The organism is Nocardioides sp. GXQ0305 (assembly GCF_050880345.1).
Lineage (GTDB): Bacteria > Actinomycetota > Actinomycetes > Propionibacteriales > Nocardioidaceae > Nocardioides.
The window spans coordinates 437,303-489,141 of sequence record NZ_JBNYXG010000002.1; the positions used below are offsets into that span (position 1 = coordinate 437,303).

At 71.1% G+C, this 51,839-nt stretch carries 69 protein-coding genes and 1 pseudogene (1 of these 70 cut by a window edge); 14 read left to right on the plus strand and 56 right to left on the minus strand.

All coding sequences use genetic code 11. From position 1 onward, the window contains the following. Positions 1-1,802, minus strand: a 1,802-nt coding sequence (glmS, locus tag ACQ1X7_RS06920; RefSeq protein ID WP_432477435.1) for a glutamine--fructose-6-phosphate transaminase (isomerizing), incomplete at its 3' end; no start/stop codon positions are given. Between the two features lie 77 nt (positions 1,803-1,879). Between glmS and coaA the strand changes: the two genes are divergently transcribed. Further along, entirely contained in the window at positions 1,880-2,854 is a 975-nt protein-coding gene (coaA, locus tag ACQ1X7_RS06925) for a type I pantothenate kinase (protein WP_432477436.1), read from the plus strand. 81 nt (positions 2,855-2,935) lie between these two features. On the opposite strand, the gene ACQ1X7_RS06930 is transcribed toward coaA, so the two are convergent. From ACQ1X7_RS06930 to rplM, 5 genes are all read right to left on the minus strand, one after another. Beyond that, complete coding sequence (locus tag ACQ1X7_RS06930) at positions 2,936-3,370, minus strand: Ohr family peroxiredoxin (RefSeq protein ID WP_432477437.1); 435 nt, start codon at positions 3,368-3,370, stop codon at positions 2,936-2,938. 44 nt (positions 3,371-3,414) lie between these two features. Then, positions 3,415-4,596, minus strand: a complete 1,182-nt coding sequence (locus ACQ1X7_RS06935; RefSeq protein WP_432477438.1) for a low temperature requirement protein A — start codon at positions 4,594-4,596, stop codon at positions 3,415-3,417. A gap of 10 nt (positions 4,597-4,606) precedes the next feature. Continuing rightward, positions 4,607-5,953 (minus strand): phosphoglucosamine mutase, encoded by a 1,347-nt coding sequence (glmM, locus tag ACQ1X7_RS06940; RefSeq protein ID WP_432477439.1) that lies wholly within the window; start codon positions 5,951-5,953, stop codon positions 4,607-4,609. Positions 5,954-6,079: 126 nt separating this feature from the next. Next, the gene (rpsI, locus tag ACQ1X7_RS06945) at positions 6,080-6,586 is read right to left on the minus strand and encodes a 30S ribosomal protein S9 (RefSeq protein ID WP_432477440.1); all 507 of its coding nucleotides are present in this window, start codon (positions 6,584-6,586) and stop codon (positions 6,080-6,082) included. Positions 6,587-6,603: 17 nt separating this feature from the next. Next, on the minus strand, positions 6,604-7,047 hold the full coding sequence (rplM, locus tag ACQ1X7_RS06950; protein ID WP_432477441.1) for a 50S ribosomal protein L13: 444 nt from the start codon (positions 7,045-7,047) through the stop codon (positions 6,604-6,606). Between the two features lie 250 nt (positions 7,048-7,297). Between rplM and ACQ1X7_RS06955 the strand changes: the two genes are divergently transcribed. Together ACQ1X7_RS06955 and ACQ1X7_RS06960 are read left to right on the plus strand one after the other, a co-directional pair. Next, positions 7,298-8,587 (plus strand): citrate synthase, encoded by a 1,290-nt coding sequence (locus tag ACQ1X7_RS06955; protein WP_432477442.1) that lies wholly within the window; start codon positions 7,298-7,300, stop codon positions 8,585-8,587. Between the two features lie 102 nt (positions 8,588-8,689). Continuing rightward, on the plus strand, positions 8,690-9,832 hold the full coding sequence (locus tag ACQ1X7_RS06960) for an MFS transporter (RefSeq protein WP_432477752.1): 1,143 nt from the start codon (positions 8,690-8,692) through the stop codon (positions 9,830-9,832). Between the two features lie 2 nt (positions 9,833-9,834). On the opposite strand, the gene ACQ1X7_RS06965 is transcribed toward ACQ1X7_RS06960, so the two are convergent. Beyond that, positions 9,835-10,677, minus strand: a complete 843-nt coding sequence (locus tag ACQ1X7_RS06965; RefSeq protein WP_432477443.1) for an alpha/beta fold hydrolase — start codon at positions 10,675-10,677, stop codon at positions 9,835-9,837. 52 nt (positions 10,678-10,729) lie between these two features. After that, on the minus strand, positions 10,730-12,301 hold the full coding sequence (locus tag ACQ1X7_RS06970) for a long-chain-fatty-acid--CoA ligase (RefSeq protein WP_432477444.1): 1,572 nt from the start codon (positions 12,299-12,301) through the stop codon (positions 10,730-10,732). A gap of 112 nt (positions 12,302-12,413) precedes the next feature. Between ACQ1X7_RS06970 and ACQ1X7_RS06975 the strand changes: the two genes are divergently transcribed. Further along, on the plus strand, positions 12,414-13,625 hold the full coding sequence (locus ACQ1X7_RS06975; protein ID WP_432477445.1) for a S1C family serine protease: 1,212 nt from the start codon (positions 12,414-12,416) through the stop codon (positions 13,623-13,625). An 85-nt stretch (positions 13,626-13,710) separates the two neighbouring features. Here the strand turns inward: ACQ1X7_RS06975 and ACQ1X7_RS06980 are convergent. After that, a pseudogene (locus ACQ1X7_RS06980) lies at positions 13,711-13,935 on the minus strand (GNAT family N-acetyltransferase); the annotation flags it as partial. Between the two features lie 83 nt (positions 13,936-14,018). Then, on the minus strand, positions 14,019-14,477 hold the full coding sequence (locus ACQ1X7_RS06985; RefSeq protein ID WP_432477446.1) for a DUF6790 family protein: 459 nt from the start codon (positions 14,475-14,477) through the stop codon (positions 14,019-14,021). 134 nt (positions 14,478-14,611) lie between these two features. Here ACQ1X7_RS06985 and ACQ1X7_RS06990 point away from each other — a divergent pair, with 134 nt between their 5' ends. Next, complete coding sequence (locus ACQ1X7_RS06990) at positions 14,612-14,980, plus strand: YciI family protein (protein WP_432477447.1); 369 nt, start codon at positions 14,612-14,614, stop codon at positions 14,978-14,980. 12 nt (positions 14,981-14,992) lie between these two features. On the opposite strand, the gene ACQ1X7_RS06995 is transcribed toward ACQ1X7_RS06990, so the two are convergent. Both ACQ1X7_RS06995 and ACQ1X7_RS07000 read right to left on the minus strand, forming a co-directional pair. After that, positions 14,993-15,493, minus strand: a complete 501-nt coding sequence (locus ACQ1X7_RS06995; protein ID WP_432477448.1) for a hypothetical protein — start codon at positions 15,491-15,493, stop codon at positions 14,993-14,995. A gap of 106 nt (positions 15,494-15,599) precedes the next feature. Continuing rightward, positions 15,600-17,318: an ABC-F family ATP-binding cassette domain-containing protein gene (locus tag ACQ1X7_RS07000; protein ID WP_432477449.1), complete on the minus strand. Its 1,719-nt coding sequence runs from the start codon at positions 17,316-17,318 to the stop codon at positions 15,600-15,602. A gap of 93 nt (positions 17,319-17,411) precedes the next feature. Between ACQ1X7_RS07000 and ACQ1X7_RS07005 the strand changes: the two genes are divergently transcribed. Further along, positions 17,412-18,566 carry an acyl-CoA dehydrogenase family protein gene (locus ACQ1X7_RS07005; protein ID WP_432477450.1) on the plus strand — a complete coding sequence of 385 codons (1,155 nt, stop codon included), beginning with the start codon at positions 17,412-17,414 and terminating at the stop codon, positions 18,564-18,566. Between the two features lie 5 nt (positions 18,567-18,571). After that, positions 18,572-19,711: an acyl-CoA dehydrogenase family protein gene (locus ACQ1X7_RS07010; RefSeq protein WP_432477451.1), complete on the plus strand. Its 1,140-nt coding sequence runs from the start codon at positions 18,572-18,574 to the stop codon at positions 19,709-19,711. A 114-nt stretch (positions 19,712-19,825) separates the two neighbouring features. Here ACQ1X7_RS07010 and ACQ1X7_RS07015 read toward each other — a convergent pair whose 3' ends face one another. The 7 genes from ACQ1X7_RS07015 to ACQ1X7_RS07045 form a co-directional block, all read right to left on the minus strand. Next, positions 19,826-20,311 carry a GNAT family N-acetyltransferase gene (locus ACQ1X7_RS07015; RefSeq protein ID WP_432477452.1) on the minus strand — a complete coding sequence of 162 codons (486 nt, stop codon included), beginning with the start codon at positions 20,309-20,311 and terminating at the stop codon, positions 19,826-19,828. Further along, entirely contained in the window at positions 20,308-21,372 is a 1,065-nt protein-coding gene (mgrA, locus tag ACQ1X7_RS07020) for an L-glyceraldehyde 3-phosphate reductase (protein ID WP_432477453.1), read from the minus strand. The genes ACQ1X7_RS07015 and mgrA overlap by 4 nt, the downstream gene beginning before the upstream one ends. Before the next feature lie 83 nt (positions 21,373-21,455). Next, the gene (locus tag ACQ1X7_RS07025; protein WP_432477454.1) at positions 21,456-22,472 is read right to left on the minus strand and encodes a hypothetical protein; all 1,017 of its coding nucleotides are present in this window, start codon (positions 22,470-22,472) and stop codon (positions 21,456-21,458) included. Then, positions 22,465-22,986 carry a SigE family RNA polymerase sigma factor gene (locus ACQ1X7_RS07030; protein ID WP_432477455.1) on the minus strand — a complete coding sequence of 174 codons (522 nt, stop codon included), beginning with the start codon at positions 22,984-22,986 and terminating at the stop codon, positions 22,465-22,467. The genes ACQ1X7_RS07025 and ACQ1X7_RS07030 overlap by 8 nt, the downstream gene beginning before the upstream one ends. Positions 22,987-23,029: 43 nt before the next feature. Then, positions 23,030-23,425, minus strand: a complete 396-nt coding sequence (locus ACQ1X7_RS07035; protein ID WP_432477456.1) for an arsenate reductase ArsC — start codon at positions 23,423-23,425, stop codon at positions 23,030-23,032. Beyond that, positions 23,422-24,096: an aquaporin gene (locus ACQ1X7_RS07040; RefSeq protein ID WP_432477457.1), complete on the minus strand. Its 675-nt coding sequence runs from the start codon at positions 24,094-24,096 to the stop codon at positions 23,422-23,424. The genes ACQ1X7_RS07035 and ACQ1X7_RS07040 overlap by 4 nt, the downstream gene beginning before the upstream one ends. Next, on the minus strand, positions 24,093-24,449 hold the full coding sequence (locus tag ACQ1X7_RS07045) for an ArsR/SmtB family transcription factor (RefSeq protein WP_432477458.1): 357 nt from the start codon (positions 24,447-24,449) through the stop codon (positions 24,093-24,095). Before ACQ1X7_RS07045 ends, ACQ1X7_RS07040 begins: the two co-directional genes overlap by 4 nt. Positions 24,450-24,523: 74 nt before the next feature. On the opposite strand from ACQ1X7_RS07045, the gene ACQ1X7_RS07050 reads away from it, so the two are divergent. Further along, entirely contained in the window at positions 24,524-24,937 is a 414-nt protein-coding gene (locus ACQ1X7_RS07050) for an ArsI/CadI family heavy metal resistance metalloenzyme (protein WP_432477459.1), read from the plus strand. Here ACQ1X7_RS07050 and ACQ1X7_RS07055 read toward each other — a convergent pair. Next, complete coding sequence (locus tag ACQ1X7_RS07055; protein ID WP_432477460.1) at positions 24,934-25,539, minus strand: class I SAM-dependent methyltransferase; 606 nt, start codon at positions 25,537-25,539, stop codon at positions 24,934-24,936. The genes ACQ1X7_RS07050 and ACQ1X7_RS07055 overlap by 4 nt on opposite strands. Then, positions 25,536-26,336 carry a tRNA pseudouridine(38-40) synthase TruA gene (truA, locus tag ACQ1X7_RS07060; RefSeq protein ID WP_432477461.1) on the minus strand — a complete coding sequence of 267 codons (801 nt, stop codon included), beginning with the start codon at positions 26,334-26,336 and terminating at the stop codon, positions 25,536-25,538. Before truA ends, ACQ1X7_RS07055 begins: the two co-directional genes overlap by 4 nt. Before the next feature lie 39 nt (positions 26,337-26,375). Here truA and ACQ1X7_RS07065 point away from each other — a divergent pair, with 39 nt between their 5' ends. The 4 genes from ACQ1X7_RS07065 (at position 26,376) to ACQ1X7_RS07080 (ending at position 29,548) form a co-directional block, all read left to right on the plus strand. Further along, a complete protein-coding gene (locus tag ACQ1X7_RS07065) occupies positions 26,376-28,028 on the plus strand; it encodes an FAD-dependent oxidoreductase (protein ID WP_432477462.1) in 1,653 nt (550 codons plus the stop codon). Between the two features lie 87 nt (positions 28,029-28,115). Beyond that, on the plus strand, positions 28,116-28,478 hold the full coding sequence (locus ACQ1X7_RS07070; protein ID WP_432477463.1) for an ArsR/SmtB family transcription factor: 363 nt from the start codon (positions 28,116-28,118) through the stop codon (positions 28,476-28,478). Further along, positions 28,475-28,972: an SRPBCC domain-containing protein gene (locus ACQ1X7_RS07075; protein ID WP_432477464.1), complete on the plus strand. Its 498-nt coding sequence runs from the start codon at positions 28,475-28,477 to the stop codon at positions 28,970-28,972. The genes ACQ1X7_RS07070 and ACQ1X7_RS07075 overlap by 4 nt, the downstream gene beginning before the upstream one ends. A 3-nt stretch (positions 28,973-28,975) precedes the next feature. Continuing rightward, the gene (locus ACQ1X7_RS07080; protein WP_432477465.1) at positions 28,976-29,548 is read left to right on the plus strand and encodes a TIGR03086 family metal-binding protein; all 573 of its coding nucleotides are present in this window, start codon (positions 28,976-28,978) and stop codon (positions 29,546-29,548) included. Between the two features lie 7 nt (positions 29,549-29,555). On the opposite strand, the gene ACQ1X7_RS07085 is transcribed toward ACQ1X7_RS07080, so the two are convergent. Next, positions 29,556-30,467 carry a PfkB family carbohydrate kinase gene (locus ACQ1X7_RS07085; protein ID WP_432477466.1) on the minus strand — a complete coding sequence of 304 codons (912 nt, stop codon included), beginning with the start codon at positions 30,465-30,467 and terminating at the stop codon, positions 29,556-29,558. A 148-nt stretch (positions 30,468-30,615) separates the two neighbouring features. On the opposite strand from ACQ1X7_RS07085, the gene ACQ1X7_RS07090 reads away from it, so the two are divergent. Together ACQ1X7_RS07090 and ACQ1X7_RS07095 are read left to right on the plus strand one after the other, a co-directional pair. After that, entirely contained in the window at positions 30,616-30,996 is a 381-nt protein-coding gene (locus tag ACQ1X7_RS07090) for a DUF805 domain-containing protein (protein ID WP_432477467.1), read from the plus strand. Positions 30,997-31,001: 5 nt separating this feature from the next. Then, a complete protein-coding gene (locus tag ACQ1X7_RS07095; RefSeq protein WP_432477468.1) occupies positions 31,002-31,358 on the plus strand; it encodes a GntR family transcriptional regulator in 357 nt (118 codons plus the stop codon). 64 nt (positions 31,359-31,422) lie between these two features. Here ACQ1X7_RS07095 and rplQ read toward each other — a convergent pair whose 3' ends face one another. The 34 genes from rplQ to ACQ1X7_RS07265 all read right to left on the minus strand — a co-directional run. Continuing rightward, on the minus strand, positions 31,423-32,034 hold the full coding sequence (rplQ, locus tag ACQ1X7_RS07100) for a 50S ribosomal protein L17 (protein WP_432477469.1): 612 nt from the start codon (positions 32,032-32,034) through the stop codon (positions 31,423-31,425). Positions 32,035-32,222: 188 nt separating this feature from the next. Then, on the minus strand, positions 32,223-33,242 hold the full coding sequence (locus ACQ1X7_RS07105; protein ID WP_432477470.1) for a DNA-directed RNA polymerase subunit alpha: 1,020 nt from the start codon (positions 33,240-33,242) through the stop codon (positions 32,223-32,225). Positions 33,243-33,351: 109 nt separating this feature from the next. Next, positions 33,352-33,960, minus strand: a complete 609-nt coding sequence (rpsD, locus tag ACQ1X7_RS07110) for a 30S ribosomal protein S4 (protein ID WP_432477471.1) — start codon at positions 33,958-33,960, stop codon at positions 33,352-33,354. 34 nt (positions 33,961-33,994) lie between these two features. Next, positions 33,995-34,390: a 30S ribosomal protein S11 gene (gene rpsK / locus ACQ1X7_RS07115; RefSeq protein WP_432477472.1), complete on the minus strand. Its 396-nt coding sequence runs from the start codon at positions 34,388-34,390 to the stop codon at positions 33,995-33,997. A gap of 67 nt (positions 34,391-34,457) precedes the next feature. After that, positions 34,458-34,835, minus strand: a complete 378-nt coding sequence (gene rpsM / locus ACQ1X7_RS07120; RefSeq protein WP_432477473.1) for a 30S ribosomal protein S13 — start codon at positions 34,833-34,835, stop codon at positions 34,458-34,460. A 148-nt stretch (positions 34,836-34,983) separates the two neighbouring features. After that, positions 34,984-35,097: a 50S ribosomal protein L36 gene (gene rpmJ / locus ACQ1X7_RS07125; RefSeq protein ID WP_343916186.1), complete on the minus strand. Its 114-nt coding sequence runs from the start codon at positions 35,095-35,097 to the stop codon at positions 34,984-34,986. A gap of 32 nt (positions 35,098-35,129) precedes the next feature. Then, entirely contained in the window at positions 35,130-35,351 is a 222-nt protein-coding gene (gene infA / locus ACQ1X7_RS07130; protein ID WP_011757309.1) for a translation initiation factor IF-1, read from the minus strand. A gap of 237 nt (positions 35,352-35,588) precedes the next feature. Continuing rightward, on the minus strand, positions 35,589-36,674 hold the full coding sequence (locus ACQ1X7_RS07135) for an LLM class flavin-dependent oxidoreductase (RefSeq protein WP_432477474.1): 1,086 nt from the start codon (positions 36,672-36,674) through the stop codon (positions 35,589-35,591). Positions 36,675-36,682: 8 nt separating this feature from the next. Beyond that, on the minus strand, positions 36,683-37,702 hold the full coding sequence (locus ACQ1X7_RS07140) for a TerC family protein (RefSeq protein ID WP_432477475.1): 1,020 nt from the start codon (positions 37,700-37,702) through the stop codon (positions 36,683-36,685). A gap of 161 nt (positions 37,703-37,863) precedes the next feature. Next, the gene (gene map, locus ACQ1X7_RS07145; RefSeq protein ID WP_432477476.1) at positions 37,864-38,703 is read right to left on the minus strand and encodes a type I methionyl aminopeptidase; all 840 of its coding nucleotides are present in this window, start codon (positions 38,701-38,703) and stop codon (positions 37,864-37,866) included. A gap of 123 nt (positions 38,704-38,826) precedes the next feature. Then, complete coding sequence (locus tag ACQ1X7_RS07150; protein ID WP_432477477.1) at positions 38,827-39,402, minus strand: adenylate kinase; 576 nt, start codon at positions 39,400-39,402, stop codon at positions 38,827-38,829. A 72-nt stretch (positions 39,403-39,474) separates the two neighbouring features. Further along, the gene (secY, locus tag ACQ1X7_RS07155; protein ID WP_432477478.1) at positions 39,475-40,770 is read right to left on the minus strand and encodes a preprotein translocase subunit SecY; all 1,296 of its coding nucleotides are present in this window, start codon (positions 40,768-40,770) and stop codon (positions 39,475-39,477) included. A 133-nt stretch (positions 40,771-40,903) separates the two neighbouring features. After that, entirely contained in the window at positions 40,904-41,344 is a 441-nt protein-coding gene (gene rplO, locus ACQ1X7_RS07160; RefSeq protein WP_432477479.1) for a 50S ribosomal protein L15, read from the minus strand. 1 nt (position 41,345) lies between these two features. Further along, entirely contained in the window at positions 41,346-41,528 is a 183-nt protein-coding gene (gene rpmD, locus ACQ1X7_RS07165) for a 50S ribosomal protein L30 (protein ID WP_432477480.1), read from the minus strand. Beyond that, on the minus strand, positions 41,528-42,145 hold the full coding sequence (gene rpsE, locus ACQ1X7_RS07170) for a 30S ribosomal protein S5 (RefSeq protein ID WP_432477481.1): 618 nt from the start codon (positions 42,143-42,145) through the stop codon (positions 41,528-41,530). The genes rpmD and rpsE overlap by 1 nt, the downstream gene beginning before the upstream one ends. 31 nt (positions 42,146-42,176) lie before the next feature. Beyond that, on the minus strand, positions 42,177-42,560 hold the full coding sequence (rplR, locus tag ACQ1X7_RS07175) for a 50S ribosomal protein L18 (protein WP_432477753.1): 384 nt from the start codon (positions 42,558-42,560) through the stop codon (positions 42,177-42,179). Positions 42,561-42,562: 2 nt separating this feature from the next. Then, entirely contained in the window at positions 42,563-43,102 is a 540-nt protein-coding gene (rplF, locus tag ACQ1X7_RS07180; RefSeq protein WP_432477482.1) for a 50S ribosomal protein L6, read from the minus strand. A gap of 30 nt (positions 43,103-43,132) precedes the next feature. After that, complete coding sequence (rpsH, locus tag ACQ1X7_RS07185) at positions 43,133-43,534, minus strand: 30S ribosomal protein S8 (RefSeq protein ID WP_432477483.1); 402 nt, start codon at positions 43,532-43,534, stop codon at positions 43,133-43,135. Positions 43,535-43,606: 72 nt separating this feature from the next. Next, the gene (locus tag ACQ1X7_RS07190) at positions 43,607-43,792 is read right to left on the minus strand and encodes a type Z 30S ribosomal protein S14 (protein ID WP_011757321.1); all 186 of its coding nucleotides are present in this window, start codon (positions 43,790-43,792) and stop codon (positions 43,607-43,609) included. Positions 43,793-43,807: 15 nt separating this feature from the next. Beyond that, positions 43,808-44,383, minus strand: coding sequence for a 50S ribosomal protein L5 (gene rplE / locus ACQ1X7_RS07195; RefSeq protein ID WP_432477484.1), 576 nt, complete (start codon positions 44,381-44,383; stop codon positions 43,808-43,810). Between the two features lies 1 nt (position 44,384). Next, complete coding sequence (rplX, locus tag ACQ1X7_RS07200; protein WP_432477485.1) at positions 44,385-44,759, minus strand: 50S ribosomal protein L24; 375 nt, start codon at positions 44,757-44,759, stop codon at positions 44,385-44,387. Between the two features lie 4 nt (positions 44,760-44,763). After that, on the minus strand, positions 44,764-45,132 hold the full coding sequence (rplN, locus tag ACQ1X7_RS07205) for a 50S ribosomal protein L14 (protein ID WP_432477486.1): 369 nt from the start codon (positions 45,130-45,132) through the stop codon (positions 44,764-44,766). A gap of 97 nt (positions 45,133-45,229) precedes the next feature. Beyond that, positions 45,230-45,496 carry a 30S ribosomal protein S17 gene (gene rpsQ, locus ACQ1X7_RS07210; protein WP_432477487.1) on the minus strand — a complete coding sequence of 89 codons (267 nt, stop codon included), beginning with the start codon at positions 45,494-45,496 and terminating at the stop codon, positions 45,230-45,232. Beyond that, positions 45,493-45,753 carry a 50S ribosomal protein L29 gene (rpmC, locus tag ACQ1X7_RS07215; protein WP_432477488.1) on the minus strand — a complete coding sequence of 87 codons (261 nt, stop codon included), beginning with the start codon at positions 45,751-45,753 and terminating at the stop codon, positions 45,493-45,495. The genes rpsQ and rpmC overlap by 4 nt, the downstream gene beginning before the upstream one ends. Then, positions 45,753-46,172, minus strand: a complete 420-nt coding sequence (gene rplP / locus ACQ1X7_RS07220; protein WP_432477489.1) for a 50S ribosomal protein L16 — start codon at positions 46,170-46,172, stop codon at positions 45,753-45,755. Before rplP ends, rpmC begins: the two co-directional genes overlap by 1 nt. Before the next feature lie 3 nt (positions 46,173-46,175). Further along, positions 46,176-47,051 (minus strand): 30S ribosomal protein S3, encoded by an 876-nt coding sequence (rpsC, locus tag ACQ1X7_RS07225; RefSeq protein WP_432477490.1) that lies wholly within the window; start codon positions 47,049-47,051, stop codon positions 46,176-46,178. Continuing rightward, positions 47,051-47,488 carry a 50S ribosomal protein L22 gene (gene rplV, locus ACQ1X7_RS07230; RefSeq protein ID WP_432477491.1) on the minus strand — a complete coding sequence of 146 codons (438 nt, stop codon included), beginning with the start codon at positions 47,486-47,488 and terminating at the stop codon, positions 47,051-47,053. Before rplV ends, rpsC begins: the two co-directional genes overlap by 1 nt. 42 nt (positions 47,489-47,530) lie before the next feature. Further along, on the minus strand, positions 47,531-47,812 hold the full coding sequence (gene rpsS, locus ACQ1X7_RS07235) for a 30S ribosomal protein S19 (protein ID WP_110182960.1): 282 nt from the start codon (positions 47,810-47,812) through the stop codon (positions 47,531-47,533). A gap of 16 nt (positions 47,813-47,828) precedes the next feature. After that, positions 47,829-48,662, minus strand: a complete 834-nt coding sequence (gene rplB / locus ACQ1X7_RS07240; RefSeq protein WP_432477492.1) for a 50S ribosomal protein L2 — start codon at positions 48,660-48,662, stop codon at positions 47,829-47,831. Positions 48,663-48,687: 25 nt separating this feature from the next. Beyond that, positions 48,688-48,984, minus strand: a complete 297-nt coding sequence (gene rplW / locus ACQ1X7_RS07245) for a 50S ribosomal protein L23 (protein WP_432477493.1) — start codon at positions 48,982-48,984, stop codon at positions 48,688-48,690. Continuing rightward, positions 48,981-49,628, minus strand: coding sequence for a 50S ribosomal protein L4 (gene rplD / locus ACQ1X7_RS07250; protein WP_432477494.1), 648 nt, complete (start codon positions 49,626-49,628; stop codon positions 48,981-48,983). Before rplD ends, rplW begins: the two co-directional genes overlap by 4 nt. 2 nt (positions 49,629-49,630) lie before the next feature. Continuing rightward, positions 49,631-50,305 (minus strand): 50S ribosomal protein L3, encoded by a 675-nt coding sequence (gene rplC / locus ACQ1X7_RS07255; protein WP_432477495.1) that lies wholly within the window; start codon positions 50,303-50,305, stop codon positions 49,631-49,633. Between the two features lie 19 nt (positions 50,306-50,324). Further along, the gene (gene rpsJ, locus ACQ1X7_RS07260) at positions 50,325-50,633 is read right to left on the minus strand and encodes a 30S ribosomal protein S10 (RefSeq protein ID WP_008360994.1); all 309 of its coding nucleotides are present in this window, start codon (positions 50,631-50,633) and stop codon (positions 50,325-50,327) included. Between the two features lie 355 nt (positions 50,634-50,988). Next, on the minus strand, positions 50,989-51,839 hold the 3' portion of the coding sequence (locus tag ACQ1X7_RS07265; protein ID WP_432477496.1) for an MFS transporter. It continues 451 nt past the right edge of the window; only the last 851 of its 1,302 coding nucleotides appear in the window; the start codon falls outside the window, past its right edge; its stop codon occupies positions 50,989-50,991.

The window sequence follows — 51,839 nt, forward strand, 5'->3', positions numbered from 1 at the left end:
ACGTCGTGACCGAGCAGCGTGGCCAGCTCGCAGGCGAAGAGCTGGAGCGGGACCACGGCCACCAGCGGCTGCAGCAGCACCGGCACCTGCGGCAGCCGCACCAGCGCGTCGGCGTACGGCGTGATCGACTCGTCGCCCTCCTCGGCCAGGCAGATGGTGCGCGCGCCTCGGGCCCGGACCTCCTGGATGCCGCTCACCATCTTGTCGTGGAGGAAGTCGCGGCCCTGCGGCGGCACGATGCACAGCACCGGGAGGCCTTCCTCGATCAGGGCGATCGGCCCGTGCTTGAGCTCACCGGCGGCGAACCCCTCGGCGTGCAGGTAGGCGATCTCCTTGAGCTTGAGCGCGCCCTCGAGCGCGACCGGGTAGCCGGCGTGCCGCCCCAGGAACAGGACCGACCGGGTCTCGACGTGCTCGCGGGCGAGCGCGTAGACCTCCTCGGACTGCGCGAGCACCGACGCGATGTGGTCGGGCATCTGCTCGAGCTGGTCGATGACCTGCCCGATCTCGTCGCCGAACCGCGTGCCCTTGACCTGCGCGAGGTAGAGCGCGAGCAGGTAGCAGGCGACCAGCTGGGTCAGGTAGCCCTTGGTCGACGCCACGCCGATCTCCGGGCCGGCGTGGGTGTAGATCACGCCGTCGGACTCGCGCGGGATCGTCGACCCGTTGCTGTTGCAGATCGCCAGCACCTTCGACCGCTGCACCCGGGCGTGCCGGATCGCCTGGAGCGTGTCGGCCGTCTCGCCCGACTGACTGATGGCCACCACCAGCGTCGACCGGGTGAGGATCGGGTCGCGGTAGCGGAACTCGGAGGCCAGCTCGACCTCGACGGGGATCCGGGTCCAGTGCTCGATCGCGTACTTCGCGACCATGCCCGCGTAGAACGAGGTCCCGGCCGCGATGATGATGATCTTGTCGATGTCGCGCAGGTCGCCGTCGGACAGCCGCATCTCGTCGAGCTGCAGCAACCCCTCCGGCGTACGCCGCCCGAGCAGTGAGTCGGCCACGGCCCGCGGCTGCTCGAAGATCTCCTTGCGCATGAACCAGTCGTGACCGTCCTTCTCGGCGGCGGTCAGGTCCCAGTCGACGTGGTAGCGGCGACCCTCGGCGGGGGCGCCGTCGAAGCCGCTGACCGACACCCCGTCGGCCGTGATGGTGACGACCTGGTCCTGGTCGAGCTCCATCGCCTCGCGGGTGTGCCCGATGAACGCGGCGACGTCGGAGCCGAGGAAGTTCTCCCCCTGGCCGATGCCGACCACCAGCGGGCTGTTGCGACGCGCTGCGACCACCCCATCGGGGTCCCGGGAGTCGACGGCCACCAGGGTGAAGGCGCCCTCGAGGCGGCAGCAGACGACCTGCATCGCGGTGGTCAGGTCACCCGTGCGCTCGACCTCGAGCTCCAGCAGGTGGGCGGCCACCTCGGTGTCGGTCTCCGACCGCAGCTCGTGTCCGGAGGCCTCGAGCTCGGCCCGCAGCGCCGCGAAGTTCTCGATGATGCCGTTGTGGACCAGCGCCACCCGGCCGTGGCGGCCCAGGTGGGGGTGGGCGTTCGGGTCGTTGGGCGCGCCGTGGGTGGCCCAGCGGGTGTGCCCGATGCCGGTCGTGGCGGCGGGGAGCGCCCGCTCGTCGAGCGCCTTCTCGAGGTTGGCGAGCTTGCCCGCCCGCTTGTCGTGGGCGATCCGCCCGTCGGCCACCAGTGCCACGCCGGCGGAGTCGTAGCCGCGGTACTCCAGCCTCCGAAGCCCCTCGACCACGACGTCCCGGGCCTGCTGGCTCCCGACGTAGCCGACGATTCCACACATGGGGTGGAGTTTAGGGGGCGGCACTCCCCCTGAGGGGTCGCCGTCGGCGCGACGACTCCGGTGCAAGAATGCCGCGCATGTCCCCCACCGGCGGGCCGCCCGACGACAACGGCCGCGAGCCGTCGCCGTACGTCGAGCTCGACCGGGCGGCCTGGTCGGCCCTGGGCCGGGAGACCGAGACCCCGCTGACCGCGGACGAGATCGACCGGGTGCGCGGGCTCGGCGACGCCCTCGACCTCGACGAGGTGCGCCAGGTCTACCTGCCGATCTCACGACTGCTCAGCCTCTACGTCGAGTCGGCCGGCGGGCTGCACCGCCAGCAGGAGGAGTTCCTGCAGCAGCCGCACCCGCCGCGCACGCCCTTCGTCATCGGCCTCGCCGGATCGGTGGCGGTCGGCAAGTCGACCACCGCCCGGGTGCTCCAGCAGATGCTGGCCCACTGGCCCGAGCACCCGAACGTCGCACTGGTCACCACCGACGGCTTCCTGCACCCCAACGCCGAGCTCGAGCGCCGCGGGCTGCTCCAGCGCAAGGGCTTCCCGGAGTCCTACGACCGCCGGGCGCTGCTCCGGTTCGTGGTCGACATCAAGTCGGGCAAGGACGAGGTCGAGGCGCCGACGTACTCCCACCTCGTCTACGACGTCGTCCCCGACGAGAAGGTGGTCGTCAAGCGGCCCGACATCGTGATCATCGAGGGCCTCAACGTGCTGCAGCCGGCGCGGGTGCGCGAGGACGGGAGGGTGGGCCTGACGTTGAGCGACTTCTTCGACTTCTCCGTCTACGTCGACGCCCGGACCGAGCACATCAAGCAGTGGTACGTCGACCGGTTCCTGCGGCTGCGGGAGACCGCGTTCCGCGACCCACACTCCTACTTCGCGAAGTTCGCGGCGCTGTCCGAGGACGAGGCGGTGACGACGGCGACCCGGCTGTGGGACACCATCAACGGCCCCAACCTGCAGCAGAACATCCTGCCGACGCGGTCCCGCGCCACCCTGGTGCTCCGCAAGGACAAGGACCACTCGGTCCGCTACGTCCGGCTTCGCAAGCTCTGAGCGCCGCCCGCACGGAGCGGCGTGTGCCTGAGCGTGCGCCGGGGCGCACGCTCAGGCACACGGGGCGGAAAGGGGGTGGGCTCAGGCGCCGCGACCCGTCACGGTGACGGGGATGTTGCCGCGGGTGGCCTTGGAGTACGGGCAGAGCTCGTGGGTGCGGTCGACCAGCTTCTGGGCGGTGGCGTCGTCGACCCCCGGGACGGTGACGTCGAGCTCGACGGTGATGCCGAACGAGTCACCCTCGGGGCCGAAGCCCACCTGCACCTCGGTCGAGGCGCCGGAGGTGTCGATGCCCTCCGCCTTGCCCGCGAGCCCCAGGGCGCCGGTGAAGCAGGCGCCGTAGCCGACGGCGAACAGCTGCTCGGGGTTGGTCCCGCCACCGGGCCCGCCCAGCTCGGTCGGGGCCTGCAGGTCGACCTCGAGCTGGCCGTCGGCGGTCCTGCCGTGGCCACCCCGGCGACCGCCGGTGACGGTGGCGCGTGCGGTGTACGCGATCTTCTCCGGTGTGTAGGTCATATGTCGCACAACGAGCCGGCGGTGCCCGCTCCTTCCGTCCCGTCTCAGGTCGCGAGACGCGCCGCCCGGGTGTCCACCACCAGGTGCTGGGCGACCCCGCCCGCTCCGACCAGCCCCAGCAGGAGCACCACCACGCCCACCGGGAGGTCGATCGCGATCGCCCCCGCCGTCACGGCGAGCACCACCACCACCAGCACGCCGGTCTCGACGACGATCCAGCGGGCGGCCTCGGACGCGGCGTCGATCAGCCCCAGGGCGGCCAGGAAGACGCCGAACGGCACGGCGACCGACCAGCCCGCGGCCGCCGACGTCGTGTGCGCGTGGTGGGTGACCACGTCGACCGCCACCGCGAGCCCGGCGCCGGTGGCGGCGATCGACCCGAAGAGGAACAGGTGGCCGTACCCGACGGCCACGACCGCCTCGATCCGACCGGCCGCGAACAGCTCGGCGTGGCCGCGCCGGAAGTAGAGCCACCACGACGAGAAGACGACGAGCAGCGCGCCGGCCACGAGCGGGACCAGGCCGGTCAGGTAGTCGGTCTCGAGAGCGCCCTGGACGGCCAGCACCGTCGACAGCACCACCTCGCCCAGCACGATGATCGTGAACAGCCCGTAGCGCTCGGCGATGTGCTCGGGGTGGTACGGCGTCCGGCCGCGACGCTCGGCGACGTACGGCACCAGCGCCTCCAGGGCCATCAGCACGAAGAACGTCGGGACCAGCACCTCGGGGCCGTCGAGGGCCAGCCGGGCCACCCACAGCACCTGGACGGCGGCGATCCCGGCGGCGTAGGTCAGGCAGGTGTCGCGTCGCTCGGGGTGGCCAGCCGCGGCCCGCAGCCAGAGCGCCACCATCGCCAGCCGCATCACGGCGTACCCCGCGACCACCAGCGCCGACTGGCCGTCCTCGAAGAAGCCGGGCACCCCGGCTGCCAGCATCAGCGACCCGGTCATGATCACGAACGCGAGCAGCCGGTAGCCCACGTCGTCGGGGTCGTAGGCCGAGGCGAACCACGTGAAGTTCATCCACGCCCACCAGATCGCGATGAACGTCATCACGAAGCCCAGGACGGCGATGGGATGGTCCTCTGCCAGGCCGTGGTGGAGCTCGGCGGCGGCAGACGCGACGGCGACCACGAAGACCAGGTCGAAGAACAGCTCCAGCGGGGTGGCGCTGCGGTGCTCCTCCGTGGGGTCGCGCGGCGCCAGCGGCCGGTGCAGCGCCCTCACGACCGGGTCCTCACAGCGCCAGCTGGGTGCGGACGACCTCGGCGAGCCGTTCGGCGACGCCGTTCGCCTGCTCCTCGGTCGGCGCCTCCACCATCACCCGCACGATCGGCTCGGTGCCGGACGGGCGCAGCAGGATCCGCCCCTGCCCGGCGAGCACGGCCTCCTCCTCGGCGACGGCGGCCGCCACCACCGCGTCGTCGTCGGCACGGAACTTGTCGACGCCCGGAACGTTGACCAGCACCTGCGGCAGCCGGGTCATCACGCCGGCGAGGTCCTCCAGCGACCGGCCCGTGGTGGCCATCCGCTCCAGCACGGCGAGGGCGGTGAGGATGCCGTCGCCGGTCGTCGCGTGGTCGCTCATGATCACGTGCCCGGACTGCTCGCCGCCGAGCGAGTAGCCGGAGATGTTCATCGCCTCCAGCACGTAGCGGTCGCCGACCTTGGTCTGGCGTACGCCGATCCCGGCCTCGCGCATCGCGTGGACGAAGCCCAGGTTGCTCATCACCGTGGCCACGACGGTGTCCTTGGCCAGCCGGCCCCGCTCCAGCAGTGACTGGGCGAGGATCGCCAGGATCTGGTCGCCGTCGACGACGGTCCCCTCGTGGTCGACGGCGAGGCAGCGGTCGGAGTCGCCGTCGAGCGCGAAGCCGACGTCGGCGCCCTCGCGGACGACGGCCTCCTGCAGGGACCCGAGGTGGGTCGACCCGCAGCCGTCGTTGATGTTGAGCCCGTCGGGTGAGGCGTGGATGGCGACGACCTCCGCACCGGCGCCGGCGAGCGCCCGCGGCCCGGCCTCCGAGGCCGCGCCCTCGGCGCAGTCGAGCACGACCTTCAGGCCCACGAGCGGGTGGTCGATGGAGCCGATCAGGTGCGTCACGTAGTCGTCGAGCGCCGGCTCGTACGGACGGACGCGTCCGACGTCCCCGCCGCGGGGCCGGTCCCACGGCTCGCGCAGCCGCTGCTCGATGGCGATCTCGATCGCGTCGTCGAGCTTGCGGCCGCCGCGCGCCAGGAACTTGATGCCGTTGTCGGGCATCGGGTTGTGCGACGCCGACAGCATGACCCCGAGGTCGGCGCCCAACGTCCCGGTCAGGTGGGCGACCCCCGGAGTCGGCAGCACACCGAGGAGGAGCACGTCGACGCCGGCCGACGCCAGCCCTGCGACCACGGCGGCCTCGAGGAACTCACCGGACACGCGGGTGTCGCGGCCCACGACCGCGAACGGGCGGTGCCCCTCGAACACGCCGCGGTCGGCGAGGACGTGGGCCGCGGCGACGGAGAGGTCCAGGGCCAGCTCAGCGGTGAGGTCACCGTTGGCCAGGCCCCGGACCCCGTCGGTCCCGAACAGACGAGCCACGCGTGCTTCCTTCCCTCGATCCGACGCCTCGGAGTGCTAGGCGTGGTGCCTCGCAAGGCGGACGAGCGAAGGCGTGCTTGGGGCGGAGCGCACGTCGAGCGAGGACAACGCCGCGAGGCGCCGCGATTAGCGCTTCGAGAACTGAGGAGCCTTGCGGGCCTTCTTGAGACCGGCCTTCTTGCGCTCGATGACGCGGGCGTCACGGGTGAGCAGGCCGGCCTTCTTCAGCACCGCGCGGTTGGCGTCGATGTCGACCGCGTTGAGGGCGCGGGCCACGCCGAGCCGCAGCGCACCGGCCTGGCCGGTGATGCCGCCGCCGTGGATCCGGGCGATCACGTCGAAGCGGCCCTCGAGCTGGGTCGTCACGAACGGCTCGTTGACGACCTGCTGGTGCAGCTTGTTCGGGAAGTAGGAGTCGAGCGCCCGGCCGTTGACGGTCCAGTTGCCGGTGCCGGGCACGATCCGCACCCGGGCGACGGCCTGCTTGCGGCGGCCGGTGGCCGCGGCGGGCGCGATGGCGGAGCTGACGGGCGCGTCAGCCGCCGGGGCGCTCTCGGAGCTGTAGGCGACGCCCTGCTCGTCGGTCTCGTAGGTCTCCTCGACCCCAGTACTGTCTGCGCTGTTCTCGGTCACTTCGATTCCTTGGGTGGTCACTGGGAGATCTGCGAGATCTCGAACGGCTGGGCCTGCTGGGCCTGGTGGGGGTGGTGGGGTCCGGTGTAGACCTTGAGCTTCTTCAGCATCTGGCGTCCCAGCTTGTTCTTCGGGAGCATCCCCCAGACGGCCTTCTCCACGACCTTGCGGGCGTCCTTCTGGAGGCCCTGGCCGATCGGGGTGGCGGTGAGGCCACCCGGGAAGCCGGAGTGGCGGTAGCTGACCTTCTTGGTGGCCTTCTGGCCGGTCAGGGCCACCTTCTCGGCGTTGACGATGATGACGTAGTCACCGGTGTCGACGTGGGGCGCGTAGATCGGCTTGTGCTTGCCGCGCAGGAGGTTGGCGGTCTGGACGGCCAGGCGGCCCAGGACCACGTCCTCGGCGTCGATGACGTGCCATTCGCGCTGGATGTCGCCCGGCTTGGGGCTGTAGGTGCGCACGTGAGTGCCCTCTTCGTTCGTGATGGCCCGGCCGGCGGTCCCGGTCGGGTGGTGGTGCCACGACCTCTGACGAACACGGCCCGGCTCAGACTTCGGTCCGGGACTGCGCCACGACCCACGTGGGAGGTCACGACGCGGCAGGAGTCGCGACCGGAAAGACTACCGGCGCCGTAGGAACAGGGTCAAAACCTCGCACCCACCCGCAGGGGCGGGATTCGCACCACGTCGCGACCGGGGCTAGGTTGGGTGGGTGACTGATTCCCTCACCGTCCGCGACAACCGCACCGGGCAGGAATACGACGTCCCGATCACCGACGGTACCGTCAAGGCGGCGGACCTCGGGCAGATCAAGGCAGGCGACGACCAGCCCGGCCTGGCGGTCTACGACCCCGGCTTCGTCAACACCGCCTCCTGCCGGAGTGCCGTCACCTACATCGACGGTGACGAGGGCATCCTCGAGTACCGCGGCTATCCGATCGAGCAGCTGGCCGAGAAGTCCAACTTCCTGGAGGTCGCCTACCTGCTGATCCACGGCTCGCTGCCGACCAAGGCCGAGTACGACGCGTGGGTCCACGAGATCACGTACCACACGTTCGTCCACGAGAACGTCAAGACGTTCATGGAGGGCTTCCGCTACGACGCGCACCCGATGGGGATGCTGATGGCGTCGGTGGGGGCCCTCTCGACGTTCTACCCCGACGCGCGCAACATCACCGACGCCGACAACCGCCACATGCAGATCGTGCGGATGATCGCCAAGATGCCGACGCTCGGCGCCTGGTCCTACCGGCACGCGCAGGGGAAGCCGTTCATCTACCCCGACAACGACCTCTCCTACACCGCCAACTTCCTCTCGATGCTGTTCAAGATGAGCGAGAAGAAGTTCGAGGCGGACGAGCGGCTGGTCAAGGCGCTCGACGTGCTCTTCATCCTGCACGCCGACCACGAGCAGAACTGCTCCACCAACGCCGTGCGCTCCGTGGGCTCCAGCCAGGTCGACCCCTACTCCGCGGTGGCGGCAGGGGTCGCGGCGCTCTACGGGCCGCTGCACGGCGGCGCCAACGAGGCCGTGCTGCGGATGCTCAAGCGGATCGGCTCCAAGGACAAGATCCCGGACTTCATCGAGGGCGTGAAGAACGGCAACGAGCGGCTGATGGGCTTCGGCCACCGGGTCTACAAGAACTACGACCCGCGCGCCAAGATCATCAAGAGGTCCGCCGAGGACGTCTTCGAGGTCACCGGCACCAACCCGCTGCTCGACATCGCCCTGGAGCTGGAGAAGATCGCGCTCGAGGACGACTACTTCGTCCAGCGCAAGCTCTACCCGAACGTCGACTTCTACTCCGGCCTGATCTACGAGGCCTTCCAGTTCCCGCCGGAGATGTTCACCGTCCTGTTCGCCATCGGCCGTACGCCGGGGTGGCTCGCCCAGTGGCTGGAGCTGGTGCAGGACAAGGAGCAGAAGATCGCCCGTCCCAAGCAGATCTACACCGGCGACCGGACGCTCGACTTCACGCCGGCCGCCGAGCGCTGGGCGTGATCCGGGCGTGATCCGCTGAGCGGTCCACCGCCCCTCGACGCGAGCGGCCCCTCCCCCGACGCCGGACCCCGAACGGTCCGGTCCGTCCCGGGGACGGGGCCGCTGGTCGTCTACTCGGTCACCGGCTTCTCGGCGTACGCGCTTCTGCTGCCAGTCGCCCCGCTCTGGGCGGTCCACGGGGGCGCCGGCGCGGCCGGGGCCGGGCTGGTCAACGGCGTGCTGCTCGCCACGACGGTGCTGGCCCAGCTCGCCGTCCCGTGGGCGCTCCGGACGGTCGGCCACGGCCGCACCATGGCGCTCGGGCTGGTCCTGATGGCCTCCGGCGCGGCGCTGGTCGTCTCGGACGCCCTGGCGTGGATCCTGGCCTGCTCGATCGTCCGGGGCGTCGGGTTCGGCATCCTGACCGTCACCGGCAGCGCCGTGGTCGGCCACCTCGCCCCACCGCAGCTGCGCGGCCGGATGGTCGGGGTCTACGGACTGGCCGTGGCCATCCCGAACCTGGTGCTGCTGCCCGCGGGGGTCCCGGCCGTCGACCTGCTCGGCTTCACGCCGGTGCTGCTGCTCGCGGCGCTCCCGGTGCTGGGGATCCCGTCGGCGCTGGCACTGGGGCGCCTGGTCCGACCGGCGCCCGCTGCCGCCTCCCCGGAGCCGCCGGGGTCGCCCGAGCCGGCCGGCCGGCGCGGCGGACTGCTCGCGGCGGTCGGCCCGCCGACCGCCGTCCTGCTCGCCGCGACCATGGCCGGCGGCGCGTTGCTCACGTTCCTGCCCCAGGTGACGACGTCGGGGACGGCCGGGCTGGCGCTGCTCCTCATGGGGACGGCGGCCGCCGGTTCGCGGTTCGGCGCCGGCCACCTCGCGGACGCCGGAGAGCAGGGCGGCTCGCAGTGGCTCGCCCCGCTCCTGCTCGTGACCGCGGCGGGCACCACCGCCTGCGCGTGGGGCGCACGCGACGACGTCACGGCCGGCACCGCCTGGCTGCTGGTCGGCGCGGTGCTGTGCGGCACCGGCTACGGAGCGCTGCAGAACCTCACCCTGGTGTCCGCGTTCCAGCGGTCGGGTGCTGGTCGGGTCGACGAGACCAGCACGGTGTGGAACGTCGGCTTCGACGGCGGCACCGCCCTCGGCTCGGTCCTCGTGGGAGTCGTGGCCTCCGCCTGGAGCTTCCCGGCGGGCTTCGCGGTCGCCGGTTTGGGCTGTGTCGCGGCGCTCGTCGCCGCCCGTGCCACGCGCGTGCCCGTCGGCTGACCTCACGCGCGGTGGGGCAGGGCGAGCACCCCGGCCACCACGTCGCGCCAGGCGGACCCGGGCGGCACCTCGTGGCCCATCCCGGGCACCACCAGCAGCCGGCCGTCCGGTACCGCGTCCGCGAGCGCCCGGCCGTGGGGCAGCGGGAACAGCGGGTCGCTGTCGCCGTGCACGACCAGGGTCGGCGCCGAGATCCGGCGTACGTCGAGCACCTCGTCGTCGTCCCCGGCCACCAGCCAGTGGTTGCCGGCGGCCGCCGGGTCGGCGCTGCGGGTCACGACGGCCCGCGCGATGGTCCGCGCCCGCGCCTCGTCGAACAGCGGCCCCGCGAACACGCGCTCGCCGGTCACCAGCCACTCGACGACCCGGTCGGGTTCGGACCAGTCCGGGTCGGGCGGCGGGTCGGCGAAGTGGGCCTGCACCTCGGGGGTCGGGCCGGGGAGGTCCGCGTCGACCCCGCCGACGGCCGAGGTGGCCACCAGGGTGAGGGCCGCGACGAGGTCGGGCCGGTGCAGCGCGACGGCCTGGGAGATCCCGCCCCCCATCGACAGCCCGACCAGGTGGGCCGGGCCGGCGTCCAGGGACTCGACGAGGCCGGCGCAGTCGTGCTCCAGTGCCGTGCCGTCGTAGTCCGGCGAGCCGGGCGTCCCGGTCGTCGAGCGGCCCGTGTCACGGTGGTCGTAGCGCACCACCCGGCGGCCGCCCGCCGCCAGCGCCTCGCACAGCCCGACGTCCCACCAGTCCATCGAGGACGCCGCCCCGGCGACCAGCACCACCAGGGGATGCCCGGGGTCGCCGTACTCGTCGACGCACAGGTCCACCTCACCGACGCGCAGCTGTCTCACGCTGTCTGTCGACCCTCGGGCCGGCGCGAACTCATCGGCGCCGACAGTGCTTTCACACGGTCTGGCGGTCGCGGCCCTCCCAGTAGGGCTTGCGCAGGTCCCGCTTCAGGATCTTGCCGGTCGGGTTGCGCGGCAGCGCCTCGACGAGGTCGACGCTCGTGGGGCACTTGAAGTGGGCGAGGTGCTCGCGGCAGTAGGCGATGATCTCGTCCCCGGTGGCCGAGGCGCTCTCGTGGAGGGACACGACGGCCTTGACCACCTCGCCCCACCGGTCGTCCGGGACGCCGATCACCGCGACCTCCATGACCGCCGGGTGCTCGGCCAGCACCCGCTCCACCTCGGGGCTGTAGATGTTCTCGCCGCCGCTGATGATCATGTCCTTGAGCCGGTCCTGGACGTAGACGAAGCCGTCGGCGTCGACCCGGCCGAGGTCGCCGGTCCGGAACCAGCCGTCGTCGGTGATCACCTCGGCGGTCGCCTCGGGCTTGCCCAGGAATCCCTTCATCAGCTGGGGCGTCCGGAACCACAGCTCGCCGTGCTCGCCCGCGGGCACGTCCGCCAGCGTCCCGGGGTCGACGACGCGTACCTCGGCGCCGGGGATCGGCTGCCCTGCGCTGACCAGCCGCTCCGGGTGGTCGCCGTCGCGGTGGGCGTCGGGCATCAGGTGGGTGATCACACCTCCCACCTCGGTGAGCCCGTAGACCTGGATGAAGTCGGTCTCCGGCCAGGCCTGCATCGCCGCGCGGAGCAGCGGCATCGGCATCGGCGAGGCGCCGTAGCAGTAGGTCTTGAGCCGGCCGAAGAGCCGGATCGCGTCGTCGCCCGACTGGAGCACCTGCGCCAGCACGGCCGGGACCAGGAAGGTCCGGTTGGCGCCGGCCATGATCGCGCCGGCGAGGGAGGCGCCGTCGGGGTCGCGGGTCATCACGCTCGGCACCCCGTCGTGGATGCCGAAGAGCACGTACGACGAGCCGCCGACGTGGAACAGCGGCATCGCCACCATGTTCTTGTCGCCGGCCTCGAATCCCCAGCCGTCGTGGGCGTTGAGGGTGTGGGCGACCATGTTGGCGTGGGTGAGCATGATGCCCTTGGGGCGGCCGGTCGTGCCGGACGAGTACATCACCAGGCACACGTCGTCGGGTGAGACGTCGTCGGCCCTGCCGATCGGCTCCGAGGCCGCGAGCCACCGCTCGTACTCGTCGCCGTCACCGCCTTCCGGCGTCACCTCGATGACCCTCTCGACGCCCGTCAGCCGGTCGCGGATCTTGTCCACGAGCGGCATCAGCTCCGACCCGACCACCAGCACCCTGGCGCCCGAGTCGTTGACGGTGTAGTCGACCTCGTCGCCCGCCAGCCGCCAGTTGACGATCGCGTTGGCGGCGCCGAGCGAGGCGGCGGCCAGGCTCAGCTCCACGCAGGCCGGGTGGTTCTTGTCGAGGAACCCGACGACGTCGCCCCGGCCGATGCCGAGGCCACGCAGGCCGCCGGTGACCCGACGAACGCGCTCGTCCCACTCCGCCCAGGTCCAGGTCCGCCCCAGGTAGGTCATCGCCTCCCCGTCGGGATCGTGCTCCGCCCAGTGGGCCAGCCGCTCGTCGACGAAGGTGGGGTCCGGAGGCGTCATGGGGGCCGATTGTGGCCTACGCCACACCGCCCGACAACCGCTGGTCCGGGTTCTTCAGCGGCGGCCAGCCGTCTCTCAGTTCCGTCACAGGGTCGGTCGGCACGGTGGACCCATGAGCGACACCCACGTCCTGCCTCCGTTCCCGGAGGAGCCGCACCGCCACCAGCCCACCGCCCCCGCCGCCGCCCCGCCGCCGCCGCCGCGACGGCGCCGTGGCGGGCTTGCCGCTGCCGCCCTGGCGACCGTCCTGGTCGGTGGCGCGGCCGGGTTCGCCGGCGCCGCCGCGTACGACGGTCTCGCCGGCGACGACACCACGGCCTTCGGGTCGCGGGCCGAGACCTCGAAGGTCGTCGACACCGGCGACCAGCCGGCGGCCGACGGGTCCTCCGAGGCGGTCGCCGAGAAGGTCCTCCCCTCCGTCGTCCGCATCGTCGTCGACGGCTCCCAGGGCCAGGGATCGGGCTCCGGCGTCATCCTCAGCTCCGACGGCAAGATCCTCACCAACGCGCACGTGGTCGAGGGTGCCGGCGAGGGTGCCGAGATGACGGTGAGCTTCAACGACGGCAGCCACGCGCCGGCGACGGTCGTGGGCGTCGACTCCCTCACCGACACCGCGGTGATCCAGGCCGAGGACGTCGACGGACTCACCCCCGCCACCATCGGCACGTCGGGCAACGTCGACGTCGGCCAGGACGTCGTCGCCGTCGGCTCGCCCTTCGGGCTCGACGCGACCGTGACCACCGGCATCGTGAGCGCCCTGGACCGCCCGGTGAACGTCGGCACGGACAGCGAGGGCAACGCCACCGTCTACCCGGCCATCCAGACCGACGCGGCGATCAACCCCGGCAACAGCGGTGGGCCGCTGGTCGACACCGACGGCAACGTCATCGGCATCAACTCCTCGATCCGGACGAGCACCTCCGGCGCCACCGGCCAGGGCGGCTCGATCGGCCTGGGCTTCGCCATCCCCATCGACGAGGTGATGCCGATCGTCGACCAGCTCGTCGCCGGCGACACCCCGACCCACGCCCTGATCGGCGTCTCGGTCCGCGACAACCCGTCGAACGACGGCGGCGCGGTCGTGCCCGACGGTGCCGCGGTCGGCGAGGTGACGGCCGGTTCGGCCGCCGACGACGCCGGCCTCGAGGCGGGCGACGTCATCACCAAGGTCGACGACCAGCTGATCACCAGCTCCGACGAGCTGGTGGCGACGGTCCGGGGCTACCGCCCCGGCGACGAGGTGGAGCTCACCTACCGCCGCGACGGCGAGGAGCAGACCACCACCATCACGCTCGGCTCCGACGCCGAGGCGTCCGCGGGCTGAGCCCCGATCCGGCAGGGCGGCACGCCCGCCCTGCCGTGCGGGTGCCTCCCGGTTGCCCCGAGGACCGGGGGGCGCCCGCACCCCCTCACAGGGACATGACGAGGATCAGCATCGGGTTGTCCTCGGCCCAGACCCCGGACGTCTCCTCCAGGGCGACGAATCCTCGTGCCTCGTAGAAGCGGCGGGTCCTCTCGTACTCGGCGTCGGGGTGGCTCGGTCCCAGCGTCTTGACCTGGCGGAAGCGCACGCCGTCGGCCCGGAGCTCCTCCTCGGCCCGCTCCAGCAGCGCCGTGCCGATCCCCGCGCCGGTGACGGCCGGTCTCCACCGCCATCAGGTGCACCTCGGCGGCGGCCGGGAAGTGCCGGGCCCACAGCAGAGCGCCGACGACCGTCTCAGGTCCACGCCCACGCGACGTACCCGAGCATCAGGACGCCGATCGCCAGGTCGGAGACCATCGCCACGTTCTCCTCCCCGTTGCGGTGCGACCTCGTCAGGTGCTGCGCGCCGGCCAGGAGGAGGAACAGGCCGCCGGCGAGCGCGGCGGCAGGGCGCCACCCCGCGGCCCACAAGGACAGCACCCCGGCCGCTCCGATCGCCACGTTCGCGAATCCGAGCTCCCTCACGAGCACCCAGGCCCGTCGGTCGGTGACACCCAGGATCCCCTCGGCCGTCAGCCCGGGCCTGACCACCTGTCGCAGCCCGGCGGTGAGCAACCGGACACCGACCGCCCAGAACACGAACCAGGTGCCGACCACGGCCATGACCGGTTCGTCGCCACCGTTGCCGAGGTCGACCGCGACCGAGGCTCCGGGGAGCACCAGCATGAACAGCCCGACCGCGGCGTGGACCACGGCAGCAGCGTACGGCTGCGCAGCCCCGGCGGCACCCGTCGTGACCGCGGACCGACCGAGGAAGACAGGGGCACGCCCTGCGTCATCCAGCGTGGACCGATGAGTTTGCGGGGCGGGGGCGGTCGGACCCGGGCATGAGCCAGTTCTTGCTGTCCGTCCCGCACGACTCCGACGACGAACCCACCATGGAGACCATGGACCCGGCCGAGCTCGAGGCGGCCCTCGCCGCCACGGGCGCGATCATCGAGGAGCTGACGTCGACCGGCGCCTTCGTCTTCGCGGGTGGGTTGATGCCCCCCTCGAGCGCGATCACGGTCGACAACACCGGTGAGTCGCTGAGCACCGTCGACGGTCCCTTCGTCGAGGCCCCCGAGTACCTCGGGGGCTTCTGGGTGATCGACGTCGCCGACGAGGAGGCCGCCCTCGGCTGGGCCGCGCGGGCCTCGAAGGCCCTCGGTGGCCGGATCGAGGTCCGGGCCTTCCAGGAGCCGCCGGGCGAGTGAGCCCGTCCGGGGTCAGCCGGCGATGGACGCCGGCGGCTCCTCCGCGGTGCCGTCGAGCAGGGACAGGTGCTGGGTGAGGTGCTGACGCAACCGGGTGCGGTGGTCGTCCTCCGCCTGCCGCAGCGAGGCGATCTGCCCCTCCAGCGCCGCCTTCTCCTCGGCGAGCCCCGCGAGGGCCATCGCCCGCTCGGACTCGAGCTCGGCGGTCTGCTGCTCCCGCACCCGGGCCAGCTCCTCCGCGGCACGGTCCGCCTCCTGGCGGCTCGCCTCGGAGAGCTCGTCGGCCTGGGCCCGGGCGGTGGAGACGACCGACTCGGCCTCGGCCTGCGCGTCAGTCACCAGCCGGTCCGCGGTGGCGGACGCGACCTCGAGCATCCGCGTGGCGGCGCTCCACGGAGTCTCCTCGTCGGCGGCACTCTCCGGCGCGACCACCAGGTCGTCGACCGGAGCGACGTCGCCCTGCTCGGCGTCTGGCGCGCCGAAGTATCCCACTGTCTGCTCGAAGTCCAGCATGGTTCCCCCACTGTGGTGTGTGTCACTCGGTCCCTCCAGTGTGGGTGGACCGGAGAGGGCCGTGGCGCAGAACGCCGAAGAACGCAAGGGGTGGTCTAGAGCGGGCTCAACGGGCCCGGGCCACCCGCCCCTCGTCCCAGACCGGCCCGTCCGACTCGTAGACCGAACCGTCGGCGCCGTACACGAGGAACCGGTCGAAGCCCCGCGCGAACCACCGGTCGTGGGTCACCGCGACGACGGTGCCCTCGAACGCCTCGAGGCCCTCCTCCAGTGCCTCCGCGCTCTGGACGTCGAGGTTGTCGGTGGGCTCGTCGAGCAGCAGCAGCGTCGCACCCGACAGCTCCAGCAGCAGGATCTGGAACCGCGCCTGCTGGCCGCCGCTGAGCGACTCGAACCGCTGCTCACCGGCGTGCGCCAGCTCGTAGCGGTCCAGGACGCGGGCCGCCTGCTCCCGCCCCATGCCCGCACGGCCGCCGGGACGGCCGTCGCCCCGGTGCAGGATCTCCAGCAGCGTGCGCCCGACCAGCTCGGGATGCTCGTGGGTCTGCACGAACCAGCCGGGCCGGACCCGGGCGCCGAGCTTCGCCTTCCCGTGGTGCTGCACCGGCTCGACGGGAACGTCGTCCACCGGCCGGTGCTCCACGTCGGGGTCGCTGCCGCCCGCGGCGAGCAGGCGCAGGAAGTGGGACTTGCCGGAGCCGTTGCTGCCGAGGACGGCGACCCGCTCGCCGTACCAGACCTCGAGGTCGAACGGACGCATCAGGCCCCCGGACCCGGAGGGCCCCGAGAAGGAGAGCTCGAGCGCCTCGCACACCACCGCGCGCTTGCCGGTGCGCCCGCCCTTGAGCCGCATCGTCACCTGCTGCTCGCGCGGCTGCTCGGTCGGCGGCCCCGCCTCCTCGAACTTGCGGAGCCGGGTCTGGGCGGCCCGGTACTGGCTGGCCATGCCGTCGTTGTACTCCGCCTTGATCTTCAGGCGGAGCACCAGGGCCTTGATCTTGGCGTGCTCCTCGTCCCAGCGGCGGCGCATCTCCTCCAGCCGCGCGAACCGGTCGCGACGCGCCTCGTGGTAGCTCGTGAAGCCGCCCGGGTGCGTCCACACCAGGTTGCCGGCCTGGCCGAGCTCGACGGTGACGATGCGGGTCGCCGTGTTGGCCAACAGCTCGCGGTCGTGGCTGATGAACAGGATGGTCTTCTCCGACTCGCGGATCCGCTGCTCCAGCCAGATCTTGCCGGGGACGTCGAGGAAGTTGTCGGGCTCGTCGAGCAGGAGCACCTCGTCGGGGCCGCGCAGCAGGTACTCCAGCACCAGTCGCTTCTGCTCGCCCCCGGACAGGGTGCGGAGCTCGCGGTACTTCGCCCGGTCGTAGGGCACACCGAGGCCGGCGACGGTGCAGACGTCCCATGTCACCTCGAGGTCGTAGCCGCCGGCGTCGGCGTACTCGGCGAGCGCGGAGGCGTAGGCCAGCTGGGTGCGTTCGTCGTCGCGGTCCATCAGCGCGATCTCGAGCCGGTCGATCTCGGCGTGGGCCGCCCGGATCCGCGGGGGCGCGACGCTCAGCAGCAGGTCGGCGACGGTCGGCGCGTCGTCGAGTCCGTGCGCCACCATCTGGCGCATCACGCCGAGCCCGCCGGACCGGGTCACCACCCCCGCGTGCGGCGTCAGCTCGCCGGTGACGATGCGCAGCAGGGTGGTCTTGCCGGCGCCGTTGGCGCCGACCAGCGCCACCTTGGCGCCCTCCCCCACCCGGAAGGACACGTCCTCGAGCAACACCCGACCGTCGGGCAGCTCGAAGCGCACCCCGGCGACGTCCACGTGTCCCACGAACGTGGATTCTCCCGCGATCAGGCCCCGGCTCGCACCCCGATTACCCGCGACCGGCGATGATGCAGGGGACGAGCCCGAGGAGGCGAGCGGATGAGGCTGGAGCTGTCGGACGACGACCGCGCGTTCCGCGAGGAGATGCGGACCTTCTTCACCACCGAGGTGGCGGAGGAGATCCGACGCACGGTGACCGAGGGTGGCGAGCCCACCAAGGACCAGTACGTCGAGACCATGCGCACGCTCAACGCCGCGGGACTGGCGGTGCCCCACTGGCCCGAGGAGTGGGGCGGTCGCGGCTGGAGCGACCTACGGCGCCACATCTGGTACGACGAGATGCAGCGCGCCGGCGTCCCGCCGCCGCTGGCCTTCAACGCCTCGATGATCGGTCCGGTGCTGGCGCACTTCGGCACCGAGGAGCAGAAGCAGCGCTTCCTCCCGAAGACGGCGAACCTCGACATCTGGTGGGCGCAGGGGTTCTCCGAGCCCGACGCCGGCTCGGACCTCGCGTCGCTGCGGACCACCGCGGTCCGCGACGGTGACGACTGGGTCGTCAACGGCCAGAAGACCTGGACCACGCTCGGCCAGCACGCCGACTGGATCTTCACGCTCGTGCGCACCGACCCCGAGGCCAAGAAGCAACGGGGCATCTCGCTGCTGCTGATCGACATGAGCCTCGAGGGCGTGGAGGTGCGGCCGATCGAGCTGATCGACGGCGGCCACGAGGTCAACGAGGTGTGGTTCGACGACGTCCGCGTCCCCGGCGACCTGCTGGTCGGCGAGGAGAACGGCGGCTGGTCGATCGCCAAGTTCCTGCTCGGCAACGAGCGGGTCGGCGTCGCGCCGGTCACCGCCACCAAGCGGGCCCTGGCCCGGCTCAAGGACGTCGCGGCCGACGCGCTCGACGACGACCCGCTGGCCCGGGCGCGGGTCGCCGAGCTCGAGAACGAGCTGCTGGCGCTCGAGCTGACGGCGATCCGGGTGGCCGCCCACTCCGCCGACGGCGAGCCCCACCCCGCGTCGTCCGTGCTGAAGCTCCGGGGCTCGGAGCTGCAGCAGGCGGTGAGCGAGCTGGCCGTCGACCTGGCCGGCCCGGGCTCGCTGGCCAGCGGGGCGGGCGAGGAGTCCTCGGTCGAGCAGTGGCGGCGGCGCACGACGCCGCGCTACCTCAACCTCCGCAAGGCCTCGATCTACGGCGGCTCCAACGAGATCCAGCGGCAGATCATCGCGTCCCGGATCCTGGGGCTCTGAGCGGCATGGACTTCTCCTACGACGACGAGCAGCGCGCCCTGCGTGACGCGGTCCGCGGCCTGGCCGGCAAGACGTACGCCGACCACGAGCACCGGCGCGAGGTGACCGCGGCCGACCCGGGCTTCGACGAGAATCTGTGGTCGCGGATGGCCGAGATGGGGCTGCTCGGCCTGCCCTTCGCCGAGGACGACGGCGGGGTCGGTGCCGGTCCCGTCGAGATCGGCATCGTGTGCCAGGAGCTCGGGGCGGTGGCCGCCCCGGAGCCGTACCTCACCGCCGTGGTGCTGGCCGGCGGCCTGGTCGCGGCGTGCGGCACCGCCGAGCAGCGGGCGCACGTCGTGCAGCCGCTGGCCGGTGGCGAGGCCCTCCCTGCGTTCGCGCACGCCGAGCCGGACACGCGCTGGGCGGCGCGGGCCCGCGCGGTGACTGCGACCCGCGACGGCGGCACCTGGACGCTCACGGGCACCAAGGAGCCGGTGCCCCACGGCGCCCAGGCCGACGTGCTGGTCGTGAGCGCCGCGCTTCCCGACGGCGGCACCGGCCTGTTCCTCGTCGACCCCGGGGACGCCTCGGTGACCGGCTACCCGGCGTACGACGGCAGCCGGGCCGCCCGGGTCGACCTCGACGCCGCTCCGGCCGCCCCGCTGGGCGAGCCCGGTCGCGACCTCACCGCGAGCATCGCGACGGTGGCCGACCTGGCGCGGGTGATGGCCGGCAACCAGGCGCTCGGCGCGATGCGGAGCGCGCTGCGCGCGACGACCGACTACCTGGGGAGCCGCCGGCAGTTCGGCGTCACCCTGAACACCTTCCAGGACCTCACGTTCCGGGCCGCCGACATGTACGTCACGCTCGAGCTCACCCAGAGCGTCGTCGACTGGGCGACGATGGTGGTGGCCACGGGCGACGCCGACGCGTTGGCGGACGCCGCCTCACGCTGCGCGCTCCAGGTCAGCCGCGGTTCACGCCACGTCGGCCAGGAGGCGATCCAGCTGCACGGAGGCATCGCGATGACCGCCGAGTACGCCGTCGGCAGCCTGGTCGCCCAGCTCACTGCCCTGGACCACCTGCTGGGCGACGGTGGTCACCAGCTGGGCCGGCTCGCGGCGACCGTCGGCGACCACGGGATGCTCGACCCGTTGGGTTGATCGCGGCCGCGGCAGCGGATGCGATCGATGGTGGTTGAGCAGCGACCGCGGCTGAGGGGACGAAGCCGCGACGAAGCGTGTCGACACCCGGTGAGCGTTCCTGGGCCTCGACCGTCAGCGCAGCCGCTTGACCATCATCGCCACCGTGTGGTCCTCGATCAGCCGCTCGCCGACCTGTTCGAAGCCCCGGGCGGCGTGGAACGCCAACGACGGCTCGTTGGGCGGGTCGGTGTTGACCTCGAGGGTCAGCAGCGGGGTCCGCCGTGCGGTGCGCTCCTCGACCTCGTCGTAGGTCCGGCGGGCCAGCCCCTGCCGGTGGAAGTCCTCGTGGACGATGATCCGGTCGAGGTAGACGAAGCCCTCGAAGCGCTCCCGGAACCACGCGAGGTTGGCGGAGTCGTGGGCGGCGTCGTCCGGCAGGGTGACCACGAAGCCGGCGAACCCGCCAGCGGCGCGGATCACCTCCACCGTCCCGGCGGCCTCGAGACGCAGCAGCCCGTCGAGGTCCAGCGGTGCGGTGAGGTGCTGGAACCGGTCGTTGAGCGCCAGCACGTCGACGCGGTCGGCCTCACGCATCGACTCCAGCAGACGGCCGCTCACCCCTCCGACGACTCCGACCAGAGGTTGATGCCCGACTCCACGGCGTAGCCGTCGATCTCGGCGAGCTCCTCGTCCGTGAGCGGCGGGCCGTCGAGGGCGTCGAGGTTGGTGTCGAGCTGCTCGACGCTCGAGGCGCCGATGACCGCGCTGGTGACACGGGGGTCGCGGACCGCCCACTGCAGCGCGAGCTGGGCGAGCTTCTGGCCCCGCTTCTCGGCGATGCCGTTGAGCCCGCGGACCCGGTCGAGCACGTGGTCGTCGAGGCCGGTCAGCGTCGAGCCGTCGCGAGCCGCGCGGGAGTCGTCGGGCACGCCGTCGAGGTAGCGGTCGGTCAGCAGGCCCTGCGCCAGCGCCGTGAACACGATGCAGCCCATGCCCTGCTGCTCCAGCTCGTTGAGGAGGCTCTGCTCACCGTGCGGGCCCTCGATCCACCGGTTGAGCATGGAGTACGACGGCTGGTGGATCAGCAGCGGCGTCCCCAGGTCGCGCGCGATCGACGCCGCCTCACGGGTCTTCTCGGCGGAGTAGGAGCTGATCCCGACGTAGAGCGCGCGGCCCGAACGGACCGCGGCGTCGAGCGCCATCATCGTCTCCTCGACGGGGGTGTCGGGGTCGAACCGGTGGCTGTAGAAGATGTCCACGTAGTCCAGCCCCATCCGGGCCAGCGACTGGTCGAGGCTGGCGAGGACGTACTTCCGGGACCCGCCGCCCTGGCCGTAGGGGCCGGGCCACATGTCGTAGCCGGCCTTGGTCGAGATCACCAGCTCGTCCCGGTAGGGCCGAAAGTCGTCGGCGAGGTAGCGGCCGTAGTTCTCCTCGGCGCGGCCGTAGGGAGGGCCGTAGTTGTTGGCCAGGTCGAAGTGCGTGACGCCCCGATCGAAGGCCCGTCGCAGGATCGCCCGCTGGGTCTCCTCGGGGCGGTCGTCGCCGAAGTTCTGCCACAGGCCGAGGGACAGCACCGGCAGCCGCAGCCCGCTCTGACCGGTGAAGCGGTAGCGCATTCCTCTGCCCGCCTCGTCGTGGAACCCGTCGTACCTGGTCTCCGCCGCCTCGTAGCTCATGCGGGGTCCCCGCGGAATCGTGGGCTGGAGGAGCGAAGCGGGGGAAGTTCGCGATTTCGTGGGGTGTTCATGGCGCCAGCATGTCACTGGCCACGGAGCTCCTGGGGGACGGGCACGTCGCCCGAGACCGCTCCGCTCCACCCCGGTGAGAGAGCCCAGTAGAGGACGTCGGGCGTGAGCCGCCGGGGTACCACCCCGCCTGCCGGGTCGACCACCCCACAGCCCTCGAGCAGCACGGTCGCCTCGAAGCCAGCCGAGCGCAGGATGATCGCCGGCTTCTCGAACGCCTGCTCCCAGGTGCAGTGGCGGGCAGCCGTTCCCGACTGCGGTGCAGCGGCGACCGCCGCGACCGCCCGGCCGCTCTCGCTCTCGGAGAGCAGCTCGCTCTGCTCGAGCCACCCGTCGTCGTCGTACCGGCATACCGAGACCCGGGCGCTCGTGGACGGGGCGGTCATCTCGACGCGGGTCGCGCAGCCGTTGGCGTCCACCTCGCCGACCGGCTCGGTCGAGTCGAGCACCAGCCGCGCGGTGGTCCGGTCGTCGGCGACCACCCACACCGCGGCCTGGCCGGTGCTGGCGTAGCCGATCCACGCCCCGTCGGGGTAGCGCCCGCCCCGGTACTGCTGCACCACGCCCTCGGTGCCCGGCGGCAGCTCGCCGCCGCTGGGCTCCAGGAAGTGGGCCCCGTAGCCGTAGGAGGGCGAGCACGCGATCGCGGGGATCACGCCGCCCGGCCGGCTGACCTGGGGGTCGGTGTCCTCGACCTCGCGTCCGCTCGTGCACCAGTCGGAGCCGCCGCCCCAGCCCCAGTCCGACGGCACGTCGAGCGACAGGTCGCGCCAGGTCTCGGTCCGCCAGTCGGTCGGGACGCCGCCGGTCGTGGGCTCGTCGTCGCCGGCCGGCCCGTCGTCCCCCGGCACCACGAGGGCCACGCCCACCGGCACCGCGACCACGGCCACCGCCGCCGCCACGACCGCTGCCGTCGTACGCCGGCGCAGGCGGAGCCGGTCACGGGCACCGGCGGCCAGGTCGGCCGGAGCCGGCGCCCGCTCGGCGGTGCCGGCCAGGCCGTCGGAGAGCCGCGTCTCCAGCTCATCCATGGTCGCCCTCCAGCTCCGCCCTCAGGCCGGCCAGGCCCCGGGAGACCCGGGACCGGACGGTGCCCTCCCGCACGCCGGTCAGGTCGGCGATCTCGTCGTAGTCCAGCTGCTCGTAGTAGCGCAGCACGACGGCGACGCGCTGGTCCGGCGGCAGGGCGAGGCAGGCCCGCCACACCCGGTCGTGCTCCTCGACGTCGGGGTCGTCGGCCGCGTCGGGCCGCACCTCGGCCACCGGGGACTCGCTTCGGCGGAACCGGCGCCACCACGACGTGTGGGCGTTGACCACCATCCGGCGCACGTAGGCGTCGGGGTCCTCGGCCTCCGAGATCCGCGACCAGCGGGGTAGGGCGCGCGCCAGTGCGTCCTGCACGGCGTCCTCGGCGTCCGCGCGGTTGCCGGTGAGCACGTACGCCAGCCGGTAGAGCGCGTCACCGCGCGCGGCGACCCACTCGTCGAAGTCGACCACGCGTGCTCCTCGCTCGGCGACCGGTACCGGCTCCACCACCAGCTCCATGCCCCACAGACGCTAGCGGCGCGCGTTCTGTTGCGAGCGTCGGTCAGCCGAGCAGGTCGGCCACGAGGGTCTCGACCCGCGCGCGGATCTCGTCGCGGATCGGCCGCACCGCCGCGAGGTCGAGCCCGGCAGGGTCGTCGAGCTCCCAGTCCTCGTAGCGGGTCCCGGGGAAGAACGGGCAGGCGTCGCCGCAGCCCATGGTCACCACGACGTCGGAGGCCCGGACGTCGTCGGGGTCGAGCAGGCGCGGCTGCCTCCCGGTGATGTCGATGCCGACCTCCGCCATCGCCTCGACGGCGACCGGGTTGACCGAGCCCGCCGGCTCCGACCCCGCCGAGAGGACGTCGACCCGGTCGCCGGCCAGGTGCTGGAGCCACCCGGCAGCCATCTGGGAACGGCCGGCGTTGTGGACGCAGACGAACAGGACGCTGGGGCTCATGCGATCACCTCGGTGGGCGTGGGAAGGAGCAGCCTGACCAGGCCGAGCGCGAGGGCTCCGCCGACCAGCTGGGCGAGCAGGAACATCGGGACCGACGCGGGGGCGATCCCGGCGAAGGTGTCGGACAGGGTCCGCGCCACGGTGACGGCGGGGTTGGCGAAGCTGGTCGAGCTCGTGAACCAGTACGCCGCCGCGATGTAGCCGCCGACCGCGAAGGCCACCGTCTCGGGCCGGCTCGAGCGCAGGCTGCCGAAGACGACCAGCACCAGCCCGAGGGTCGCCACGACCTCGGCCAGCCACGTCCCTGACCCGGTGCGCGCGGTCGCCGCGACCGAGACGGCCGGGAGGTCGAACATGAGGTTGGCCACGACAGCACCGACGCAACCGCCCACCACCTGCACGGCGACGAGCACGGCGGCGTCCCGTCCCGGCAGCGCGCGCAGCGCCCACTCCACCAGGGTGACGACCGGGTTGAACGCCGCCGACACCGGCCGCAGCGCCAGGATCAGCGCCACCAGCACGGCACCCGTCGCGATGCTGTTCTGGAGCAGCTGCAGCCCCACGTCGCCGGGCGAGAGCCGGCTGGCCATGATCCCGGAGCCCACGACGGCCGCCACGAGGAACGCCGTCCCGATCCCCTCGGCCGCGGCGCGGCGGACGAGGGCGGTCACCGGCCGGCGCTGGCGATCAGCGCGCCGAGGTCACCCAGCACGGGGGCCGCGACCTTGTAGTAGACCCACACGCCGCGCTTCTCGCGCTCCAGGAGGCCGGCGGAGTGCAGCACCTTGAGGTGGTGGCTGATCGTCGGCTGGGACAGGTCGAAGGCGTCCAGCAGGTTGCACACACACGCCTCGCCACCCTCGTGGGAGGCGACCAGCGACAGCAGCCGCAGCCGCACCGGGTCGGCCAGCGCCTTCAGCATCGGGACGACGCCGGCCGCCTCCGCTGCCCCGAGCGGCTCGGCCGTGAGCGGCGAGCAGCAGGCGACGGCGTCGAGCGGGGCCGAGGCAAGGGACTTCGACATGTGTCGATATTGACAGACATCGATGCCTGGGGGCAAGGTGCAGACATCGACACCCATCCATGTCAGGAGGACCCATGTCCCGCATCCAGCTGGCGCTCAACGTCGACGACCTGGACACCTCGATCGCCTTCTACTCGGCGCTCTTCGGCACCGAGCCCGCGAAGACCCGCCCGGGCTACGCCAACTTCGCGGTCGCCGAGCCACCGCTCAAGCTGGTCCTGATCGAGAACCCCGGCCACGGCGGCTCGCTCAACCACCTGGGCGTCGAGGTCCCCGACACCGACGCCGTCGACTCCGAGCAGCGCCGGCTCACGGCCGCCGGGCTCGCGTCGTTCGACGAGCGGGACACCACCTGCTGCTACGCGAAGCAGGACAAGTTCTGGGTGGAGGGCACGCCCCACGGCGAGCAGTGGGAGGTCTACACCGTCCTGGCCGACGCCGACGTGATGGCCTGCGAGCCCACGGCAGGCGACGGCTGCTGCGCCTAGGCCGACGCCCGACGCACCTCCAGGACCCGGAACCCCTTCGCGCTGGCGAGCCGCACCGTCGGCCACCCCTGCCCGGTCAGCCAGCGTTGCAGGGAGTCGGCGCCCAGGTTCTTGCCGACGACCATGACGGCGCGACCGCCCGGGCGCAGGCGCGGCAGCCAGGCCAGCAGCAGCTCGTGGAGCGCGGGCTTGCCGATCCGGATCGGCGGGTTCGACCAGATCTCGTCGAAGGTGAAGTCCGCCGGCACCTGGTCGGGACGGCAGGCGATGAACCTCCCGTCGAGGTCGAGGGCCCGGGCGTTCTCGTTCGCGAGGAGCAGCGCCCGCTCGTTGACGTCGACGGCGGTGACCGTCGCCAGCGGTACGGCGCGGGCGACGGCGAGCCCGATCACGCCGTACCCGCACCCGAGGTCGAGGACCTGCCCCTGGGCGGGCGGCTCGGTCTCGCGGAAGAGGACCGCGGTGGCATGGTCGAGATGCCCCTTGCTGAAGACGCCGGCGCCGCTGGTGAGGGTCAGCTCGTGCCCCCACGCCTCGCAGGTGAACATCTCCCGCGAGAACGGCGCCGCCGGGTCGGCCGAGAAGTAGTGGTCGCCGGTCATGCCGTCGCCTCCCGCCGGGCCCGCGACCGGTCGGCCTGCGCCGACAGCTCCTCGGGAGCCGGGTAGCCGACCTCCTCCAGGGTGAGCCCGCGTGCCGGGACGACCGGGACCGCCGGGTCGCGCGCCCCCGCGGCCAGCACGTCCGCCGGCCAGGCGACGGGCCGCCGGCCGTCCCCCACCGCCAGCAGGCACCCGACCAGCGAGCGCACCATGTGGTGGCAGAACGCGTCCGCGCGCACGTCTGCGACCGCCAGCCCGTGGGCGTCCCGGGACCACGAGAGGTCCAGCAGGGTGCGGATCGTGGTCGCGCCGTCGCGGCGCTTGCAGAACGCCGCGAAGTCCCGGAGTCCGAGCAGCGGGACCGACGCGCGCGCCATCGCGTCGACGTCGACCGGGCGCGGCCACGCCAGCACGTGACCGCGGACGAGCGGGTCGACGAGGTCGGGCCGGTCGGCCACCCGGTAGGCGTAGCGGCGCCACACCGCCGAGAAGCGCGCGTCGAACCCCGTGGGGGCGACGTCCGCTCCCCGTACCCGGACGTCGTCGGGAAGGACCTTGTTGAGCCGCCGCTCGAGCCGCGCGTCGTACCCCTCGTCCGGGACGTCGATGTGGACCACCTGACCGCGAGCGTGGACCCCGGCGTCGGTGCGTCCGGCGCAGGTCACCGGCACGTCAGGCAGCCGGAGCACCGTGGCCAGCGCCGCCTCGAGGGTGCCCTGCACGGTCCGCAGCCCCGGCTGGGCTGCCCAGCCGTGGAACCCGCTCCCGTCGTAGGACAGGTCGATCCGGAGCCGCACGGTGGCTCATCCTAGGTGGAGCGCGTCATGCTGGTGGTCGTGACCAATCCCGCCATCGTGCTGGTCTCGCCCGACCACACCGAGTTCCTGGTCGACGAGTTCGGCCGTTACACCCGTGACTACGACCTCCACGCCGCCACGACGTTCGAGTCCGGCTGCCGCCTGGTGAAGCAGATGCAGGCCGACGGCGACCCGGTCGCGCTCATGGTCGTCGACTCGGGGCTGCGCGAGACGACCCCGATCCAGACGTTCGGGAAGTGGCGTCAGCTGATGCCGACGGCCAAGCGCGTGGTCGTCGCCCACTGGGACCGGTTCCTGGCCGACGCCCCGACCCTGCGGGCCGGCCTCGCCACCGGGAAGTACGACGCCTACCTGCTGATGCCGCGCGGGGTGCGGGACGAGGAGTTCCACACCGCGATCACCGAGCTGCTCTCCGACTGGGGGTCGACGGTGGCCGAGCCCGAGGTCGAGACGGTACGGCTGGTCTCGCCGCCGGGCGTCTCCCTCACCCTCGCGATCCGTGAGTTCCTCGACCGGATGGGCATGCCGAACCGCACCTACGACCCGGCGACCGAGGTCGGCCGCGAGATCGTGGAGCGGTACGACGGCGAGCCGGCGTACCCGCTGGTCGACTCGCCGTACCGCGACCTCCACGCGCCGACCACCGTCCGCGAGGTGGCCGCCGCGATCTACGGGCGCCCGGAGGACATCGACGTCGACACCGTGGTCGACCTCTGCATCGTGGGCGCGGGCCCGGCCGGCCTCGCAGCCGCCGTCTACGGCTCCTCGGAGGGTCTGGACACGGTGGTGGTCGAGGTCGAGGCGATCGGAGGCCAGGCGGGCACCAGCTCGATGATCCGCAACTACCTCGGCTTCCCCCGCGGGATCTCCGGGATGCGGCTCGCGCAGCGCGCCCGCAACCAGGCGATCCGGTTCGGGACCCGGTTCTTCACCGGCTGGGAGGTGACCTCGTTCGGGCCGTGCGAGCACGGCGACCACCACGTGGTCCGCACCGAGGGCGGCGAGATCCACGCCCGCTCGGTCGTGGTCGCGACCGGCGTCAGCTACCGCAAGCTGGGCATCGAGCCCCTGGAGCGGATGGTCGGGCAGGGTGTCTTCTACGGCAGCGCGATGAGCGCCGCCCGCGAGCTCGAGGGGCAGCACGTCGTGGTCGTCGGTGGCGGCAACTCCGCCGGGCAGGCCGCGATCCACCTCGCCCGGTTCGCCCGCGCGGTCACGATCCTGGTCCGTCGCGACGGGATCGAGGAGACGATGTCGCGCTACCTCGTCAAGGAGATCGACTGGAACCCGCGGGTCTCGGTGCGGGCCGGCAGCGAGATCTGCGACGGCGGGGGCGACGGTCGCCTCGGCTGGCTGGACATCCGGGAGCGGGCGACCGACCGGGTCGAACGGGTCGAGGTCGGCGGGTTGTTCCTGCTGCTCGGCGCCGAGCCCCACTGCGAGTGGCTGCCCCCCGACGTGGCCCGCGACGAGCGCGGCTTCGTGCTCACCGGTCGCGACGTGCCGACCGACGAGTGGGCCGACGGGCTGCCGCCGGCCAACCTCGCCACCACCGTTCCCGGCGTGTTCGCCGTGGGCGACGTCCGGGCCGGCTCGATGAAGCGGGTCGCCGCTGCCAGCGGTGAGGGCGCGAGCGTGGTGCCGCTGGTGCACACGTTCCTGTCCGGCTGACTCGCGCTCACCTCAATTCAACTGATCGGTTGACAAAGCCGTGGAGACCCCTTACGGTCTTGCTCAACCAAATAGTTGAGGAACGACATGGCCGACCAGCTCTCCCGGGTCTTCGCAGCACTCAGCGACCCGACCCGACGCGACATCGTCGCCCGGCTCACCGACGGGGACGCCACCGTGGGCGACCTCGCCGCGCCGTACGACGTGAGCCTCCAGGCGGTCTCCAAGCACCTGAAGGTGCTCGAGGACGCCGGCCTGGTGACCCGGAGCCGGGAGGCCCAGCGTCGACCGGTCCACCTCGAGGCGGAGGTGTTCGACCTGATGACGAAGTGGATCGAGCGCTACCGGCGACAGGCCGAGGAGCGCTTCCAGCGCCTGGACGAGGTCCTGGCGCAGATGAACGACGAGCACGACACCGACCAGCAGGCCCAGGAGGGAACCGCATCATGAGCACCCAGACCGACCAGCGCTACGACGAGGCCGCCATCGAGGCGGTCCCCGACCTGCCCATCGTCACGATCACCCGCGACTTCCGGGCCACGCCGGCGCAGCTGATGCGCGCCCACGCCGACCCCGAGCTGTTCGTGAAGTGGATCGGACCCGACTCGACCCAGGCCCGCATCGACCACTGGGACTTCCGCAGCCTCGGGTCCTACCGCTACGTCGCCGTCCGTGGCGAGGAGGAGTACGGCTTCCGGGGCACCTTCCCCGCGATCACCGACGACAAGATCGTGCAGACGTTCTCCTTCGACGGCATGCCCGAGGCGATCGCGCTCGAGACCATGTGGTTCGAGGACCTCGGCGACGGCCGCACCCGGCTCCACGCCCAGTCGCTGTGCGACTCGATCGAGGGCCGCGACGCCATGCTGGCAAGCGGAATGGAGGTCGGCGTCCACGACGGCTACGCCAAGCTCGACCGGCTGCTGGCCGCCGACGCGGTCTGAGCGATGTCCTCCGGGGAGTCGCCCGCGGCGCGGCACCGCCGCGTCGCGGGCATGTTCACCGACTGTGTCCGGGCGGTCCGCGACTGGGACGGTCCCAGCCCCGTTCCGGAGTGGCGGGCCCGCGACGTCGTCGACCACCTGGTCACCTGGTTCCCAGGCTTCCTGGCCGCCGACGGCGTCGAGCTGCCACCCGGTCCGGCCACCGCCGACGGCCCGGCAGCAGCGTGGCGGCACCAGGTGGAGGCGGTCCAGGCGCTCCTCGACGACCCCGCGACCGCGGGCCGGACCTTCTCCGAACGGCACGTGGGCGAGCTCCCGCTCGCCACGGTGATCGACCAGTTCTACACGACCGACGTGTTCATGCACACCTGGGACCTCGCGCGCGCCGGCGGCCAGCCGGTCCCCCTCGACGACGCGGAGTGCGCCGCGCTGCTCGCCGGGATGGAACCGATGGACGACCTGCTCCGCTCCTCGGGCCAGTACGGACCGCGGGTGAGGGTGCCCGCGGACGCGCCGGCCGTGGACCGGCTGGCCGGCTTCATCGGCCGCGACCCCGCCTGGACCGCTCCGGACTAGGTCGAGGTCAGAGCAGCTCGCTGCGGTACGGCGGGTCCGCCCCCGGCCGGCCCACCGTCACCGCCGCCGCGCGGGCCGCCTGCGCGGTGACGTCGACCGCCAGGTCGCGCGGAGCGTCGCGCAGCCGGTCGCGTCGGTCGGCGCCGAGCAGACCGCGCTTCCAGAGGGCGTCGATCAGCCCCGCGCAGAAGGTGTCACCGGCCGCGATGGTGTCGGCGACGACCACGGGTACGGCGGCCACGTCGACCTCCAGCGTGTTGGTCACCCACGTCGCGCCCTCCGGGCCCCGGGTGACCACCACGGCCGCGGGGCCGAGTGCGAGCAGCCGCTTGGCCCCGACCACCGGGTCGTCGCCGCCGTACAGCACGGCGAGGTCCTCGTCGGACGCCTTCACCAGGTCGCTCAACGCCGCCACCGCCTCCACCTGGTCGACCAGCTCCGGGCCGGTGCCGGTGATCGCCGGGCGGGCGTTGACGTCGTAGCTGATGGTCGCGACCTCGCGCAGCCCCTGCAGCATCGCCAGGACGTCGTCGGCCCCCGGCTGGAGCACCGCGCCGAGCGAGCAGGTGTGGACCACCACGGGGGGCGGGCCCTCGCCCAGCGGGTTCAACCGCCAGGAGAGGTCGAAGTCGTAGGTCGCGTGGCCGTCGGCGCCGATCGTGGCGACCGCCGTCGAGGTGTGGCCCACGGCGAACGGGTCGGTCGCGAGCTCCACCCGGTCGCGCGCGAGCCAGTCGGCGAGGACCCGGCCCCGCTCGTCGTCCCCCCAGCTGGTCGCGAACCGCACCGACCGGTCGAGCCGCGCCATCGCGACGGCGACGTTGGCGGCGCTGCCCCCCGGGAACTCGGTGGTGCTGCCGTCGCCACCCCGCACGATGTCGATGAGGGACTCCCCCACGACCAGGGCCGACTCAGGCATGGGCAATGCCTACCGCATCGGGAAGACCTGCGCGAGGGCCTGACCACCGGCGCCACCCCGTGGCGCACTCCCGTCGGACACCCCGGGTGGGCTAGCCTCCCGGAGGAGTGGCACGCGACCTGGCGTGCCCCGTCACGGGAGTTCCCTGATGAGCTTTGCCGATGCAGTACGCACCTGTCTCGCCAAGTACGTCGTCTTCTCGGGACGGGCCCGCCGGTCGGAGTACTGGTGGTTCGTGCTCTTCAACATCCTGGTCAGCATCGCCGCCGGCATCGTCGACGTGATCCTCGGCACCGACTACGACTGGGGATCCGGGCTGATCGGCACCCTCGTGTCGCTCGCCCTGTTCCTGCCCAGCCTGGCCGTCGCGATCCGCCGCCTGCACGACACCTCGCGCACCGGGTGGTGGGTCCTCATCGGTCTCGTCCCGGTGATCGGGTGGATCGTCCTGCTCATCTTCTACGTGCAGGACAGCCACCCCGACAACCAGTACGGACCGAGCCCCAAGGCCCTCCAGGCGCCGGCCTGACGGCCGTGCTGGAACGCCCCGACCCGGGCGCGGCCGAGCCGCCGTTCGAGCAGCTCCGCTCGCAGGTCGCCCGCAAGGCGGCCTCGGGCCAGCTGCCGGCCGGTACCCGGCTCCCCACGGTCCGGGCCCTGGCGGCCGAGCTCGGGCTCGCGGCCAACACCGTGGCGCGCGCCTACCGGGAGCTCGAGGCCGACGGCGTCGTGGTCACGGAGGGCCGGCGTGGGACCTTCGTGGCGACCACCGCGGCCGCCTCGTCGGTCGATGCCACCTCCGCAGCCGCGGCGTACGTCGGCGCGGTCCGTCGGCTCGGACTCGGACGGGCCGAGGCGGTCCGCCTGGTCGAGCAGGCCTGGCAGGGCTGAGGGCCCGGACGACGACGGCCCGCCACCCTCGCGGGTGACGGGCCGTCGTGCGGTGCGTGGTGCCTCAGGCGTCCTTGGACTCCTCGGCGTCCTCGTCGGAGGCGTCCTCGGTGGGAGCCTCGTCGGCGGCGCCCTCCTCGGCCGGCGCCTCCTCGACCTGCTCCTCGGCCGGGGCGTCCGCGGAGTCCACGGAGTCCCCGGAGTCGCTCGAGCTGTCGGACGAGTCGTCGCTGGACACGTCGTCGTCGTCGACCTCGTCGGCGACCGGCGCTGCAGCGGGCGCAGACTTCTTCTTCGAGCTCGACGGCTTCGGCGAGTACTCCTCGGTCACCAGCTCGATCACGGCCATCGGCGCGTTGTCGCCCTTGCGGGGCCCGATCTTGGTGATCCGGGTGTAGCCGCCCGGGCGCTCGGCGAACGTCGGGGCGATCTCGGTGAAGAGGGTGTGCACGACCGCCTTGTCGCGGACGGTCTTGAGCACCTCACGACGGTTGTGCAGGTCGCCCTTCTTGGCCTTGGTGATCAGCTTCTCCGCCAGCGGCCGCAGCGTGCGCGCCCGCGACTCGGTCGTCGTGATCCGGCCGTGCTCGAACAGCTGGGTCGCCAGGTTCGACAGGATCAGGCGCTGGTGGGACGGGCTGCCGCCGAGGCGGGGGCCCTTCTTCGGGGTGGGCATCTGTTCTCTCGATTCTCCCCGGCCGTGTCAGGTACCGGAGTAGACGGTCTTCTCAGTTCACTGTGTCGCTGAGCGTGGAGCTGGTGCGTGCATCGCTTGAGCTGCGGAGGGAAGGCGGCCCGCCCATGACATCGAGCTTGGGGCCGTCGACCGACGACAACGCCGCGAGGTGCGTGCCAGATCTTCGCTCAGTACTGCTCGTCCTCGACGAAGGCATCGTCGTCGTCCTCGGCGCTGAACGCGGCGAGGGCGGCGTGCGGGTCGAAGCCGGGCGCGCTGTCCTTGAGGGAGAGGCCCATCTCGTGGAGCTTGGCCTTGACCTCGTCGATGGACTTGGCACCGAAGTTGCGGATGTCGAGCAGGTCCTGCTCCGAGCGCGAGATCAGCTCACCCACGGTGTGGATGCCCTCCCGCTTGAGGCAGTTGTAGGACCGCACCGTGAGGTTGAGGTCCTCGACCGGCAGCGCCAGGTCGGCGGCGAGCTGCTCGTCGACCGGCGACGGGCCGATGTCGATGCCCTCGGCCTCGACGTTGAGCTCACGGGCGAGCCCGAACAGCTCCACGAGGGTCTTGCCGGCCGACGCGATGGCGTCGCGCGGACGGATCGAGGGCTTGGTCTCGACGTCGATGACCAGCTTGTCGAAGTCGGTGCGCTGCTCGACGCGGGTGGCCTCGACCTTGTAGGTCACCTTCAGCACGGGGCTGTAGATCGAGTCGACCGGCATCCGGCCGATCTCGTTGTCGGCACCCTTGTTCTGGACCGAGGACACGTAGCCGCGGCCACGCTCGACGACCAGCTCCATCTCCAGCTTGCCCTTGTCGGACAGGGTGGCGATCTTGAGGTCGGGGTTGTGGACCTCGACGCCCGCAGGCGGGTTGATGTCGGCGGCGGTGACGTCGCCGGCGCCCGACTTGCGGAGGTACATGGTGACCGGCTCGTCGTGCTCGGAGGAGACGACGAGGCCCTTGAGGTTGAGGATCACCTCGGTGACGTCCTCCTTCACGCCCTCGATGGTCGAGAACTCGTGGAGGACCCCGTCGACCTTGATGCTGGTGACGGAGGCACCGGGGATGGAGGACAGCAGGGTACGCCGGAGCGAGTTCCCGAGCGTGTAGCCGAAGCCGGGCTCCAGCGGCTCGATGACGAACCGCGAGCGGAACTCGTCGACGGACTCTTCCGACAGGGTGGGGCGCTGTGCGATGAGCACTGGTTCTTTCCTTTCCGGCCGCGACCGCTATTTGAAGCGACCAGATCTGCGAGGTGTGACGGACCCTTCGAGGCGGTGGTGGCGCAACCTCCTCTGGAACCCGAGAGTGTTACTTCTTGGAGTAGTACTCGACGATGAGCTGCTCCTGGACCGGGATGTCGATCTGCGCCCGGACGGGGAGCTGGTGGACCAGGATCCGCATCCGCGACGGGATCGCCTCGAGCCACGCGGGGACGACGCGCTCGCCGTGGGTCTCGCGAGCCACGATGAACGGGGTCATCTCCAGCGACTTCTCGCGCACGTCGATGATGTCGTGGGTGGTCACCTGGTAGGACGGGATGTCGACCTTGTGGCCGTTGACCGTGAAGTGGCCGTGCACGACCAGCTGCCGGGCGTGGCGGCGGGTGCGCGCGAAGCCGGCGCGGTAGACGACGTTGTCGAGGCGGCACTCGAGGAGCTGCAGCAGGTTGTCACCGGTCTTGCCCGAGCGACGGCTGGCCTCCTTGTAGTAGCGCAGGAACTGCTTCTCGAGCACGCCGTAGGTGTAGCGGGCCTTCTGCTTCTCCCGCAGCTGGAGGAGGTACTCGCTCTCCTTGATGCGGCCGCGGCCGTGCTGGCCGGGGGCGTAGGGACGCTTCTCGAACGCGGCGTCGCCGCCGACGAGGTCGACACCGAGGCGGCGCGACTTCTTGGTCATGGGGCCGGTGTAGCGGGCCATGGTTCAGTTGCTCCTTAGCTGATCGGTGTCGGGGTCAGACGCGCCGGCGCTTGGGCGGGCGGCATCCGTTGTGGGGCGTCGGGGTGACGTCCTGGATGGTGCCGACCTCGAGGCCGATCGCACCCAGGGAACGGATCGCGGTCTCGCGGCCCGAGCCCGGGCCCTTCACGAAGACGTCGATCTTCTTCATCCCGTGCTCCATCGCCCGGCGACCAGCGGCCTCGGCGGCCATCTGCGCGGCGAACGGGGTGGACTTGCGCGAGCCCTTGAAGCCGACCGTGCCGGCCGAGGCCCACGAGATCACCGCACCGGTGGGGTCGGTGATCGTGACGATGGTGTTGTTGAACGTGCTCTTGATGTGGGCCTCGCCCTGGGCGACGTTCTTCTTCTCCTTGCGACGCACCTTCGACGTGCGGCTCTTGGGAGGCATTCGTTATCTCCTGGAAGTAGCTGGGTAAGCGTGCGGGGGAAGTCCGGTGACGGCGCTCAGCGCTGCGTCACTTGGCCTTCTTCTTGCCGGCGACGGTGCGCTTGGGGCCCTTGCGGGTGCGCGCGTTGGTCTTGGTGCGCTGACCGCGGACCGGGAGGCCCTGACGGTGACGGCGACCCTGGTAGCTGCCGATCTCGATCTTGCGACGGATGTCGGCCTGCACCTCGCGGCGCAGGTCACCCTCGATCTTGAGGTCGGCGTTGTCGATGGCGTCACGGAGCTTGACCAGCTCTTCGTCGCCCAGCTGGTGGACCCGGAGGTCGGGGCTGACCCCGGTGACCTCGAGCAGCTGCTGGGCGCGGGTACGGCCGATGCCGTAGATGTAGGTGAGGGCGACCTCGATGCGCTTGTCGCGCGGAAGGTCGACTCCCTGGAGGCGTGCCATGTGATGGCCTTTCGGTTCACGGTGGTGTGGTCGTGCCGCGTCCCCTGGTCTCCCGGGGCTCCGGCCATCCGTTCCGGAGGTGGTTCAGTCGGGCGGGCCCGACCTAAGCGGTCACGTCAGATGGTTGTTCAGTTGTGGGTGTCGGCGATCAGCCCTGGCGCTGCTTGTGGCGCGGGTTGTCGCAGATCACCATGACGCGGCCGTGGCGACGGATCACCTGGCACTTGTCACAGATCTTCTTGACGCTGGGGGCGACCTTCATCAGTCCGTCCCTTTCTGGTCGGAGCGGCCGGCTTACTTGTAGCGGTAGACGATGCGACCCCGGGTGAGGTCGTACGGCGAGAGCTCCACCACCACGCGGTCCTCGGGGAGGATCCGGATGTAGTGCTGGCGCATCTTGCCGCTGATGTGGGCGAGCACCTTGTGCCCGTTGCTCAGCTCGACGCGGAACATGGCGTTGGGGAGGGCCTCCACGACGGTGCCCTCGATCTCGATGACGCCTTCCTTCTTCGGCATGTCCTCCACAATCCGTTGGGTGTCGTCTGTCCACCGTCGACCCGCGAACCTCCGCCCGCAGGCGGTGGACCTCGTGCAGCCGGTCCCGGGTCCTCATTCCCGGGCGCAGCGAGGATCCCCTGGTCAAGGTGATCGGCGAGCGGTCCGGGCAGCCGCGAGGCACCACGAGACGCGACCCACGTTGGGCCGACACGCCAGTGTAGGGCGCAACCGGGGCGAATCCCAACTCGCGGCCGCTCACCCCGGTCTGGGGACGCGCTCCTCGCTGCGCTCGGGCGCCCCGGGCTCGGAGAGCAGCCGCAGGGTCTCCTCCCGGGCCGGGGACCGTCGTGGGTCGGTGCCGGCGAGGGCTCCGGCGACCGGGTGGACCATCACCTCGTCCACGCCGTAGGTCTCGGCCAGGGCGACGACCTGCTCGTGGGCGCTCGCGCCGTCCCCGATCACCCACCGCGACCGCATCGCCTCGACCAGGTCACGGTGCGGTTCCGCCAGCTCGACGGTCTCGGCCTCCTCGACCAGCTGCTGGGGGTGCAGGGGCTGGCCGGTCCGCAGCGCGAGCATCGACAGCAGCTGGGGCAGCGCCAGCCGCTCTGCCAGCGCACGGGTCTCGGCCGCCACCACGTTGAGGGTGAGGAAGGTGCGCGGCTCGGCGAGCACGTCGGAGGGCCGGAACTGCGAGCGGTAGAGCTCGAGCGCCTCGGCGGTCCCGGAGCCGGAGAAGTGGTGCGCGAAGACGTAGGGCAGTCCCTTCTCGGCGGCCAGCCTCGCCGAGAAGTCCGAGGACCCGAGCAGCCAGACGTCCGCGACCCCCGTGGCGTGAGGGGTCGCCCGGAGCGGATGGGTCCGCCCGGCGACCGAGACCGCCGCTCCCCCGACGTCCATCATCGCCAGCACGTCGTCGACGTACGTCGGGAACCGGTCGACGGCGTCGCCGCTCACCCCGCCCGCGCCGTGGCGCAACGCCCAGCCGGTGACCGGGTCGGTGCCCGGGGCCCGGCCGATCCCTAGGTCGATCCGGCCGGGGTGGGCGGCCTCGAGCAGCGCGAACTGCTCCGCCACCACCAGCGGTGCGTGGTTCGGCAGCATCACCCCGCCGGATCCGACCCGGATCCGTTCGGTCGCACCCGCCACCGTCGCGATGAGCACGGGCGGGTTGGTCGCGGCGACCGCCGGCATGTTGTGGTGCTCGGCCAGCCAGTAGCGGCGCAGTCCGAGGTCGTCGGCGACCCGGGCCAGGCTCAGCGTCGCCGCCAGGGCGTCGGCGGAGGTCTGGTCGCTGCGGACGGGGACGAGGTCGAGGACGGAGAGTGCGGGAGAGGGCATCGACTCCCTCAACCGCTGCGGTCCTCCGCTGATTCCGGGGGCTTCGGGGGGGCCGGCGGCACCTCCGGGCGCTGCTCCTCGGTGACCGCCTCCACCCCGGTCTTGCGCAGGCTGGCGACGGCCGTGACGGCCAGGGTCACGAGGATCACGGCGAGGCTCATCAGGGTCGGGACCTCGAACTCGACGACGTGGTACTCGTGCAGCGCGTGGATGACCAGCTTCACGCCGATCCAGGCGAGGATGAACGACAGGCCGAGCGACAGGTACACCAGCCGCTTGAGCAGGCCCCCCAGCAGGAAGTAGAGCTGCCGGAGGCCCATCAGGGCGAACACGTTGGCCGTGAACACCAGGTAGGGCTCCTGGGTGATCCCGAAGATCGCCGGGATCGAGTCGAGCGCGAACAGGATGTCGGTCAGGCCCAGCGCCAGGATGACGATCACCATCGGCGAGAAGACCCGGACCCCGTTGTCCTTCCACCACAGCCGGAGGCCGCGGTACTCCTCCCCCACGTTGAGGTGGCTCTGGGCGAACCTGATGATCCGGTTGTCCTCGGGGTGCTCGTCCTCGTGGGTGCGGTAGCTCTTGACCAGTCCGTAGGCGGTGTAGACGAGGAAGGCCCCGAAGATGAAGAACACCCACACGAAGCGGTCGATCAGGGTGTAGCCGACCGCGATGAAGATGCCGCGGAAGACCAGCGCCAGGATGATGCCCACCATCAGGGCTTCCTGCTGGTACTTGCGCGGGACGTTGAGCGCGGCCATGAGCACGATGAACACGAACAGGTTGTCGACCGAGAGGCTGTACTCGACCAGCCAGCCGGTGTAGAACTCGATGCCGAAGTCGTGGCCGTGGTAGATCCACACCCAGGCGCCGAACGCGACGGCGGCCCCGACGTAGACCGAGAGCGCGACGGCGCACTCCCTGATCGACGGCTCGTGGGGGTTGCGGGCGATGACGACGACGTCGAAGAGCAGGACGCCGATGGTCACGGCGAGGGTGATGCCCCACTCCAGGGTGCTGACGTCCACGGGACCTCCGGTGATGTCGAGGGGTGCTGACTACCTCGGAGGTCTCTTCCGCCGCGGTGAGCGGCCCGCGGCCCCGGACCAACCGGCGGGCGGGCAGTCGTGATGACGAGACCGAGACGTAGGAGTACTCCCCTCCTGGAGCCTCATCCTCGCACAGCGGGTCAGGATCCCCCGAACGGGACCCCGAGCTCCTTGAGACGCTGTTCGCCGCCGTCGAGGGCCGTCAGGACCCAGGCGCCGTCGGGCGTCAGCGTGAAGGAGTGCTCGAAGTGGGCCGCCCAGCTGCCGTCGGTCGTCCCGACGGTCCACTCGTCCGGGAGCAGCTCGGTGCGGTTGCTGCCGAGGGTCACCATCGGCTCGACCGCCAGCGCCATGCCACGCACCAGCTTGGGCCCGCGGCCGGGGCGGCCGTAGTTGGGGACGTTCGGCGGCTGGTGCATGGCGGAGCCGATGCCGTGGCCGACGTACTCCTCGAGGATGCCCCAGGACCCGCCCGTCGGGTGCGGCTGGGACCGGACGTGGGACTCCACCGCGTGCGAGATGTCCGTGAGCCTGCCGCCGAGACGGGCGGCGGCGATGCCGTGCCACAGCGCCTCCTCGGTGACGCGCATCAGCTCGACGACGTCGGGAGCGACCTCGCCCACGCCGACGGTGATCGCGGCGTCGCCGTGCCAGCCGTCGACGATCGCGCCGCAGTCGATCGAGATCACGTCGCCGTCGGCGAGCACCCGGTCGCCGGGGATGCCGTGCACGACCTCGTCGTTGACCGAGGCACAGATGGACGCCGGGAACGGCGGCTGGCTGTACCCCTTGAACGACGGGACCGCGCCGCTGGAGCGGATGTGGTCCTCGGCGATCCGGTCCAGCTCCCCGGTCGTGACGCCCGCGCGCACCGACTCGCGCAGCAGCTCGAGCGTGCGGCCGACCACCAGGCCGGCGCGACGCATGACCTCGATCTGCTCCGGCGTCTTGATCTCGATGCCGCGATCAGCCCAACCCATCTGGTCCGCTCCTCTTGGCTACGGTCTGCTTTCGTCGCACCGGGTTTCGACACGCTCGGTCGCGACCTCGTCCCTCGATCGCGCTCGCTGCTCAACCACCGATGCTCCTCAGTCGTGACTTCGTCACGACTGAGGAACGACATCGAGGGCGTCGAAGATCCGCTTGGTGACTTCGTCGACCGGACCCATGCCGTCGATCTCGACGAGGATGCCGCGCTGGCGGTAGACGTCGATCAGCGGCTCGGTCTGCTCGGCGTAGACCTCCTGACGGCGTCGGATGACGTCCTCGGTGTCGTCGGCCCGACCCTCGGTCCGGGCGCGGTGCAGGAGGCGCTGGACCAGCTCCTCGAAGTCGACGGTCAGCACCACGGCCGCATCGAGGCTGTGCCCGGTGAAGCGGATCATCCCGTCGAGCTCCTCGACCTGGGCCAGGGTGCGGGGGTAGCCGTCGAGCAGGAAGCCCGGCTCGGCGTCCGCCTCGTCGATCCGGTTGCGGACCATCCGGTTGGTCACCTCGTCGGGGACGTACTCACCGGCATCCATGTAGCGCTTGGCCTCGACGCCCAGCTCGGTCCCCTGCGACACGTTCGCCCGGAAGATGTCCCCGGTCGAGATCGCCGGGATCCCGAAGTGCTCGGCGACCCGGGAGGCCTGGGTTCCCTTCCCCGCTCCCGGGGGGCCCATCAGGATCAGTCTCATGGCTGATTCTTACCCACGGTCGGCGTCAGTGCGGAATCGCCGAGCGCCACCGTGGTCTCATCGGCGGACATGTCAGCGCAGGAATCCTTCGTAGTTGCGCTGCTGGAGCTGGCTCTCGATCTGCTTCACCGTGTCGAGGGCGACGCCGACCATGATGAGGATGGACGTGCCGCCGAACGGGAAGTTCTGGTTCGCGTTGATCAGGACCAGGGCGACCAGCGGGATCAGCGAGATCAGGCCCAGGTAGAGCGCCCCCGGCAGCGTGATGCGGGACAGGACGTAGGACAGGTAGTCCTCGGTCGGCTTGCCCGCCCGGATCCCGGGGATGAAGCCGCCGTACTTCTTCATGTTGTCGGCCACCTCTTGGGGGTTGAAGGTGATCGACACGTAGAAGTAGGTGAAGAAGATGATCAGGGCGAAGAACACCGCCATGTAGAGCACGTGGTCGCCCTGGACGAAGTACTTGTTGATGAACTGCACCCACGCCGACGAGCTGTTCTGGTTGAACTGGACGGCGAGCGCCGGCAGGTACATCAGCGACGACGCGAAGATCACGGGGATGATGCCCGCCTGGTTGACCTTGAGCGGGATGTACGTCGAGGAGCCGCCGAACATCTTGCGTCCGACCATCCGTCTGGCGTACTGGACCGGGATCCGGCGCTGGGCCTGCTCGATGAAGATCACGGCCGCGATGATCACGAACCCGATCACCATCACGATCCCGAAGACCCACCAGCCCTGGGAGATGCGCACCTGCCACATCGAGGACGGGAAGGTCGCCACGACCTGGGTGAAGATCAGCAGCGACATGCCGTTGCCGATGCCGTGCTCGGTGATCAGCTCACCGAGCCACATGATGACCGCGGTGCCGGCCGTCATGGTGATCACCATGATCAGGAAGGTCTGGGTGCTGTCGTCGTGGAGCAGGTTGAGCGTGCAGCCCTGCAGCAGGTTGCCGGAGCGGGCCAGCGCCACGATGCCGGTCGCCTGGAGCAGCGCGAGGCCCAGGGTGAGGTAGCGCGTGTACTGGGTGATCTTCGCCTGGCCGGCCTGGCCCTCCTTCTTGAGGGCCTCCAGGCGCGGGATCACCACGACGAGCAGCTGCAGGATGATGCTCGCGGTGATGTAGGGCATGATCCCGAGAGCGAAGATCGTCAGCTGGAGCAGCGCACCGCCCGAGAACAGGTTGATCAGGCTGTAGAGGCCCTGGTCCTGGACCTGGTCGAGGCAGGTCTGCACGTTGGCCACGTCGACCCCCGGCGAGGGCACCTGGGACCCGAGCCTGAAGATCGTGATGATCAGCAGCACGAACAGCAACTTGCGCCGCAGGTCCGGAGTCCGGAATGCGTTGGCGAACGCGCTCAGCACGGCTTCTTCTTCCTCCCAGCTGGGTGGGGCCAGGCCCCTTCAGTCATGGCGTCAGCAGGCGAGACCCGCGACGGCGAGAGGCCCGAGGAAGCCTAACAGGCAACCTCGGGCCGCTCTCGCTCGCATCGGGCGCTCAGATGGTCGTGGTGCTCCCGCCGGCCGCCTCGATCTTCTCCTTGGCGGAGCCGGAGAAGGCGTGGGCGGTGACGTCGACCTTGACCGACAGGTCGCCCTGGCCGAGGACCTTGACGGGCTGGCCCTTGCGGACCGCGCCGCGGGCGACCAGGTCGGCCACCGTCACGTCGCCACCGTCGGGGAACAGCTCGTTGATCCGGGCGAGGTTGACGACCTGGAACTCCACCTTGAACGGGTTCTTGAAGCCCTTGAGCTTGGGCAGCCTCATGTGGATGGGCATCTGCCCACCCTCGAACGAGGCCGGCACCTGGTTGCGGGCCTTGGTGCCCTTGGTTCCGCGGCCGGCCGTCTTGCCCTTGGAGCCCTCGCCGCGACCCACGCGGGTCTTGGCGGTCTTGGCTCCCGGCGCCGGGCGCAGGTGATGCAGCTTCAGCGTCATGTCACTCCACCTCTTCGACCGTCACGAGGTGACGGACGGTCTGGACCATGCCCCGGATCTCGGGCCGGTCCTCCTTGATCACGACGTCGCCGATCCGCTTGAGACCCAGCGTGCGCAGGGTCTCCCGCTGGTTGGACTTGCAGCCGATCGTCGACCTCTTCTGCTGGACCTTCAGCTGCGCCATCAGGCCGACACCTCCTGGGAGACGCCCTCGGGCACCTCGGCGCGGGCCTTGAGCAGGGCCGCCGGGGCGACCTCCTCGACGGGACGGCCGCGCCGGGCCGCCACCGACTCCGGCTGCTCGAGCATCCGGAGCGCCTCGACGGTCGCGTGCACGATGTTGATCTGGTTGGACGACCCGAGCGACTTGCTCAGGACGTCGTGGATGCCGGCGCACTCCAGGACGGCGCGCACCGGGCCACCGGCGATCACACCGGTACCGGGGGCGGCCGGCCGCAGCAGCACCACGCCGGCGGCCTTCTCACCCTGCACCGGGTGCGGGATGGTGCCCTGGATGCGGGGGACCCGGAAGAAGTTCTTCTTGGCCTCCTCGACACCCTTGGCGATGGCGGCCGGGACCTCCTTGGCCTTGCCGTAGCCGACGCCGACCATGCCCTCGCCGTCACCCACGATCACGAGGGCGGTGAAGCTGAAGCGACGACCACCCTTCACGACCTTGGCGACCCGGTTGATCGCCACGACGCGCTCGAGGTACTGGCTCTTCTCCTGGCCACCGCGACCACCGTCGCGGCCACCGCGGCCGCCACCGGCGCGCTGTCCGCGCTGCTGGGATCCGCTCATCAGATAACTCCCTTGAATGTCATGTCTGCCATCAGAAGGTCAGGCCGCCCTCGCGGGCGCCGTCGGCCAGGGCCGCGATCCGGCCGTGGTACTTGTTGCCGGCCCGGTCGAAGACGACCGACTCGACACCCTGGTCCTTGGCCCGGGCGGCGACGAGCTCGCCGACCTTCTTGGCCTTGGCGGTCTTGTCGCCGTCGAGGGTGCGCAGGTCGGACTCCATCGAGGAGGCCGAGGCCAGCGTCTTGCCGACCAGGTCGTCGACGACCTGCACCGTGATGTGGCGCGAGGACCTGGTGACGACCAGCCGCGGACGCGCGGCGGTGCCGGCGACCTTCTTGCGACCCCGGACCTGGCGGCGCAGCCGCGCCCGGGTCCGGGTCGAGGTGTGCTTGTGGTGGGAGAGCTTGATGCCCATGGTCACTTACCAGCCTTTCCGACCTTGCGGCGGATGTGCTCACCCGCGTAGCGAACGCCCTTGCCCTTGTAGGGCTCGGGCTTGCGCAGCTTGCGGATGTTGGCCGCGGTCTCGCCGACCAGCTGCTTGTCGATGCCCTGCACCCCGAGCTTGGTCGGGCCCTCGACGGTGAAGGTGATGCCCTCGGGGGCGTCGAAGGTGATCGAGTGGCTGTAGCCGAGCTGGAACTCCAGCTGGGTCGGGCCCTTCGACAGCACGCGGTAGCCGACGCCGAAGATCTCGAGCTTCTTCTCGTAGCCCTCGGTGACACCGACGACCATGTTGTTGATCAGGGTCCGGGTCAGGCCGTGCAGCGAGCGGCTCTCCCGCTCGTCGTCGGGGCGCTTGACCTCGAGGACGCCGTCGTTCTTCTCCACGCTGATCGGGGTGGCCACCCGGTGGCTCAGGGTGCCCTTCGGCCCCTTGACCGTCACCAGGCGGTCGTCGATCGCGACGTCGACACCCGACGGCACCGCGATGGGAAGCTTGCCAATGCGCGACATGCTTGTTGTCTCCTTCGCTCTCTCGTCGGGTTACCAGACGTAGGCGAGGACTTCCCCACCCACGCCCTTCTGGTTGGCCTGGCGGTCGGTCAGCAGACCCTGGCTCGTCGAGATGATCGCGACACCCAGGCCGCCCAGCACCTTCGGGAGACCGGTGTGCTTGGCGTAGACGCGCAGGCCGGGCTTGCTGATCCGGCGGACGCCCGCGATGGAACGCTCCCGGTTGCGGCCGTACTTGAGGGTGATCACCAGCAGCTTGCCGGGGCCCTCGGCGTCCTGCACCTCGAAGGACGTGATGTAGCCCTCCTGCTGGAGGATCTCGGCGACGCCCTGCTTGAGCTTGCTGTAGGGCATCGTCACGTCGTCGTGGTACGCCTGGTTGGCGTTGCGCAGACGGGTCAGCATGTCTGCGATCGGGTCAGTCATCGTCATGGTTGGTGGTTCTCTCTCTTCTGTGGTTTCCCGTCCGCGGACGGGACCTTCAGCGGTTGGTGGTCGTCCTGCTCACCACGAGGACTTGGTCACGCCGGGCAGCTCGCCCCGGTGGGCCATCTCGCGCAGGCAGATGCGGCACAGGCCGAACTTGCGGTAGACGGCCTTGGGCCGGCCGCAGCGCTGGCAGCGCGTGTAGCCACGCACCGCGAACTTCGGCTTGCGGGCGGCCTTGACCTTGAGTGCAGTCTTCGCCATCTCTCTAGCTCCTTCTCAGCGCTCCGCGAAGGGGAACCCGAGCTGCTTGAGCAGCGCGCGTCCCTCGTCGTCGTTGGTGGCGGTGGTCACGACCGTGATGTCCATGCCCCGCGAACGGTCCAGTCGGTCCTGGTCGATCTCGTGGAACATGACCTGCTCGGTCAGGCCGAACGTGTAGTTGCCGCGGCCGTCGAACTGCTTGGGCGAGAGGCCACGGAAGTCGCGGATCCGGGGCAGCGCGAGCGCCAGCAGCCGGTCCAGGAACTCCCACATCCGGTCGCCCCGAAGCGTCACGTGGGCGCCGATCGGCATGCCCTCGCGCAGCTTGAACTGGGCGATCGACTTGCGGGCCCGGGTCACCATCGGCTTCTGGCCGGTGATGGCCGTGAGGTCCTTGACGGCACCCTCGATCAGCTTGGAGTCGCGGGCGGCCTCGCCCACACCCATGTTGACCACGATCTTGACCAGGCCGGGGACCTGCATGACGTTCGCGATCTCGAACTCGCTCTGGAGCGCGGGGATGATCTCCTCGCGGTAGCGGGTCTTGAGCCTCGGGGTGACCTTCTCCGTGGTTGCTGCGGTCTCGGTCATCTCAGATCTCCTTCCCGGTCTTGCGGGACACGCGGACGCTGCGCGTGGAGGTGTACGTCGAGCCGTCGGGACGGCGCTTGGTGACCTCTTCGCGCTTGAAGCCGACCCGGGTGACCCCGTCGCCCTCGACCAGCATCACGTTGGACACGTGGATCGGGGCCTCGGCGGTGATGATGCCGCCGGTGGTGCCGGCGCGGCCGCCCTGGTCGATGACCTTGGTGTGGCGCTTCATCCGGTTGACGCCCTCGACGATCACCCGCTGCTCCTCGCGGAGCACCCGGATGACCTTGCCCTCGGCGCCCTTGTCCTTGCCGGAGATGACCCGGACCTGGTCGCCCTTCTTGATGTTCACAGTCTTCTTCCCCTGCTTGGCCATTGGGTCAGATCACCTCCGGCGCGAGCGAGACGATCCTCATGAACCGCTTCTCGCGCAGCTCGCGACCGACGGGTCCGAAGATGCGGGTCCCGCGCGGCTCGCCGTCGGCCTTGAGGATGACGGCGGCGTTCTCGTCGAAGCGGATGTAGGACCCGTCGGAGCGACGGCGCTCCTTGACGGTGCGCACGACGACGGCCTTGACGACGTCGCCCTTCTTGACGTTGCCGCCGGGGATCGCGTCCTTCACGGTGGCGACGACGACGTCACCGATGCCGGCGTAGCGACGGCCCGAGCCACCGAGCACACGGATGCAGAGGATCTCCTTGGCACCCGTGTTGTCGGCGACCTTGAGTCGCGACTCCTGCTGAATCATGTCTGTCTCTCCTTGTCGCCCCGGTTCTCACGTGCGGTGAGCCTGGGGGAACTCGTGGTCGGATCCGGGCGGCGCCCGGGTCAGATCTGGTGGCCCGTTACTTGGCGCGCTCGAGGATCTCGACGACCCGCCAGCGCTTGGTGGCCGACAGCGGGCGGGTCTCCATGATCCGGACCCGGTCACCGATGCCGCAGTCGTTCTGCTCGTCGTGCGCCTTCAGCTTCGAGGTCTTGCGCATGACCTTGCCGTAGAGGGCGTGCTTGACCCGGTCCTCGACGGCCACGACCACGGTCTTGTCCATCTTGTCCGAGACGATCAGGCCCTCCCGGACCTTGCGCGTGCTGCGCGTCTGCTGCTCGCTCATGCGGAAGCACCCTCCTTGTCAGATGCAGCCTCGTCAGCGCCGGGAGTCGACCGGATGCCGAGCTCACGCTCGCGCACCACGGTGTAGATCCGGGCGATGTCCTTCTTGACCGTGCGGAGCCGGCCATGGCTCTCCAGCTGGCCGGTGGCCGCCTGGAAGCGGAGGTTGAACAGCTCCTCCTTGGCCTCGCGCAGCCGCGCCTCGAGGTCGATGTCGTTCAGCTCGTCGAGCTCGTGGGCCTTGAGCTTGTTCGCCATCAGAATTCACCTGCCTCACGGGACACGAACCGGCACTTCATCGGGAGCTTGTGGATCGCGCGGCGCATCGCCTCGCGGGCCGTTCCCTCGTCCACGCCGGACAGCTCGAACATGACGCGACCGGGCTTGACGTTGGCCACCCACCACTCGGGCGAGCCCTTGCCGGAACCCATCCGGGTCTCGGCCGGCTTCTTGGTCAGCGGACGGTCGGGGTAGATGTTGATCCACACCTTGCCGCCACGCTTGATGTGACGGGTCATGGCGATACGGGCGGACTCGATCTGGCGGTTGGTCACGTAGTGACCCTCGACCGCCTGGATGCCGAAGTCACCGAACGCCAGGGTGGTCCCACCCTTGGCCACACCACGCCGCTTGGGGTGGTGCTGCTTGCGGTGCTTGACGCGACGGGGCATCAACAACGCTCAGCCCTCCGTTCCGGTGGTTCCTGAGGTGGCGCCGGAGGCGCCCTCTCGAATGGCAGTGCCATCGGTGGTGGCGGGCGCCGCCGCGGGGGCCGCCTCCGCCGCGGGAGCGGCCTCGGTGGCGCGGTCGGCGCGGGACGGACGGTCACCACGCGAGCCACGGCTCGGACGGTCGCCGCCGCGGGACGGGCGGCCGCCGCGGCCGGGGACGCCGGCGCGGGCAGCAGCCTGGGCCTGGCGCTCGGCACGGGTGCCGGCGACCTCGCCCTTGTAGATCCAGACCTTCACACCGATCCGGCCGAAGGTGGTCTTCGCCTCGTAGAAGCCGTAGTCGATGTCGGCCCGCAGCGTGTGCAGCGGGACCCGGCCCTCGCGGTAGAACTCGGTGCGCGACATCTCGGCGCCGTTGAGGCGGCCCGAGCACTGGATCCGGATGCCCTTGGCGCCGGAACGCATCGAGGTCTGCATGGCCTTGCGCATGGCGCGCCGGAACTGCACCCGGCCCGCGAGCTGCTCGGCCACGCCCTGGGCGACCAGCTGAGCGTCGATCTCGGGGCTCTTGACCTCGAGGATGTTCAGCTGCACCTGCTTGCCGGTGAGCTTCTCGAGCTCGCCACGGATCCGGTCGGCCTCGGCGCCACGGCGACCGATGACGATGCCGGGACGCGCGGTGTGGATGTCGACGCGGACCCGGTCACGGGTGCGCTCGATCTCCACCTTCGCGATGCCGGCCCGCTCCATGCCCTTGGACAGCAGCTTGCGGATCGCGACGTCCTCGCCGACGTACGACTTGTACAGCTTGTCGGCGTACCAGCGGGACTTGTGGTCCGTGGAGATGCCGAGGCGGAAGCCGTTCGGGTTGATCTTCTGGCCCATCAGGCACGCCGTCCCTTCTTGACGTTCTTGGCGGCCGCGACGACCTCCGCGGGCTGGACCGCCAGGGTGATGTGGCTGGTGCGCTTCAGGATCCGGGTGGCCCGGCCCTGTGCGCGCGGCCGCCACCGCTTCATCGTCGGGCCCTCGTCGACCTGGGCGACGGAGACCACCAGGTCGCCACGGTCGAGACCCTCGGTGGTCCCGGCGTTGGCGATGGCGCTCTCCAGCACCTTGTAGACGGTCTGGGCCGCGGCCTGCGGTGCGAACTGCAGCAGCGCGAGGGCCTCGTCGACGGGCAGGCCGCGCACCATGTCGACGACACGGCGGGCCTTCATCGGCGTGATCCGCACGAAGCGGGCGCTCGCGAAGGCTCCCGGCTGGTCGCCGAGCAGCGACTCGCGGCGGGCGCTGGTGCGCCGGCGCTCGGTAACGCTCATGATCTTTCGACTCCAGTCACTGTGTACGACTTGGGGGCACCGTCAGCGACGGCGGCCCTTCCGGTCTTCCTTCACGTGCCCGCGGTAGGTGCGGGTCGGGGCGAACTCCCCGAGCTTGTGGCCGACCATGGAGTCGGTCACGAACACCGGGACGTGCTTGCGGCCGTCGTGCACCGCGATCGTGTGGCCGATCATGGCCGGGACGATCATCGAGCGACGAGACCAGGTCTTGATGACGTTGTGGCTGCCCTTGTCGTTCTCGGCGTCCACCTTCTTCATCAGGTGGTCGTCGACGAAGGGGCCCTTCTTCAGGCTGCGAGGCATCTTCTATCTCTCCTGGTCAGCGCTTCTTGCCGGTACGGCGGCGACGGATGATCTGGGAGTCGGAGGCCTTGCGCTTGCGCGTCCGGCCCTCGGGCTGGCCCCACGGGCTGACCGGGTGGCGACCACCGGAGGTCTTGCCCTCACCACCGCCGTGCGGGTGGTCGACGGGGTTCATCACGACACCGCGGACGGTCGGGCGCTTGCCCTTCCACCGCATCCGGCCGGCCTTGCCCCAGCTGATGTTGGACTGCTCGGCGTTGCCGACCTCGCCGACCGTGGCGCGGCAGCGCACGTCGACGAAGCGCATCTCGCCGGAGGGCATCCGCAGCGTGGCGCGCGACCCCTCCTTGGCGACCAGCTGGGCCCGGATGCCCGCGGAGCGCGCGATCTTGGCGCCGCCACCGGGCCGCAGCTCCACGCAGTGGATCGTGGTGCCGACCGGGATGTTGCGCAGCGGCAGGTTGTTGCCGGGCTTGATGTCGGCGTTGGGGCCGGACTCGATCGTGGCGCCCTGGACGACGCCGACCGGGGCGATGATGTAGCGCTTCTCCCCGTCGGCGTAGTGCAGCAGCGCGATCCGGGCGGTGCGGTTCGGGTCGTACTCGATGTGGGCGACCTTGGCCGGAACGCCGTCCTTGTCGTAGCGACGGAAGTCGATGATCCGGTAGGCCCGCTTGTGACCGCCGCCCTGGTGACGGGTGGTGATCCGGCCCTGGTTGTTGCGGCCGCCCTTCTTGGGCAGCGGACGGGTCAGCGACTTCTCCGGCGTGGTCCGGGTGATCTCGACGAAGTCGGCCACCGAGGAGCCGCGACGGCCCGGGGTGGTCGGCTTGTACTTGCGGATAGCCATGTCTCTCGTTCCTTCGTGGCGCGGCTCAGGCGCCGAAGATGTCGATGCGGTGGCCCTCAGCGAGGCTGACGATGGCGCGCTTGGTGTTCGCGCGCTTGCCGATGCCGTAGCGGGTACGGCGGGACTTGCCCTGGCGGTTGATCGTGTTCACCGAGGTGACCTTGACGTCGAAGATCTTCTCGACCGCGATCTTGATCTCGGTCTTGTTGGCGTCGGGGCGCACCAGGAAGGTGTACTTGTTGGCGTCGAGGAGGCCGTAGCTCTTCTCCGACACCACCGGCGCGATCAGGACGTCGCGGTGGTCCTTGTGCAGCGTGCTCACTTGTCGCCCTCCTCGGCCTTGGCCGACTTGTCGCTGGTGGCGGCCGCCACGAACGCGTCGTAGGCGCCCTTGGTGAACACCACGTCGTCGGAGGCCAGCACGTCGTAGGTGTTGAGCTGGTCGACCGCGACGATGTGCACCTCGGGCGCGTTGCGCAGCGAGAGCCAGGTCAGCGAGTCGGTCCGCTCGAGCACCACGAGGAACCGGGTCCGGTCGGACAGCCCACCGAGAGCGCTCAGGGCGGTCCGGGTGGACGGCTTGTCGCCGCTCACCAGGGCGTCGACGACGTGGATCCGGTCGTTGCGGGCCCGGTCGGACAGGGCGCCACGGAGCGCGGCGGCCTTCATCTTCTTGGGGGTCCGCTGGGCGTAGCTGCGGGGCTGCGGTCCGTGGACGGTGCCACCGCCGGCGAACTGCGGCGCCCGGGTCGAGCCCTGGCGGGCGCGGCCGGTGCCCTTCTGCTTGTAGGGCTTGCGGCCACCGCCGCGGACCTCGCCGCGGGTCTTGGTGGCAGCGGTGCCCTGGCGGGCCGCGGCCTGCTGGGCCACCACGACCTGGTGGATCAGCGGGACGTTGACCTCGACGTCGAAGATGGCGGCGGGGAGGTCGACCTTGACGGTCTTGGTCTTGTCGGTGGTAGCCATGGTCAGACCGCTCCGTTCTCAGGGCTCTTCTTCGCGGCGGTGCGCAGCACGACCAGGCCGCCCTTGGGGCCGGGCACGGCGCCCTTGACCAGGATCAGGCCCTTGTCGGTGTCGACCGCGTGGACGGTGAGGTTCTGGGTGGTCACCGTGTCGGTGCCCATCCGGCCGGCCATCCGGACGCCCTTGAAGACGCGGCCCGGGGTGGCGCAGGCGCCGATGGAGCCCGGCTTGCGGTGGTTGCGGTGGGCACCGTGGGAGGCGCCGACACCGGAGAAGCCGTGGCGCTTCATGGTTCCGGCGAAGCCCTTGCCCTTGCTGGTGCCGGTCACGTCGATCTCGTCGCCGGCGGCGAAGGTGTCGACGCCGAGCTCCTGGCCCACCGCGTACGACGCGGCGTCACTGGTGCGGATCTCGACCACGTGGCGGCGAGGGGTGGTGCCGGCCTTGGCGAAGTGCCCGGCGCTCGGCTTGGTGACCTTGCGGCCCGCGATCTCGCCGAAGCCGACCTGGACGGCGTTGTAGCCGTCGGTCTCGGGCAGGCGGACCTGGGTGACCACGTTGGTGGACGCGGCGATCACGGTCACGGGGACGACCCGGTTGTCGTCGTCCCAGAGCTGGGTCATGCCGAGCTTGGTGCCCAGCAGGCCCTTCACGTTCCGTTCGAAAGTGGCAGTCATCGTGGGTGCTCCTCGGCCCTCAGAGCTTGATCTCGATGTCGACGCCGGCCGGCAGGTCCAGGCGCATCAGCGAGTCGACGGTCTTGGGGGTGGGGTCGATGATGTCGATCAGGCGCTTGTGGGTGCGCATCTCGAAGTGCTCGCGGGAGTCCTTGTACTTGTGGGGCGAGCGGATGACGCAGTAGACGTTCTTCTCGGTCGGCAGCGGCACCGGGCCGGCGACCTTGGCACCCGTACGGGTGACGGTGTCCACGATCTTGCGCGCCGAGGTGTCGATCACCTCGTGGTCATAGGCCTTGAGCCTGATGCGGATCTTCTGTCCCGCCATAGGTCTCTCTCGTCCTTCGTCGTAGTCGGTGCCGCGTCTGGGTCCGGAGGCCCCGGTCGGGGTCCGGCGCTGCCTCCGCCACCCCCTCGGCCTCCGACCCCCGCGGTCGGGCGTGTCGCGCATCTGAGGCGCAACACGAGGCCGCGTGGATGAAGCTGTGCGTTGGTGGCGCCCGACCTCGGGTCGGGCCGATCGGGTCTCACGGTGCGGTGCGGCCACACAGGGACCACCGGCACGTGCTCGTGAGACGCGATTCAGTAGTCAAGATGTGTGGTGCACCCCGGCAACCCGCCGAAGCAACCGGACCATCTTGGCAGACGGCCCCCGGGTGCGCCAAATCGGTTGGGAGTCTGGCTCAGGCGGTGGTCTCGAGGTCGGGCCGCCGTGGCACCAGCAGGCAGGCGACGGCGGCGGCCAGGCACAGTCCCCCGGCCGTCAGCCAGGCCAGCAGGTAGTCACCCTGGGTGGTGCGGATCCAGCCCGCGAAGCTGGCCGCGACGCCGGCGCCGACCATGTGGGAGGCGAACACCCAGCCGAAGACCACGCCCGACCGCTCGATCCCGAAGTGCTGGCGGCACAGCGCCACCGTGGGCGGCACCGTGGCCACCCAGTCGAGCCCGTAGAAGAGGACGAACACGAACAGGCTGGGCTCGACGTGCGGCCCGAGGAGCATCGGGACGACCAGCAGGGACAGCCCCCGCAGCCCGTAGTAGGCGAACAGCAGGTAACGGCTGTCGACGCGGTCGGTGAGCCAGCCGCTCGCGACGGTGCCGACGATGTCGAAGATGCCGATCAGCGCCAGCAGGGTCGCGCTGGTGGTGGCCGGCATGCCGTGGTCGTGCGCCGCGGCAATGAAGTGGGTGCCGATCAGGCCGTTGGTCGACCAGCCGCAGATCCAGAAGGTGCCGACCAGGATCCAGAAGGTCCCGCTGCGGGAGCAGTCACGCAGCGTGGACAGGGCGAGCGCGGCCGCTCCGGGCCTCCGGCGTCCGACGGGCGGGGCGGGGGCGGGCACCTGGCCGACGGTCGGGTCGGCGCCGTACGCCGTGGTGCCGACGTCGGCGGGGTGGTCCCGCAGCAGCGCCCAGACCGCGGGGACCAGCAGCAGCGCGAACCCCGCGACGATCGCGGCGGCGTACCGCCACCCGGGCCCGGCCGCCAGCGCCGCGATCACCGGCAGGAACACCAGCTGCCCGGTGGAGCTGG

What these genes read in the sequence shown, in the direction of transcription:
- coaA (WP_432477436.1), top strand. Translation starts at nt 1,880, where the DNA reads ATGTCCCCCACCGGCGGGCCGCCCGACGACAACGGCCGCGAGCCGTCG.
- ACQ1X7_RS06930 (WP_432477437.1), bottom strand. Translation starts at nt 3,370, where the DNA reads ATGACCTACACACCGGAGAAGATCGCGTACACCGCACGCGCCACCGTC.
- ACQ1X7_RS06970 (WP_432477444.1), bottom strand. Translation starts at nt 12,301, where the DNA reads ATGACGCCTCCGGACCCCACCTTCGTCGACGAGCGGCTGGCCCACTGG.
- ACQ1X7_RS06975 (WP_432477445.1), top strand. Translation starts at nt 12,414, where the DNA reads ATGAGCGACACCCACGTCCTGCCTCCGTTCCCGGAGGAGCCGCACCGC.
- ACQ1X7_RS06990 (WP_432477447.1), top strand. Translation starts at nt 14,612, where the DNA reads ATGAGCCAGTTCTTGCTGTCCGTCCCGCACGACTCCGACGACGAACCC.
- ACQ1X7_RS06995 (WP_432477448.1), bottom strand. Translation starts at nt 15,493, where the DNA reads ATGCTGGACTTCGAGCAGACAGTGGGATACTTCGGCGCGCCAGACGCC.
- ACQ1X7_RS07005 (WP_432477450.1), top strand. Translation starts at nt 17,412, where the DNA reads ATGAGGCTGGAGCTGTCGGACGACGACCGCGCGTTCCGCGAGGAGATG.
- ACQ1X7_RS07010 (WP_432477451.1), top strand. Translation starts at nt 18,572, where the DNA reads ATGGACTTCTCCTACGACGACGAGCAGCGCGCCCTGCGTGACGCGGTC.
- mgrA (WP_432477453.1), bottom strand. Translation starts at nt 21,372, where the DNA reads ATGAGCTACGAGGCGGCGGAGACCAGGTACGACGGGTTCCACGACGAG.
- ACQ1X7_RS07025 (WP_432477454.1), bottom strand. Translation starts at nt 22,472, where the DNA reads ATGGATGAGCTGGAGACGCGGCTCTCCGACGGCCTGGCCGGCACCGCC.
- ACQ1X7_RS07030 (WP_432477455.1), bottom strand. Translation starts at nt 22,986, where the DNA reads ATGGAGCTGGTGGTGGAGCCGGTACCGGTCGCCGAGCGAGGAGCACGC.
- ACQ1X7_RS07035 (WP_432477456.1), bottom strand. Translation starts at nt 23,425, where the DNA reads ATGAGCCCCAGCGTCCTGTTCGTCTGCGTCCACAACGCCGGCCGTTCC.
- ACQ1X7_RS07045 (WP_432477458.1), bottom strand. Translation starts at nt 24,449, where the DNA reads ATGTCGAAGTCCCTTGCCTCGGCCCCGCTCGACGCCGTCGCCTGCTGC.
- ACQ1X7_RS07050 (WP_432477459.1), top strand. Translation starts at nt 24,524, where the DNA reads ATGTCCCGCATCCAGCTGGCGCTCAACGTCGACGACCTGGACACCTCG.
- ACQ1X7_RS07055 (WP_432477460.1), bottom strand. Translation starts at nt 25,539, where the DNA reads ATGACCGGCGACCACTACTTCTCGGCCGACCCGGCGGCGCCGTTCTCG.
- ACQ1X7_RS07070 (WP_432477463.1), top strand. Translation starts at nt 28,116, where the DNA reads ATGGCCGACCAGCTCTCCCGGGTCTTCGCAGCACTCAGCGACCCGACC.
- ACQ1X7_RS07075 (WP_432477464.1), top strand. Translation starts at nt 28,475, where the DNA reads ATGAGCACCCAGACCGACCAGCGCTACGACGAGGCCGCCATCGAGGCG.
- ACQ1X7_RS07080 (WP_432477465.1), top strand. Translation starts at nt 28,976, where the DNA reads ATGTCCTCCGGGGAGTCGCCCGCGGCGCGGCACCGCCGCGTCGCGGGC.
- ACQ1X7_RS07085 (WP_432477466.1), bottom strand. Translation starts at nt 30,467, where the DNA reads ATGCCTGAGTCGGCCCTGGTCGTGGGGGAGTCCCTCATCGACATCGTG.
- ACQ1X7_RS07090 (WP_432477467.1), top strand. Translation starts at nt 30,616, where the DNA reads ATGAGCTTTGCCGATGCAGTACGCACCTGTCTCGCCAAGTACGTCGTC.
- rplQ (WP_432477469.1), bottom strand. Translation starts at nt 32,034, where the DNA reads ATGCCCACCCCGAAGAAGGGCCCCCGCCTCGGCGGCAGCCCGTCCCAC.
- rpsD (WP_432477471.1), bottom strand. Translation starts at nt 33,960, where the DNA reads ATGGCCCGCTACACCGGCCCCATGACCAAGAAGTCGCGCCGCCTCGGT.
- rpsK (WP_432477472.1), bottom strand. Translation starts at nt 34,390, where the DNA reads ATGCCTCCCAAGAGCCGCACGTCGAAGGTGCGTCGCAAGGAGAAGAAG.
- rpsM (WP_432477473.1), bottom strand. Translation starts at nt 34,835, where the DNA reads ATGGCACGCCTCCAGGGAGTCGACCTTCCGCGCGACAAGCGCATCGAG.
- rpmJ (WP_343916186.1), bottom strand. Translation starts at nt 35,097, where the DNA reads ATGAAGGTCGCCCCCAGCGTCAAGAAGATCTGTGACAAGTGCCAGGTG.
- infA (WP_011757309.1), bottom strand. Translation starts at nt 35,351, where the DNA reads ATGCCGAAGAAGGAAGGCGTCATCGAGATCGAGGGCACCGTCGTGGAG.
- ACQ1X7_RS07135 (WP_432477474.1), bottom strand. Translation starts at nt 36,674, where the DNA reads ATGCCCTCTCCCGCACTCTCCGTCCTCGACCTCGTCCCCGTCCGCAGC.
- map (WP_432477476.1), bottom strand. Translation starts at nt 38,703, where the DNA reads ATGGGTTGGGCTGATCGCGGCATCGAGATCAAGACGCCGGAGCAGATC.
- ACQ1X7_RS07150 (WP_432477477.1), bottom strand. Translation starts at nt 39,402, where the DNA reads ATGAGACTGATCCTGATGGGCCCCCCGGGAGCGGGGAAGGGAACCCAG.
- rplO (WP_432477479.1), bottom strand. Translation starts at nt 41,344, where the DNA reads ATGACGCTGAAGCTGCATCACCTGCGCCCGGCGCCGGGAGCCAAGACC.
- rpmD (WP_432477480.1), bottom strand. Translation starts at nt 41,528, where the DNA reads ATGGCGCAGCTGAAGGTCCAGCAGAAGAGGTCGACGATCGGCTGCAAG.
- rpsE (WP_432477481.1), bottom strand. Translation starts at nt 42,145, where the DNA reads ATGAGCGGATCCCAGCAGCGCGGACAGCGCGCCGGTGGCGGCCGCGGT.
- rplR (WP_432477753.1), bottom strand. Translation starts at nt 42,560, where the DNA reads ATGGGCATCAAGCTCTCCCACCACAAGCACACCTCGACCCGGACCCGG.
- rplF (WP_432477482.1), bottom strand. Translation starts at nt 43,102, where the DNA reads ATGTCGCGCATTGGCAAGCTTCCCATCGCGGTGCCGTCGGGTGTCGAC.
- rpsH (WP_432477483.1), bottom strand. Translation starts at nt 43,534, where the DNA reads ATGACGATGACTGACCCGATCGCAGACATGCTGACCCGTCTGCGCAAC.
- ACQ1X7_RS07190 (WP_011757321.1), bottom strand. Translation starts at nt 43,792, where the DNA reads ATGGCGAAGACTGCACTCAAGGTCAAGGCCGCCCGCAAGCCGAAGTTC.
- rplE (WP_432477484.1), bottom strand. Translation starts at nt 44,383, where the DNA reads ATGACCGAGACCGCAGCAACCACGGAGAAGGTCACCCCGAGGCTCAAG.
- rplX (WP_432477485.1), bottom strand. Translation starts at nt 44,759, where the DNA reads ATGGCCAAGCAGGGGAAGAAGACTGTGAACATCAAGAAGGGCGACCAG.
- rplN (WP_432477486.1), bottom strand. Translation starts at nt 45,132, where the DNA reads ATGATTCAGCAGGAGTCGCGACTCAAGGTCGCCGACAACACGGGTGCC.
- rpsQ (WP_432477487.1), bottom strand. Translation starts at nt 45,496, where the DNA reads ATGAGCGAGCAGCAGACGCGCAGCACGCGCAAGGTCCGGGAGGGCCTG.
- rpmC (WP_432477488.1), bottom strand. Translation starts at nt 45,753, where the DNA reads ATGGCGAACAAGCTCAAGGCCCACGAGCTCGACGAGCTGAACGACATC.
- rpsC (WP_432477490.1), bottom strand. Translation starts at nt 47,051, where the DNA reads ATGGGCCAGAAGATCAACCCGAACGGCTTCCGCCTCGGCATCTCCACG.
- rplV (WP_432477491.1), bottom strand. Translation starts at nt 47,488, where the DNA reads ATGAGCGTTACCGAGCGCCGGCGCACCAGCGCCCGCCGCGAGTCGCTG.
- rpsS (WP_110182960.1), bottom strand. Translation starts at nt 47,812, where the DNA reads ATGCCTCGCAGCCTGAAGAAGGGCCCCTTCGTCGACGACCACCTGATG.
- rplB (WP_432477492.1), bottom strand. Translation starts at nt 48,662, where the DNA reads ATGGCTATCCGCAAGTACAAGCCGACCACCCCGGGCCGTCGCGGCTCC.
- rplD (WP_432477494.1), bottom strand. Translation starts at nt 49,628, where the DNA reads ATGGCTACCACCGACAAGACCAAGACCGTCAAGGTCGACCTCCCCGCC.
- rplC (WP_432477495.1), bottom strand. Translation starts at nt 50,305, where the DNA reads ATGACTGCCACTTTCGAACGGAACGTGAAGGGCCTGCTGGGCACCAAG.
- rpsJ (WP_008360994.1), bottom strand. Translation starts at nt 50,633, where the DNA reads ATGGCGGGACAGAAGATCCGCATCAGGCTCAAGGCCTATGACCACGAG.